Below are 55,383 nucleotides of genomic sequence, written 5' to 3'. Positions count from 1 at the left end.
CGCCAACGAAGTGCGCGCGCTCGACGGCGCGCTCGGCGCCGACCTCGACACCCCGCCCACCGCCGCCGATCCCGGCCTGCTCGAACGCAGCTCGAACATGGCGGGCGACGCGGCAAACGACGCGCTGCAGGGTGCCGCCCAGAGCGTGATCCCGTTCCGCGGCTGGGTGCGCAAGCTCGATGGCGCGGAGCGTCATTCGAAGGAAGTCGCCGCGGCGATCGCCGCCGGCTCGGTGCGCCGGGCCTTCCTCAAGGGCGTGGGCCAGACGCTGGGCTGCCGGGCGCCCGCCGCGCCACTGCAGGCCCTGGCCGCGTCCGCCGTGTCCACGGCGAAGAACTGAAGGCGTCTCGCCGGGAGCATGCCATGCTGAGCCAGACCCCGCTCGTCTGCTTCATCGCCACCGCCGACGCCGACCGCGCTCGCGATTTCTACGAAGGCCAACTGGGGCTGGCGTTGGTGCAGGACAACGGCTACGCGCTGATCTTCGACGCCCACGGCACGCAACTGCGCATCCAGCGCGTGCAGGCCGTGGCGCCGCACCCGTACACGGCGCTCGGCTGGGCGGTGGACGACCTCGCCGCCACCGTGCGCGCGCTAGCCGCCTGCGGCGTGGCGATGGCGCGCTTTCCCGGCCTGCCGCTGGGCGCCGACGGCATCTGGGACACCCCCGACGGCTCGCGCGTGGCGTGGTTCCAGGATCCGGACGGCAACACGCTGTCGATCCACCAGCCGCCGAAAACGTAGACGCCGGAATGGACAGGCCCATCGTCGGCTTCCACCTCGACGAGCAGGGCGACTGGGTCGCCGAACTCGCCTGCGGCCACGACCAGCACGTGCGCCACGATCCGCCCTGGACGAACCGGCCCTGGACGCAGACGCCGGAGGGCCGCGCGGCCGTGCTCGGCCGGACGCTGGCCTGCCGCAAGTGCGACCAGGACGCGGCCGCCGACCGCGCCTGAACCGCATTCCCGCCGTTTAACCCCGCCGATTGCCACCGGCGCCGCGTGCATTTCCCATGATGCTCCTGCAGCCCACGCGCTATCGGGTATCGTGTGGGATCCACTGAAAGGAAACAATGGCGAAGCCAAACTATTCGTACGAGAAGCGCCAGCGCGAACTCGAGAAGAAAAAGAAGAAGGAAGAGAAAGCGTTCAAGAAGTCGTCCGGCGGTGGCGGCAGCAGCGGCAACTCGAACGACACGACCGGGCAGGAACAACCGGCGGCCGCCGGCACGCCCGAAGGCGAAGCGCCCGCGGCTTGAAGCGGGTACCGCGCGCATGAGCGAGCCGGCGCGCAGGCGCTGGCCTCGTGCGCCGACGCGCTCGCACGCGGCGGATGCCTGTGCGTTGTCTCAGGCGACCACGGACGGCGGCGGGTTGCCCGCCCGCAGGTCTGCGATGGCGGCCGGGCCCAGCCACAGCAGCGTGTCGACGTAGGTTTCGATGCGCGACACCAGCGATTCGCGCGGCCCCTCGCGCCACGGCGCGGAGCCGTAGAACTCGTCTTCCTGCGCCGTCAACTCGGCCAGGCTCGCGAACGAGCGCACCAGGAAGTAGCCGTTGTCGTCGTTGGGCACGGGGCCGTGCGTCACGACGTCCATGCCGTAGGCGCGCACCATCGGCAGCGCGTCGTGGGTCACCGCGGCGTGGAAGTCGTCGCGCGTGCCGGGCTTGAGGCGATAGGCGCGGATCTCCACCAGGCGGCGCGCGTCGTCGTCGATGGCGCTCATGTCGGCGTCTGCGTTCAGGCCGACTGTGGCCACAGGATCATCTGCGTGCAGCGGAACAGCGCCACCGTCCTGCCCGTCTCGCGATGCGTGACGACCGCGTCCCAGACCTGCGTGGTGCGCCCGCGGTGCTGCGCCGTGGCGACGCAGTCGAGCGTGCCCTCGCGCGCGGTGCCGAGGAAGTTGGACTTCAGCTCGATCGTCGTGAAGCCGGTCGCTCCCTCGGGCAGGTTGACGATGCAGGCGTAGCCGCAGGACGTGTCGGCCAACGTCACGACGCTGCCGGCATGCAGGTAGCCGTTGGGCGCCATCAGCTTCATGGCGACGGCCATCTCGGCGCGCACTTCGGTGGCATCGGCGTGCGTGATCGCGACGCCCAGGTGGCCAGGCAGGCACTCGGCACCCATGCGGTTGAGTTCGACGACGGAAGGGGCGGTCATGATGGCGTGGCCGATGGCGAGTGGGCGATGCGCCATTCTGCTCGACCTCGCGCGGAACTGCCTTGCCGGGAAGATGCCCTCTGGAGGGCAAGGGCGTCCGCTGACGCGCCGGCACATCCTCGCCCGACACGGTCCGTCGGCCAATCCCGGCGGTTCGTCGGACGATGGTTGACCCGTTGGCGCGATCGTCGCATCGTGGCGACATCCGAGGCCTTCAAGCCCGTCCTTCGAGAACCTGCCATGTTCACGTTCATCCTCTGGTGCCTGCTGTTCGTCTTCTGCTGGCCGCTGGCCCTGCTTGCACTCGTGCTGTACCCGATCGTGTGGCTGCTGTCGCTGCCGTTCCGGCTCGTGGGCATCAGCGTGAGCGCGGTGTTCGCGCTGCTGACGGCGCTGCTGTTCCTGCCGGCGCGGGCGCTGGGACAGCGCCGCTGAGGCGACCCGCACCGTCCGTGCGGAACGTCTGAATTTCGGCGCGGGCGACCAAATCGCCGAAAACCTGCGATTTGGCGCAGGAGAGATCCGAGACGGCGCTCCCAGAATCGGGTCGTGCCCTCCCAATCGATACTCCGCCCTGCTCGAAACCGAACGATCGCGCCACTGCGCGCGGCGCTCGCCGCTGCACTCTGCGCGGCCATCGCGACGGCGCACGCGGATTGCATCGACGACGCGGCCGCGCGGCACGGAGTCAACAGCCTGGTCTTGCGCGCCATCGGCTGGCAGGAAAGCCAGTTGCAACCCGCGGCGCTGGGGCACAACGCCAACGGCAGCGTCGACGTGGGGGCCTTCCAGATCAACAGCGTCCACTTGTCCGAGCTGGGTCGCTACGGCATCGCTCGCGCCGCGCTGTTCGACGGTTGCGTCTCCGCCGAAGTGGCGGCCTGGCACTATCGGCGCCAGATCGACCAGCACGGCGACAGCTGGCAGGCCGTGGGGGCCTACCACTCGCGCACGCCCGCCCGCGCCGCCTGGTATGCCAACCAGATCGCCAGCCTCCTGATGCGCTGGCACGCGATGCCGGCCAGCGTCCTGCCGTTCCCGGCCGATCGCAGGTTGGCACCCGGACGCCCACCGCCACCTCCAGTGTCGTCGACCGGGCCATCACCGTCCTCGAAGCTCGTGAACGCCGCTCCGCCACGCGACGGCGAAGCCCTCGGTGTGTTCAGCGAGATCGCCTACCTTCCGCCCGCGCATTGAGCGCGCGCTTACAGCCTTCCTCCCAACAGGCCGCCATGACCGACATCCCCACGCTCCAGCAACCGCTGCAGTTGCCCTCCGACAAGCAACACGGCATCGGCGCCGCGGTGAAGCACGCGCTGATGTTCGCGCCGTCGATGACCGACATCATGATCCACGAGGGACAGGTCATCCGCGCCAAGTCCGCGCGCGGCACCTTGCCCTTGCACCAGCTGTTCTCGGCCATCCCGCCGTTCGTCGTCACGCGCGAACACATCGTCACCTACCTCGCCGGCTACGTCGACGGCGCCGCGCGGCATCACCGCGACGACCGCGGTCACCAGCAGTCCGTGCAGGACTACTGGGACACGCGCATCAAGCCCGTGCTCGCTCGCCAGCGCTCCGTCAACATCCGGCTCGACGGCCGCGGCGGGCATTCGCTGCGCTACAGCCTGTTCATGCACGGCACGGGTGAGCTCGCCCTGGTGATGCGCATCACGCCGCCGGACATCACCGCGCTGACAAGCCTCAGCCTGCCGCACAACCTGGTCTCGACGCTCACCGAGTCCACCAGCGGCTTCATCGTCATCACGGGCCCCACCGGCTCGGGAAAGAGCGAGACGGCGATGTCCATCCTCGACTGGCACAACGCCCACCATTCCGGCCACATCCTCACCATCGAGGATCCGGTCGAAAAGAAGATCGCGCCGCGCAAGTCCATCATCACGCAGCGCGAGGTGGGCTACGACGTGCTCAGCTTCGCCGACGGCATGCGCGAGGCCCTTCGCATGAGCCCCGACGTGCTGCTCACCTCCGAGATCCGCGACGCCGAGACCGCCGAACAGGCGATCCAGGGCGGCGAATCCGGCTCGCTGATGATCGCGACGACGCACGGCAAGTCCGTCACCGGCACCATGCGCAAGATCCTCTCCTACACCGGCACCAGCGCCGACGTGATGCGCTCGGTGCTCGCCGGCAACCTGATCGCCGTCGTGCGCCAGGCGCTGGTGCCGTCCAAGGATGGCAAGCGCTACCTGATGGCGGCCGACGTGCTGTTCAACACCGGCAAGGTGACGCAGTACATCGAGCGTGGCGACTGGATCGGCCTCGAGAGCGCCATCCGCGAGGACAATCGCCTCGGTGCGAGCGAATGGGTGCCGATGAACAACCGCCTGGTCGAACTCGTGCGCCGCGGCGAGATCGAGGCCAGTGAGGCGATGCGGGAGACCTCCGACATTCCGACCTTGAAGCGCAAGCTGGCAGCGGCCGGGCCGGCGTCGCTGGCGCGCTGAGAGCCTTCGTCGTCACTGCATTGATACTTCCTTCGACGAAGGCGGAGATCGACCTGCCCAGTCGTCGAGGCCGGACAGTCATCGCCGCCGCGGCGGCGACCGGGAAGGTTCGGCACGAGATATCGCGCCCGCGATGACCGTCGGCTCGGACAATCAGGCTCGCGCAGTCCGCGCCACGAGTGTCTGGGCCGCATGTTTGACGAACAGTCACTCGCTGTGGCAATCGACGAGGCGCGCGCAATCTCGCATGAGACGAGGCCGCCTGGCCGGATCAGTGGGCCGTCACGTCCCACCAAGCGGCCGCGCTCGCGCATGCCGCGAGCGCTGGTCATCGTCGACGCGCCAATGGCCTGGTTGTCTTCGCGTTGACGGCGGACAAGCCGCGTGAGATCCGTGCCGACGGCTTCACGGCAATTGCGCAGACCGGCGGCACGCCCGGATCCCTGGCTCACGGCCAAGCCGCCTTCGACGTCACTGCGACCGGCGACTCATTCGCCGACGCGACGCGTATCGCCTTTTCGGCAAGCGCGATCCGCTCCGCGAGCTCGCGCCCAGCCTTCGCGGCGACAGAGCACATCGCAGGTACGGCGGTCTTCGTGCTCCCGCTCAAGCCCATCATCGAGATCGTCGTGGCCGTCCAGCGCTCGCTGGAAGTGCCGGCGTACTGACTCCCTGGCAAGCGTGATCGGCGCGGCCAGGTCGCGCACTACGCGTTCGTGGCGATCGAGCGCCTCATTGCCACCGCGGCCTCCTACTCGCGATCGAGGCCGTCACCGAAAGCACGGCAGCCATCGAGTCGCTCTCCGGCGGGAGTGTGCCGATCGTTCGGCGCTGAGAAAGCGCCCGCACGATATCGACAGAATTCACGCGTCGTTGGTCGATCGGAGCAAGCGGGATGCGGCGGTCAGGCTGGCGTCGGACAGCTCCCACATCGCCATCGCGAATGGCAAACCGCAACACCGCTGCCTCTCCATCCGCAACGCCTTGCGCGACGCGGCCGCATTGCCCACACCAAGCATCGTTCTCGATTGGCACGCGCCGCGCCGATGACGAGGCCCGCAATGCCGGCAATCGAGAGGCGCTCGGCCGAGGGAGTTGACGAGGCGCAGCTGTCGAGATTCCACTCTCTGCCTCAGGGATAGAGACAGTACACCTCGGCCACGACGTTGCTGGTCGTCGGGGCGCCCGTGCCGTCGGTCAGCGAGATCGTCCAGCCGGAGCCCGTCCACGTCGCGTTCCGATTCAGCACGGGATTGCCCGGTGTCTCGGAGTCCGTTTGTGGCAGCAAGAAGATCGTGGCCTGCGGCGCGACCGGGCTGGATGTCGCGGGGCATCCGTTTGGCAACGCGATCGCGGCCGCGATGAAATCGCCGTGGTGCACGGCAAAGCCTGCCATGTAGACGCGCGACGAGGTCAGCCATGACTGGCTCGCGTAATAGCCACCGCGACACAGCAACGCATCGGCGGTCGTGGAATCGACGGCCTGCAGCCCGGGCGTCGCGCACGCCGCACCCAGTCGCGCGTAACGCGCGGTCGCGCGAAACGTCGCTCCTTGGCAGGTAGCCAGTCCCCCCGACGCCATCATCGCGACCTGTCCAGAACTGCACGCATCGCCCTCGTTGACGCTGGCCGACAAGGTCAGGCGCTGCGCCGTCACGGCGCCGGTGGCCACCAGGTCGTTGCCGGCCGTCACGTCGCCATTGGCCGCGACCCGCAGCAACGCGGTGCCCGTGGGATTGCGCACGAACAGGTCGCCGGCCTTGACGACCAATGCGTGCGGATCGTCCGCCGCGAACGCCGTCATCGCCGCGGTGGACAGGCCGCCGTCCGCGGCGACGTTGCCGCCTGTCACCAGGCCGGTGGCAGCGATCGTCGTCGTGCGGCCCGACGCGTCGCGGAAGACGCCCGTGGTCGCCGACAGCGAGCCGCTGCACTGGATGTCGACCACGCCGTCCGGCCTCAGCGAGACGCAGGCGGCGCCGCTGGCGTCTCGCACGTCGACGGGTTGGCCATCGACCTGCAGTGCGGAGCGGAACTCGCTGTGCGTCGTGCCATCGCCGAACAGCGTGTTGCCGGCGACGGTGAGATTGCCCAGCAGGCTGGGGTCGCGCGTGTCGCCGATGCGCACGAACTGGCCGAAGCCGGACGAGGCCGTGCCGACGCGGATCGCGACGACACCGGCAGGCTGCCCGGCGACCGGGTTGTCCAGGCTCCATGTCTTGCCGAACCCCTGGATGTGCGTCGGATCCATCGGCAGAGAAACGCCCGAGTCGGCTCCGATGCGTGCCAGGATGGGACCGATCACCGCGCTGTCGCTGTCGCTCGGACCGCTGCGGATCGGCCCCTCCAGGACGATGTGGCCTTCGATGTTGCACGCGGCGGCGACACAACCCGCGGGGACGCGAGTGATGGCGATCGCGTAAGGCGCGTCGTTCAGCGTGGAGGTCGTCGCGGTCCAGCCGGCCGGCAGGTAGCCCATCGCCACCAGTTGCTGGATGGTCGGCCGCCAGACGAGCGCGCCATCGACGTCGACTGGGATGACCGTCACGCCGCCCTTGCCGAAGGCCGCTCCGCTCTGGATCAGCCCCATGCCGTCGAAGATGGCGTTGTTGGTGGCGCCGCGCAGGTTGTCGAGGATCGTTGCCTCGCCGTTGCCCGCCTCATGCTTGGCCTGCAAGCGGTTGCCCTGGATGACGCCCACGGCCCCGAGCGCCGAGATCAGCAAGCCCAGCAGTGCGAAGACCACGGCGTTGCCGCGCCGGCGGCTACCGCCCGTGCTGGCAAGAGACGGAACGCGAGGCGACGGCATGGCTTCAGGTGCGGCCGAACACGAAGTCGATCCCGACGCTGGCCGCTGACGTGCATTGCGTATTGACCTTGGCGACATCGATGACACCGTCCAGCGGCTTGACGTCCGTCGTGCCGATGGTGATGCGACGCGCGAGACTTTGTGCGCCATTGATCAACTGCGTGCACTGAGTGGCCGGCACGTTGGCATAGCTCAGCTTGGCGGTGCTGGGCGTGGCGGCCGAGTTGTCGACGAGCGTGATCGCACCGGAGTAGCTGTTCGTCGCCGTCGTGCCGCCCGCGTCAGCACGGGTGTCGGGAATCACGCGGGAGCCCACCGCCACGGCGGTCGTCAGGCCGCTGTAGCCGTATTGCCCGTAGTTCTGCTGCGCGCCGCCGATGATGGCGCTGATCTCGCTGATGGTGCCTTGCACCTGCGCGTTCGCCTGGGAGTTCTGGTAGTAGCCGATGCCAAGCGCCAGCACGATGCCACCGATGACGAGGCCCAGCATGCTGAACACGAGGGCATTGCCGCCTTGGCGGCGTCGGGACGAAGCCGTGCGTGCGGCACGGCGTTGGGAGTGGAACATCTTCATTTCTCCTCTGGCTTTCGGAATGGACGCTTGGTCGTCCGGGGACTGCACGCGCGCGGGAATCCGTGCGTGTGCGCGGGAAGGCGCGCGGCGGTGCGCGACGCCGACATTCAGTGCTGCGGATGCTCCGCGTCGTAGATCGCGCGCAGCGTCATCAGGTTGGACGGCTCCATCAGCGAAGCGAACTTGCCGGGCACCGTCATCGACGCAACGCCCATGAAGGTTGCCACGGAGGCGAACAACCCGACGAGCGCGAAGTTCGCGATTACGGCCGCTTTTTTCACCCGCGCCAACACGCGTTCGCCTTCGGATGTGCCCAGTTGGATCAGGACGTCCGAAAACGACGCGCTGGAGCGATTGAGCGTGGCGGCACGCGAAAGCAGATGTGACGACAACAGGCCGCGGCGAAAGGCGTCGAGCGTCGCGGTCGGGTTCTCGTCCAGGGCGTCGACGACGCGTCCCAGGTGCCATCTCATCCACGGCGAGGCGCGTTGCGTGACGTCATCAATGCTGCCTTGCAGGGTTTCGCCTGTCTTGAGCATCATTGCCATCGAGCTGAAAAGCATGCCCGCCTGGAAATCGCGATAGAGGCTGTAGACCGGCCAAGCCTCGACGCACAGGCGCAAGGGCCCACGCCACCGAGGCAGCGACCAGAGCATGGCGGCCAACGCCAGGCCAAGCGCGAGCAGCGTCTGCGTTCCCCAGGCCTGCGCGAAGATCGCGACGGCCTTCGCCCAGCCATTGATGCCCTCCCACAGAGCTTCCTGCGCGTACACGGGCGTGGCCTCGTCGATGACCAGGATCACCTTGCCGAGCACCACGATCAGGGCGTAGCAGATCGGGATCGTCATCGCGGGCAACGCCGAATACGACAGCGTCAGGCGCAGCATCTGCTGTTGCTTGTCGATGGCATCGGCGAGCGCATTGAGCGCCTGCGGCTTGTCGGCCGCGCGGTCGACGGCAGTCAACAGCATCGCGTCGGAACGCGGCACGACGCCCTCGAGCAGGTGCGACACCCGGCTGGCGTGCTCGCCGTCCTGGTGCCGATGCAACACGATGCGCAGCGCGCGCGCCCGGCTGCGTTGCCGCGTGAGGTTCGCGTTGGCGATCTCCCCTTCGAGGAAGCTCACCATCGCCTCGTTGCGCTGGTACATCTCGGCGAAATCGCGGTAGAACTCGGCGCGTCTCGACCGGAACTCGATCAGCGCAGACCAGTTCGCGGGTGCACGCATCGACCTCATGGCCGCTCCGCCGGAAGGATCTCGAAACGCTCGAAGCCGTCGAACTCCTCGCAGTTGCGCACGTCGATCTCCCCCTGCAGCGCCTTGTAGAGCGCGTGTTCGAAAACGGTCTTGCCGGTCATGTCGGCGCTGTCGAACTGACGATTGCTCGCCGAACGGAAGTGCTGCAACGCCGCGTCGTCGTCGTTGTTGCGGACGTGGCGCAGCCAGGCGCGGTCGGGCTGCAACATCTCGGCGACGATGGTCTTGCCATGCGTGCCGCGGCCTTGACAGGCGGCGCAACCCTCGGGGCGTGTCCAGCGCAGCCGGGCGGTGGCGAGCCCGAAGCGGCGCCTCAGCACCTCCTCGATCTCGCGCGCATCAGGATCGACTCTCAGCGCGAGAGCCGTCGGCAACGCGCAGCAGCGACACAGCTTGGGCACGAGCGCCTGGTACACGAGCAGGTTGAGGATATTCGGGCCGGTCAGCGCCTGGCGGCTCACGCCGATCTGGTCGTTGGTCAGACGCGGGATGATGTTGGAGATCAGGTGCGCATGCACCGTCCCCATGGCGAGGTGGCCCGTCTCGGCGATCTGCAGGGCGAACAGCGCGGTCAGCTTGTCGCGGATCTCGCCGAGCATCACCCCATCGGGATCGGATCGCATCAGCGCGCGCATCACCTCGGCATAGCGGCGGCGTGTCTCGTCGTCGTTGGCGATGTCGCGCAGCACCTCGATCTGGTGGGCTCCGGCGATCTCGTATTCAATCGGATCCTCCACCGTGTAGATCGCCTTCTGGTCGAGCCCCGGCAGCGTCTCGATGAAGCTCTTGAGGCTCGTCGACTTGCCCGAACTCGTGACACCTGACAGCAGCACGATGCCCTTGCCGGCACGTCCCGCGAGACGCAGCAGCCGTAGATGGCTCGGGGCGTAGCCGGCGGCGTCGAAGCGGATGCGGTTCTCGTCGCCGGTGCGCAGGATCCGCACGACCGTCTTCGGCCCCAGTCGCCCCTTGACGTTCTGGTAACGCAATTGCCCCGCCGTGCCAGGCAGATCGAGATCGATCATGCAGTCGACGAACTGGTCAGCGTTGTACTGCGAGACGTTGTTGCCCTTGCGCGTGCTGTTGTAGCCCGCGGCGATCGCATCGACCACCTCCTTGCGGCTGTAACGACCGCCCTGGCCGTCGGGCAAGGCTTCGATGCGGCCGTCGATCCGGATCCGGACGACGGCGGTGTTGCGACGAACTTCGATGTGCAGGTCGGTCGCGCCGGTGGGCACGGCCAGAGCGATCCAGCGCTCGAACAGCTGCATCGGGCCGCCCTTGGGGCCGCCCTTGCCCGACGCGCCTGCGTTGCGCAGGATCTCCTTGAGGACGTGTGGCTCCGCCACCAGCTCGCCAACGATGCCATAGCCACGCGCCCGCAACGCGCCCTTGACTGCCTTGGCCGTGCCATCGAGAGCCAGCTTGTCGGCGGCCGGCATCGTCGCGCGCACCAGCCGAGCCTGGCGGGCACCGCAGTCGAGCGCGATCAGCTTCTCGTGCAGCAGCGCCGGCAGTTGGTAGACCGCTTCGGGGCCTACCGTCAGCAGCGCCTGGTAGGGCGGCAGTTGATGAAAGTGCGCAAGGGCTTCCGGACGGACCTCGGTCTCACGAAACTCGGGCGCACGATCGCCGGGAGGCGGTTCGGACGCCATGCCGGCAGGCGATGGTGAGGTAGACCTCGGCTCCCCGAGGTCGACCAGGCGTCGATCCAGGCGGCCCGAAGGCGATCTCGCAGAGGACGATCCCAGCACCGCCGCAAGGCGCGGCTCCTCGGCCACTGCGCGCGACGGCGCCTCGCCATCGATCGCCTTGCTCCCGGACTTGCGATGCGCGGCCAATGACGGCACGGCCACGGACTCCGCTTGCTCACGACGACGCAACATCTCGAACAGTCCCATGAGTCGCTCAGCGCAGCGCGGGCAAGGAAAAGGCCCTGCGGGCGCCGTCCGCAGCCGTGCCGCCTGCATTGCCTTGTCGACCGAGCACCACGCGGTCCACGGCAATGGCCTCCACGTGCCACGGGGTGCCGGGGACTCCCTGGCCGACAGCCAGCAAGTAGGCCGTGGCGTTGACCACGACCTCCGCGACTGCGCCGTCTCGAGACGCAAAGACCCCGCTGACCTGGATAGCCGGCGCGATGACCGGCATCGTCACGCGAGGCACGGGGGCCGCTGGCGCGACAGGCGCCGACGCCCCCACGGCCGGCGCCGAAGCAGCCATGCCCGCCGATCGCGCGGCGGATTGGCTCATTGCGCTCTCGAGCAGCGCACGTTGTGCGCGGCTGTAGTCCGCAATCGTCTGTGCGTCAGCCACGGATGCGGCGAGTGCGAGGGCGCACGACATCGGTGCCTTGAGCAAGATCCGTGGACGCCTAGCGTGCCGCGACATAGAACACTCCCGAAGCAGAGAACTTGAGCAGGCCGCGCGCATCCGAGCCTTCGCCGAGATCGACGCGCACCGACTCCCAACTGACGAAGTCCGGCGCCGAACTCAGTGCCTCGACGATGAAGGGCCCCGGCACGTTGTGCATGTCGACGTCGCCCGCGAGCACGGCGGCCGGATGCTGGAACGACGCTGGCACCTCGGGTACGCGAGGCCACAATGAGGGTCTCTTCAGATCGACGACCACGTCGGCCGTGCGCCAGCGTTGCAACTGCGGCCCGGCGTCGGAGAACGTGACCTGCAGCGAGCGCAGTGGCCTGTGCGGATCGAGCATCGTGTGACGGGCGACCGTGAACAGGCGCCTTGTGCGTGCGACGTCGAGCGCTGGCACGCTGCTGCCTTGCGGCACCAGCATTTCGAGCGTCTCGTCTGGCAAGGCTCGGCGCAGATCTTCGAAGCTGCCGCCGCGTCGCACCCAATCTCGCGTACATGCCTGGGCCCGCGCACTGCATTCGGCGGACGCGAGGCTCCAGCCGGGGATCCAGGTGCGATAGCCAAAGATCTCGCGCGTCGCCGCCACCAGGGTCGAGCGGTCGGTCGCCATGGAGGCCTGCTGGCCCGCCAGCGCCGCAAGGTAGCGTGGCGTCGGATCGGCCGCGCGCGCCGCCGCCACGGCCTTGCGCTCGGCCTCGACACGATGCAGGTGCTGCACGAGCACCCAGGCACCCAGCGAGGCGGCGGCGGCCAGGCCCGTGCCGACGATGGGCCACGGGTTGATCGGCATCGGCTGCAGCCGCGCCAGACGGTCGCCGCCGGAGACCAACCATGCGAAATCGGCCGGCTCGCAATTGGGATAGGCGACCGGGTTGTCGCTCCAGATCGGACGATCCTCGCCGCCCAGCGCGTTGCGGGCGTCGATCTCGTTGCTGAGCACGTCGATCACCGGGACGCCGTCCTCGAGGCAGACGACGAAATACTTGTCCTCCTTGCGTTGGGCGGACGCGGGAACGGCGAGCACGAGCGCGGCGTTCGGAGCGCGCTGGCCAACCAGGCGCGAGAAGCAGGCCGCGGCCGCCAGCGTCCCCTTGGGCAGGCGCACGCCCTCCTCCGAGGCCCGCGGCTGGAACAAGCCATAGCGCACATGCGATCCGACCTGCGCCTGTGCCCAATGCGTGGCGTCACTCGTGAGTGCCCGGGCTTCGACCAGCGCTCGTCCGCGACTCTGCCCGGCGGTCGGCGCGCGCCAGAACAGGCCACCCAGCAGGTCGCCCTGCGCGGTACTCGCGATCATTCGCTCGATCATGGCCATGGCTGCTGTCCGTTCAGAGAATGGTCGGCCGCACGAAGATGACGAAGTCCTCGCGCATGCGCGACTGCGTCTTGCTGCCGCCCAACCCGATCGGAGCGTCGTCGGTCAGCGCGCGTCGATCGTCGCTGGAGACGAGGCGACTCAGCCCCGTGATCACCAGGATCTGACCGGCCTTGAGCGCGACGGTGGACTGATCGTTGATCGCCGTCGTCTCGGGCGTCTGCACGGTCTGCTGCGAACTGCCGGTGCCCGAGGTGAAGTTGACGAGGTTCACCAGCGAAGACAGGCCGATGCCGAATTTCAGGACGACCGTGTTGTTGTCAAGAATGAACGGCTGTGCGAGATAGCGGTCGCCAGTGGTCACCGTGGACGTGACCAGGCCCGGCGCGCCAACGCCGGTGGTGCTGGCCGCTCCGGGGATGGTCGCACTCACGTAGGCGCGGCCGCCAAGGCTGGACTTGCGGTCCCACGTCCGGTTCAAGGCCAGCAGGCTGACCTCCCGATGCTGCGTGGACACGCCGAATTCGCTGAGCAGCTTGAGGATGGCATTGCTGCCGCCGAAGTGCGTGGTCGCGTAGTTCGTGACGCCCGACTGCGTTGGAGTCAGGATCGAGAATCCAATATTGGCGGCCGTGGCACTGGCCAGCGTCGTCGGTGAGCCGTAGGAGCCCGTGTAGGCGCCCCCGAGTGCCGAAAGCACGGCGGTCCATTCGATGCCGCGCTCGTCGGACTCGTTGCGCGTGACGCTGTAGACGTCGAACTGCACCTGCGCCTGGCGCAGCAGGCTTTCGTTTTCCACGCGCAGGAAGTCGCGCACCTTGGACAGCGTCTCCTTGGACGACGTGACGGCGATGCGGCCGGAACCGTCCGAGCGGACCACCGAGGAGCCCGGCACATCCTTGATGATCTGCCCGATGGCCGCCAGGATCGAGCCGATGACGTTGGACTTCCCGTGTTCGTTGACCTCGTTGCTGGAGCTGGCCGTGCTGTTGGTGCCTCCTCCGCCATTGCCTGAACTGGTGGCGTTGGCCTGATCGGCTCCGCTGAGGCCCAGGTGATAGTCCGTCTCGCTCTCCAGCGCCGCGATCTCGAAGAACTCGGTGCGGCAGCGCTCGATGACGACGACCCCGTCGCGGTATTCCCACGACAAGCTCAGTTGATCGGTGACGAGGTCGAGATATCCCTCCAGCGATCCCGACCAGCGCATGGCGACGGCGCTCACCGAGGTGTCGCGTGGCGACGCAACGGGGGCCGCCGGCAGACTGACGCCCTCCGCGCCGCCCGGCGGGCGCGCGGGCAGCGTCGGCAAGTTGGGGATCGCAGACGGGAGCGGTGTCACCGGACGCGACGCCGCGTCGGCGGCCCCGAAGACATCGGCCTTCAGCCGCACCGGTACGCCCGTGACCGCCGTGATGCGATCGGCCATTGTGCGCAGGCTGACCTTGCCGCCGGTCGCTGCATCGTCGAAGTTGAGCTTGACCGGCTCGGTAAAGATACTCGGCAGCCGCTCGCCACTGCCCATCGGAACACTGACCGAGCCGACCCAGGAACTACGCGCGCGCCGCAGCACGGGCTTGGCGGCCTGCTCGGCGGCGCGGCGATCGGCGTCGAGTTGCGAGCCCGGCGGAGCATGTCCCTGCTCGGCCAGCGTGCGATCCGCATGCAGCGACGACGTGCCGGTGGCACCGAGTGCGTGGTCGGCCTGCACGTGCTCGGTGACGCCTGGCTCGGCGCACGCCGTCAACACCGCCGCAATCGCCATCGCGATGAATCGGGCGAAGCTTGTCGAACGGGCGGCGGTCATTGCGCGTCGCACTCGCGCGTCTGCTCGCCCTGGCGCGTGATGCGTACGAGCGGGGGCGTGTTGGCGTAGATGCAGGCCTCCAGCGGATAGTCGCTCTGGCGGATGCCGGCGGAATTCAGGATGGCCTTGAGCGCCGTCTCGAACGTGCCGTCGACGCTGTCCGGCGCACCGATCAGGAAGTTGCGCTGCGCGTCCCATTTCACGCGATAGCCAGCCTGCGCGCCCCAGCGTTCGAGCGTCCGCGCGAGCGTGATGTCCTGCACCAGAACGCTCCAGTGCGCGGCCGCCGAGTCGGTCGCGCCGGTGCCGGCGTACGGAGCAACAGGCAGCGTCGCCTCGCCCGGCGCATGCCATGGCTGCGATACTGTCTGGAATGACTCGCTGGCCCGCGCAAGCCCGCTGGTGCAGGCCGACACAGCCAGCACTGAGACAACGATGAATTTCATGACAGCACCCTCCTTCTGGGACGTCGCCGAGCGACGGCCGAACTTGTCGTGATGGAAAGCGAGACGCGACTTAGTCGGACGCCGTGAACCGGACGACGTGGTCCGTGTACGCCTGCGCCTGCACCGGGTAGCCTTGGGCCCGCAGCCCGGCCACCACTTGCTTGACCGCGTCGAGGAACGACGGTGCCTCGACCCGCATCGCGCCGTTGATCGGCGCCACCCATCCGACATCCCAGACCACGTCGTAGCCGCTGGCGTGCGCCCAGCGGCGAAGCGATACCGCGATGTCGCGATCCGCCAGCGTGATGTCGAACGGCATCGCCGGCGCTTCGCGCGTCGCCGACGCTTCCGGCAAGTCCAGGGTCGTGACCCAACGCAGCGCGGACGCATGCGGATGCGCCTCGCCACCCGGCGACTCATCGTCGACAAGCCGGATGTTGTTGGCCGGAACGCCGCGCGCCAGCAAGGCGTTGCGCAGTGCCTCTGCCCGCAGCGTGGCCAACGCATCATGCGCGCCGGCGTCATTGCGGCCGATGGCGGCAATCGAGGTGTCGCGACCGATGCGCACGACCAGCGCCGACAAGGCGTCCAGCACCTCCGGCCGCAGCGTGGAACTGCCTGGTGCGAAGACCACGGGCTGCTCGTGCTCCGCGCTCCTGAAAGGCCGACCACGCGACGACAGTCCATAGTCAACGCCGGCGGTCAGACCGGATTCCGCCGAGGCCAGCAGTCGGGAGTCGTCGGCGCGCGATGACACCGTCTCCTCGCCGAGCACCGCTTCGCCGCGCCGGACGACGGCCCGTGCGCCGCCGAGCACCAGCGTGAACTCGCTGGCCGAGGTCCTCGCCGTGAAGTACTGGCCTTCGGGCTGCAGCACCAGCAATGTCGGCTCCTTGCCGGCGAAGACCGCGGGCATGGGCTGGTTGGGACGGGCCTCGAAGTAGATCTTGCCGCCGCCATCGTCGAAGACCTGCGCGGGACGCGCGGGCCTGTCGCCGCGGATCGCGTAGCCGAAGTCGTACTGGCCCACGAAGCGCTTGCCTGGCAGGCTCAGCGCATTGCCACCGACGGCCAGCAGCAGCGCGCCGCAGAACGCGCGACAGAACAACCCGCGATCAAAGGCGGCGGGTGCGAAGAACGAGGTGTGTGAATCGGCTCTCATGACGAGTCGATTCTGCGAGCGCGCCGAAAAACTGCCCGGCGCCAAACCAGGGGGAAATCGCGCGTTTGGCGCGCGGCGGCGACTATCCCGCGATCGCCTCAAAAGGCATCATGCCGACATGCAAGCCGCATCAATGCTTCTCGTGCACCAGCGCGTTCTCGATCCGGCGATCGGGCACCAGCCAGATCAACGCGGCGATCAGGTAGAACGCCTGCGCGAGGCCGGGCACGCAGAACGACGACACGATGCCGGCCAGATACAGGAAGGGCGACGTCTTGCCCTTCCAGTCGCTGCCGAGCGCGCGCTTGAGCACGCCGCCCTCGCCTTGCGCGCGCACGATCAGCGTCTGCAGCGCGAACCACGAGAGCGCGCACATCATCAGCACGACGCCGTAGACGGCCGACGGCACCGGGCCGAAGTGGTTCTCGCCCATCCAGCCGGTAGCGAAGGGCAGCAGCGACAGCCAGAACAGCAGGTTCAGGTTGGCCCACATCATGCCGCCGGTGACAGCGGTGGTGGCATGCAGCAGGTGGTGGTGGTTGTTCCAGTAGATGCCCACGTAGATGAAGCTGATCACGTAGCTGACGAACACGGGCCACAGCGCCAGCAGCGCGGCCAGCGTCTCGCCATGGGGCACGTGCAGCTCCAGCACCATGATCGTGATGATGATGGCCAGCACGCCATCGCTGAATGCCTCGAACCGCCCCTTGCCCATCGTCGCTCCCGCGGCGCCTCGCGCGCCGCCGTGCATTGTCTCGCACGGCGTCGCGGAGAAGGCCGGTGCGAGGCCGTCTTTTCGGGCCAACGGCGGCCCGGCCTGGCCCTACGCTGCCAACATGGACACAGGCACGCCCGCCATGAACTCGCCTGCCGGCCCCGCCGCGCTGCGGCAGGCGCACGCCCTGTTCCTCCAGCACCGCGACACCGATGCGATGCCGCATGCCCGCGCGGCCGTGCAGGCCCTGCCGCAGCGCGCCGACGCGTGGACGCTGCTGGGCATCGTGCAGCAACGCCTCGGGCAATCGCGCGCCGCGGAGGCGGCTTATCGCGAGGCGATCCGCGTCAAGCCAGACTACGCCGACGCCTGGACCAACCTCGGCAACCTGCTGCGCGACCAGGACGACCTGCCCGGCACGCTGCGCGCCTTCCAGCAAGCGATGCGCTGCGCGCCGGCGTCGCCCGAACCGGCCTACAACCTGGGCATCGCGCTGGAGCACTTCGGGCGCTGGGACGGCGCGCTGGCGGCGTTCCAGGCGGCGATCGAATGCGATCCGCAGCATGCCGACGCTCACTGGAACGCGGCGCTGGCGCTGCTGCGCGCGGGCCGATTCGAGGAAGGTTTTCGCGAGTACGAATGGCGCTTCCGGCGCGGCGAGCCCGGGCCGCGCGGCTGCCCGCAGCCGGTGTGGGACGGTCGTCCACTGGCAGGTCGGACGATTCTGGTCTGGGCCGAACAAGGCTACGGCGACGCGCTGCAATTCCTGCGCTTCGTGCCCGAGGTGGCCCGGCGCGGCGGGCGGGTGGTGCTGGAAGTGATGGAGGGGCTGCAAGGGCTCGCGTCCCGCCTTCCGGGCGTCGCGGCGGTCGTCGTTCGCGGCCTCGAAGCGCCGGCGTTCGACACCCACGTCGCGCTGATGAGCCTGCCGCACGTGCTCGGGCTCGCGCCGTCGCACGCGGACACGCCGTACCTGCACGCGCACGACGCACTGGCACGGCAATGGCGCGAGCGACTCGCCGCGTCTGGCCACCGGCCCGGTCTGGAACTCGCCGTCGGCCTCGTGTGGGCCGGCAATCCGGCGCTGCGCAACAGCCGCGAGCGCTCGCCGGGATTCGACGCGGTGCGCGGGCTGCTCGACGTGCAAGGGACACGCTTCTTCTCGCTGCAGAAGGGCGCGGGCTGCAACGAGCTCGCCGCCCACCAACTGCCGGCGACCTTCGTCGACCTGGATCGCGAGATCGGGAGTTTCGACGACACCGCGGCCGTCATCGCCAGCCTCGATGTCGTCGTGACCTGCGACACGGCCGTCGCCCACCTCGCGGGTGCGCTCGGCAAGCCCGTCATCGCGATGCTGCCGCACACGCGCGACTGGCGCTACGGCCTGCATCCGCACGCGAGCGGGTGGTATCCGTCGACGCAGCTGTTCCGTCAGGACACGCGCGGCGACTGGACATCCGTTCTCGCTCGCGTGACGCGCGCGCTGCAGGAGGCAGTCGCATCACTGCCGTCGCAGGCTCTCGTCGCGGCGCATGCTTGAAGCTTGAAGTTTCGCCCTGACATGAGGTGAAGAAAGGCTGCGGTCGGGCAAGCCGATTGCCGATATCAAACCAGGAACTATCGTGAAATCGATCCGCGAAAGAGCGCTTCCCTGAGCGCGGAGGCGCGCGCGTCGCTGGCCGCAGCGCCACACTCGCTTCAAGACTTCGACGCTCGGCCAGGCCATGCATGGCCCATGCCGCGTCGGAGCCGCATCGTGATTGTCAGACCCTCATGAACCAGTTCGATCCGCTCAGAAAGATGATGCACGTGGACGAGGCCGTGGCCCGGTTCGCGTCGCAGCCCGGCACGGTGTTCACGCACGGTGTCTTCGACCTGCTGCATCGCGGCCACATCGCCTTCCTGGCCGAGGCGCGCCAGCTCGGTGACCGCCTGGTGGTCGCGATCAGCAGCGACGCGTCGGCTCGCATCCTCGACAAGGGCCCCGGCCGACCGATGAACCGCGAAGGCGATCGCGCGTTCCAGGTCGCCGCGCTCGAGAGCGTCGACGCCGTCGTGATCTTCAACGACGTGTCGCCCGCCGCGCTGCTGTCGCGCCTGCGCCCGTCGGTCTTCGTCAAGGGCGGCGATCACGACATGAACAAGCTCGCCGAGAGCGCGCTCGTACGCAGCTGGGGCGGCCACGCGGTGGCGCTGCCCTTCGTCGACGGCTTCTCAACGACGTCGTTGATGGATCGCATCCGCACCTCGACGCGGCTCGCGACGGTCGCGCAATCATGAGCCTCGCTCGATCGCCAGCATGCGCACGTCCCTCGGCGGCAAGCGGGGAGACTTCGTGATGCCCGTCGTTCGTCGAGCCGTCTTCCTGGATCGCGACGGCGTGCTGAACCAGGATCGAGGCCACGTCAGCCGCCCCGAGGATTTCGAGTGGCTGCCGGGCACCATGCACGCACTGCGCGCGTTGCAGCGCGCGAGCTGGGCGCTGGTCGTCGTCACGAACCAGTCGGGCATCGCGCGTGGGCTGTATGGCCCCGCCGAATACGAGAACCTCACCGCCTGGATGCACAGCGAGCTCGCCCGCCATGGCATCGCGCTGGACGGCGTCTACCACTGCCCGCACCTGCCCGACGCGCCGCTGGCCGCCTGGCGCCGCCAGTGCGACTGCCGCAAGCCCTCGCCGGGCATGCTGCGCCGCGCCGCGCGCGACCTGAAACTCGACCTGGCGGCCTGCGTGATGGTGGGCGACAAGCCCTCCGACATCCTCGCCGGCCGCGCCGCCGGCGTGGCCGCGTGCGTCCGCATCGCCGACGCGATCGACCATGCATCCTGCGACATCGCCGACCCGCCGGCCGACTTCACCTGCGCGAATCTGGCCGAGGCCGCGCGCTGGTTGCTGGCCCACGAGGAAACCCGGCTGGCCTGACGAGTGTCTGCTCGGCAATACATCTGTCGCCGGGTCGCTGGGCCCGTTTTCGATCTCGGCTTGTCAGTCACAAAAAACTTGCGCTAGAATGGCAGGCTTCGCGGTGTCCACTTGTGGATATTGCTGAAACGCCGGTGTAGCTCAGTTGGTAGAGCAGCTCATTCGTAATGAGAAGGTCGAGGGTTCGACTCCTTTCTCCGGCACCAGGATCAGACGGGCGTTAGACGGTCAGTAGCCGCTAACGCCCGTCGTCGTTTCCGGGCGCCGTTCGTGGTCGTGCGTCCGCCACGCGGTTTCGGGACGGCACGCTGTTCGCGCGAGGCACGCTGGTGGCCACCGACAGCTTCGCGTTGGACTGTCCTCACTCCGCATTCAGCTGTACCGCCGTTCAGTGGACAAGCGGCGCCCGATGCGCGAAATTGAACTCCTCCGCGCGAACACGCCGCGCGATCGAGGAGGCCCATCATGCGTGTCTCGCACACACCGTCGCCCATGGGATCGACGTACCGGATCTATCGCTCGGGCGACAACTTCGTCGCTCAGATGCGTCGGCTCGTGCCGTTCCTGCGAGCGGATCGCTACGACATCCTGATCGGGGGCACCGACAGCGAGCCCGACGTCGTGCTGACCATCGGGCCGCTCGACGCGGCCACCGATGCCGAGTTTCGCCAACGCGTGGTGCAGTTCCTGGACAAGTAGTCCGGCGAGCTTGCCTGCGCCACGATCGCCCGGACACGTTCCGCGGCCGCCGCATGATTCTCGCGATCCGTCCCTCCTCGAAGGTCGCGCCCGCTTGCGCCTGCTCGCGCTCGCCTGCCTGGCCGACGCGCGCGCCGAGCACGCCGACCGCCTCAAGGAAAAACCGCGGTCACGGCGGCCGACGCCACGACCGACCGCGCGCGCCAGACCGCCGACTTCAGCGGCGACGTCGTCATCACACAGGGCACGCGGGGGATCCGCGCGGATCGCGAGCAGAGGCACCGGGGCGCGAACGGCGCGCGGCGGGGCTTCGCGTCTGGCAAGACGGGCGTGCCGGTGCGCTTTCGCCAGCACGGCGATCGACCCGGCGAACGGAGCGAGGGCCAGGCCGAACGAGTCGAGGTCGACAGCGTGGCCAACGAGGTGCGGCTGATCGGCGCGGCGTCGCTGCGCAACCTGAGCGGCACGGTGGTGACGCCATCGGTCCAGGGCAGACCCTCACCTGCGACACGGCGCGCGACACGGTCTCGTCGACGCGCGCCGAGCAGCGCGCGCTGCAGGCCGACGCAGGCCGGCCCGCGCAGCGCGTGGAGGTCGTCTTCGCGCCGACCGTCACGCCGGCGACGGACGCGGCGTCCACGCGCTGAAGTTTGAGGCCAGCACCTTCAGGGTCGGCACCTGCAGGCGGCCACGGGTGTGGCCCGCCCGCGGTGAAGCCGACCAGCCGTCCGCGGTCGCGCGCGAGCACGGCAGTGCGTCGGGCATCGCGGACAACGGTGGGTCGCGATGGCGCGCTGTATCGCAGCGCCCCTCGGAGTGGGGATGGTTGAGCAGGAGGCCCGTCGATAGCATTCCTGTCGAGCTCGGCAAGGGCCGCGCCACACTCACAGAGAGGGTCTGAATGAACAAGAAGATTTCCGCACTGCTGGCCACGACGCTGGCCGCGATCGCACCGCTGGCCGGTGCCGCCAACATCGCGGCCGGCGCCGCCGTGAACACCACCGGCCCGGGCTTCGGCAACAGCGAGGGATGGTGCTGCGCGGCACCGGCAGCGGCCGCTACCGTCACCGACGGCCTGACGCTGCCCACCGGCCAGCAATGGAACATCGGCACGGTGTTCTGGGGCGGCGACAACAAGGACAGCGCCGACACGATCACCATCACCCTCGCCGGCGCCGCCAGCGTCAGCAGCCTGTTCCTGCAAGCCGACAACAACGACACCTATGCCGTGAGCTATCTCGGCCTGGACCACGCCTGGCACGACCTGGCCAGCATCCAGCCGAACTCGGACTCGTCCTGGGGCCTGGGCGACAACACCGCCAGCTTCGCGGCCGTGACGGCCACCGCGTTCGAGATCCAGGCCTCCGGCGACGGCGCCTACTCGGTCGCCGAGTTCCGGGCCGACGGCACGTTCCTGCCCGCGGTGCCGGAGCCCACTTCCGGCCTGATGATCCTGGGCGGCCTGGCTGCCCTCGCCTCGGTGGCCCGCCGCCGCGCGGCACGCTGATCCACGGCTCCCGACGGCCGGACGCTCGCCGCGAGGCGCGCACCGGCCGTTTGCATTCCCGAACGCTTCGAAGGTGCAGAATCGGCGCCAAGCCATTCGCAACGTTCACCCGGAGCTCGCCATGAACGCCCCCAAGAAATTCGCCTCGCAGGCCGACCTGCAGGAGAAGAAGGTCACCTTCTCGCAGCTGTCCGAACACGCGTGGGCGTACACGGCCGAGGGCGATCCGAACACCGGCATCGTCATCGGCGACGACGCGGTGCTCGTCGCCGACACCCAGGCCACGCCCGCGATGGCGCAGGACGTCATCCGCCGCATCCGCGAGGTCACCGACAAGCCGATCAAGTACGTCGTGCTGACGCACTACCACGCGGTGCGCGTGCTGGGCGCGAGCGCGTACGGCGCGCAGCAGATCCTCGCCAGCGAGGACACGTACGACCTCATCGTCGAACGCGGCGAGGCCGACAAGGCCAGCGAGATCGGCCGCTTCCCGCGGCTGTTCAGCAACGTCGAGTCGGTGCCGCCTGGCATGACCTGGCCGACGATGACCTTCAACAAGAAGATGACGCTGTGGCTCGGCAAGCTCGAGGTGCAGCTGCTGCAGCTGGGGCGCGGCCACACCAAGGGCGACACCGTCGTCTGGCTGCCGCAGGAACGCACGCTGTTCAGCGGCGACCTCGTCGAATTCGATGCCACGCCGTACGCCGGCGACGCTTACTTCAAGGACTGGCCGCAGACGCTGGACAACCTCGCTGCGTTGAAGCCGCTGGCACTCGTGCCGGGCCGCGGCGCCGCGTTGAAGGGCGAGGCGCAGGTGGCCGAGGGCCTGCGCGGCACGGCGTCCTTCATCGCCGACGTGCGCGCCAGCGTCGAGGCCGGCGTCGCGGCGGGCAAGGATCTCAACGCGGTCTACAAGGAGACCTTCGCCAGTCTCAAGCCCAGGTACGGCCACTGGGTGATCTTCGACCACTGCATGCCCTTCGACGTCACCCGCTGCTTCGACGAGATGACGCAGCATGCCGACCCGCGCGTCTGGACGGCCGAGCGCGACCGCCAGATGTGGGAGACGCTCGAAGGTTGACGCGCGCGATGCCAGCCGACGTCGACTTCCAGGCGCGCACGTTCGACTACGTGCCGCACGCCGACCAGCGCGCCGCGGCGCCGGTGCGTCGGCCGGTGGTCATCGTCGGCGCCGGGCCGGTGGGCCTGGCGCTGGCGATCGACCTCGCGCAACGCGGCATACCGGTCACCGTATTGGACAACGACAACCGCCTGTCCACCGGCTCGCGCGCGATCTGCTTCGCCAAGCGCACGCTGGAGATCTTCGACCGGCTGGGCTGCGGCGATCGCGTCGTGGCCAAGGGCGTGTCGTGGAGCGTCGGCAAGGTCTTCCTGCGCGACGAGCAGGTCTGGCGCTTCGACCTGCTGCCCGAGGCGGGCCACGAGCGGCCCGCGTTCGTCAACTTGCAGCAGTACTACGTCGAGGGGTATCTCGCGGAGCGCGCGGCGCAGCTGCCGCTGGTGGACCTGCGCTGGCGCAACGAGGTGGTCGCCACGCAGCCGCACGGCGACCACGTCGCGCTCACGATCGCCACGCCCGACGGCCAATACCGGCTCGAGGCGGATCACGTCGTCGCCTGCGACGGCAGCCGCTCCGCGGTGCGGCGCCATCTCGGCCTGGAGAGCAAGGGCCGCACGTTCCGCGACCGCTTCCTGATCGCCGACGTGCGCATGGCCGTCGACGCGCCCGCCGAACGCTGGTTCTGGTTCGACCCGCCGTTCCATCCCGACCAGAGCGTGCTGCTGCATCGGCAGCCCGATGGCGTCTGGCGCATCGACTTCCAGCTCGGTTGGGACGCCGACCCCGAGCACGAGAAGAAGCCCGAGAACATCATCCCGCGCGTCAAGGCCCTGCTCGCCCATTCGCCCGCGATGAAGGACGCCGGGTTCACGCTCGAATGGGCCAGCGTCTACACCTTCGCCTGCATGCGCATGGACAGCTTCCGCCACGGCCGCGTGCTGTTCGCGGGCGACGCGGCGCACGGCGTGTCGCCGTTCGGCGCGCGCGGCGCGAACTCCGGCGTGCAGGACGCCGACAACCTCGGCTGGAAGCTCGCCGCGGTGCTGCAGCGCCGTGCGCCAGACGCGCTGCTGGACACCTACGCCCGCGAGCGAGAGGCCGCCGCCGACGAGAACATCCGCCACTCGACGCACGCCACCGACTTCATCACGCCCAAGAGCGCCGTCAGCCGACTGTTCCGCGACGCGGTGCTGGCGCTCGCGCGCACGCAGCCGTTCGCGCGCACGCTGGTCAACAGCGGCCGGCTGTCGACACCCACGACGCTGCACGGCTCGCCGCTCAACACGCCCGACGCGCAGCCGTGGGCCGGCACGATGGTGCCCGGCGCCGCCGCGGCCGACGCGCGCGTCACGCGCGCGGACGGCCGCGACGACTGGCTGCTGCGCCAGCTCGGCGACGGCTTCACGGCGCTGGTGGGACACGACCCCGCCATCGAACGCGCGTTGCAGGACGTCCACGTCGGCGGCTTCGCGCTGAAGATCCTGGCCATCGGCGGCGACCTCATCGACACCGACGGCGACGTCGCCCGCCGCTACGACCTGCGGCCCGGCAGCGTCGTGCTGCTTCGCCCCGACGCCCACGTGTGCGCGCGCTGGCGCGAGCCCACGCGCGGGCAGGTCGAGGCCGCGCTGCGGCGCGCGCTGGCCGCGAAACCGGAGCCCCTGCCATGCCCCTGATCACCGACGCCCATCTCGAATCGCCCGACGACTTCTACGAGGCCCTGATCGCCGCCCACGACGGCCTGGACGAGGCCGCGAGCCACGCGCTCAACGCGCGCCTGGTGCTGCTGCTGGCCAATCACATCGGGTCGCTGGACGTGCTGCGCGAGGCGTTGGCGGCCGCCAGGGCCGGCGTCGGCTGACGGCCTATTGCCCGCGCTGTTGCACGGGCGGTTGTTGGCGAGCGTCGTGGCGCTGACAGGCTGGGCAGGGGTCGGTCGCGCAGGCGCCTCGTGCATCTGACTCCGGCCTGAACGGCCTGCGTCCGCGGGCCGGCTTGCGATGTTCAGACCGCGCGCCGTGGGCGGGCCACTCTCCGGCACCGGGCCAGGACGTCGCCGACGCCCGCAAACGTGCCGCGGCGCCTGCGCGACCGACCCCTGCCCAGCCTGTCGGGACAGCCGCTCGTTTTGTGGAGAGTTAAGCGTGTCTCCGCCCATCGAGGGCCTCGACAGCCACGGCGCCGTCCGCACTCTTCGAATGAAGTTGCCTCGCGCATGCCGCAATTTCGCGGACGCGAAGCGTCCGCGCTCTCAGCCCGCGACGAGGTCGTTCGCAGCGGAACGACGGCGCCGAGGCTGTCGAGGCCCTCGATGGGCAGAGACACGCTGAATCTCCCAAACCACGAGCGGTCGCAGCGGCAGGGAAGCTGGGGTCTGTTTCTCCGGCGCCTCGGCACGTTTGCGGGCGCCGGTGACGCGCTGGCCCGGTGCCGGAGAGTGGCCGGCATGCACACGCGGTCTGAACATCGCAAGCCGGCCCGCGGACGAAGGCCGTTCAGGCCGGAGTCAGATGCCCGGGGCGCCGGAGAAACAGACCCCGGCTTCCCTGCCGCCGAGATCCGCGAGGCCAGCAACCGCCCGCGCGCAGCGCGGGCGAAAAGCCGCTCACGCGCAGGCAAAAAAAGCCGCCGCACAAGGAAATCGCCGAGCACAAAAACTTTGTTATCCAACTGCCCGATTCCGCAGCACATCGCTTGACACCCAGCATCCATGCGGCCTGGCGAGCACTTCCCCCGCCGGCCCCACAGACTTGTCCACAGGAGCGGTGGATAGCCGGGCGGCCCGACTTCGGGCCACGATGTCAACGAAAAAAAGTTTGCGCCGCCCTGCCCCATTCCGCGGCAGTTCGCTTGACAGCCAGTGCTGGCGCGGCTTGGCGAGCACTCGCCGGCGATGCCCCACAGAGTTGTCCACAGTTCCCGTGGAAAGATTCCGGCGCGACGGCGAACTGTCCGGGAAAACCCTTTTTCTCGGGCGTTGGCCTGACACGGCAGGGCGTACCTTACGGACTATCGAGGAAGCCGCCATGAACAACGCCGTCAAGATCTCCACGCCGCTGGGCCAACGCACGCCGGACATGAGCATCGACTGGGAGTCCCAGCCGTCGCTGCAGCACCTGGTGCGCCGCGCCGATGCCGAGCCGCACGACGCGCCGACCTGGGCGGAGACGATGCCGGTCTCGTTCGAGGCGATGAACGCGCCGGTCACGTTCCGCGAGCCGCTCGAGGGCCTGTCGATGCGCGACCTCGACGAGCCCGAGATCTTCCGCGTGTTCTTCGGCCAGGCCGAGGGCGCGACAGCCCGCGCCTAGGCGACGCGCGGATCCAGCACGTCGCGCAGCGCGTCGCCGATCGTGCTGAGCGCGTAGATCAGCAGGAACATCGCCGCCACGGTGCCCGCCAGCGGCGCCCAGATGCCGTTGATCAGGTCCTGCGACGCCGCCGCGATCAGCAGGCCCCAGCTGGCGCCGTCCTGGATGCCCAGCCCGAGGTAGGTCAGGACCACCTCGCCCTTGATCGCCGCCAGCAGCACCAGCGTCGCCGTGACGATCGCGACGTGGGCGACATTGGGCAGGATCTCCGAGAACATGATGCGGCGCGAGCCGGCGCCCAGCGCGCGCGCCGCCAGCACGTAGTCGCTGCCCTTGTGCCGCAGCACCTCGGCGCGAACCAGCCGCATGACGGCCACCCAGCTCGTGGCGGCAATCGCGACGCACAGTGCCGCCAGGCCCTTGCCCATCGCATAGGAGATCGCGGTGATCAGCAGGATGTCGGGCACCGACACCACCACCGAGTAGACCCAGTTGATCGTCGCGTCGACCCAGCCGCCGAAGTAGCCCGCGGCCAGGCCCAGCGCGGTGCCGACGGGCACGGCCAGGGCGGTGGCGACGAAGCCGACGGTCACGGCCGTCTGCACGCCCGCGAGCACGCGCCACAGCACGGAACGGCCGAGGATGTCGGTGCCCAGCAGCATCGACAGCGGCCAGCCGGGTGGCTGCTGGGCGTCGCCGATCGACGCCCCGGCGTCGGGCAGCAAGTGCGCATAGCCCGCGGCCGCCACCAGCAGGTACAGCGCCACCACGACCAGGCAGGCGCGCGCCTGAGGCCGCGCCCACAACGCGGCGAGCGCCTCGCGCGCGGCGGAGCGCGGCCTCGCTGGCGTGGGGCTCCTGTCGCTCACGACAGGCGCACCCGCGGATCCGCCAGCGCGACCAGCAGGTCGTTGAGCAGGTTGAACACCACCAGCGCCAGCGCGCCCAGCACGGTGACGGCCTTCAGGATCGGCAGGTCGCCGCGCGAGAGCGCGTCGATCGTCAGGTTGCCGATGCCGGGGATCGAGAAGAAGCGCTCCATCAGGAAGGAGCCGAGGATCAGGAACGGGATCGTCGTGACGTTGTGCGTGATGATGGGGATCCACGCGTTCGGCAGCACGTGGCGCAGCAGCACGCGGCGCTCGCTGGCGCCCTTGGCGCGCGCGGTGCGCACCCAGTCGGCGTCGATGTCGGCGAGGAACAGCGTGCGGTACAGGCGGATGTCCGGCCCCATCAGCAACAGCAGCTGGATCAGCCACGGCAGGCCGAGATACCTTGCCGCGGCCCAGCCACCCTCGTAGCCGTTGATCGGGAACCAGCCGAGCCTGAAGGCAAGCAGGTACTGCAGCGCGAGCACGTAGACCAGCGCCGACACGCTCATCGCCGCGACGAACAGCACGCGCGCGGCGCGGTCGACGACGCCGTCGCGATGGCGCGCGATGAACAGCGCGATGGCGACGTCGACGATCGCGGCGAAGATGAAGGGCGGCAGCGTCACCGACAGGCTCACCAGCGCGCCCGCCTTCAGCTGCGTGCCGAGATCCTCGCCGGTGACGAAGGACTTGCCGTAGTCGAAGGTGACGATCTGGCGCAGGAAATCGACGAACTGCAGCGCCAGCGGCTGGTCGAGGCCCCACTGCCGGCGCAGCGCGGCCACGGCCTCGGGTGTGGCGTGGTTGCCGAGCGCGGTGCGCACCGGATCCGGCCCGAACGCATTGAACAGCAGGAACGTCAGCAGCGCCACGCCCAGCACGGTGGGGATGGCCTGCAGCAGGCGGCGGACGACGTAGGCGCCCATCAGCGTGACCCGCGCCGCGTCATCGCAGGCCCTTGCTCTTGCGCGCCATGTCCACGCTCAGGAACATCGTCTCTTGCAGCATCAGGTTGCGCTTGAAGTTGCCGACCCAGTTCTGCACGATGCCGAACTTGAGCGGGTCGTACAGCACGATCATCGGCACCTCGTCCTGCACCAGCGCGTTCATCGCGCGCAGCTGCGCGAGGCGCTCCGGCCCGTTGGCCATGAAGCGCGAGGCCTCGTAGGCGCGGTCGTAGGCCGGGTTCGCGAAGCCCGTCCAGTTGTTGCCGGGCGGCACGTTACGGCCATACAGCAGCTGGTAGAAGTCCTCCGGGTCGGGATAGTCGGCCTCCCAGCCGTACGAGGCGAGCTGGTAGTTGCCGTTCTCCATCGCCCTGGTGAACGTCGGCTGGTCCATGAAGACGCCGCGCACCTGCACGCCGACCGCGGCGAACTGCGACTTCAGCAGGTCGTACTCGTCGTGCGTGGCGGCGTTGGTCTGGAAGAAGCTGATGGTCAGCACCGGCAGTCCCTTTCCCTCGGGATAGCCGGCCTGCGCCAGCAGCCGGCGGGCGGCGGCGACGTCGTGCGGCCGCGCGACGGCGCCCGTCTCGCGCTCGTTGCCGGGCAGGTCGTAGGGCACGAGGCTCTGCAGGCGGCGGCTGCGACCGTTCCACAGCTTGTCGATGACGGCCTGCGGATCGACCGCGGCCGCCAGCGCCTGGCGCAGCAGCCTGTTGCCGCCAATGACCGGATCGCGCAGGTTCAGCAGCAGGTACTCCGTCTCGAGGCCGGGCACGCCGTAGATCGAGAACTTCGCGGCGTCCTCGTCGCGCAGGCGGAACGAGCCGTCGGCGTTGCGCATCACCATCTTCATGAACCAGGCGCGGTCCATCGGGCGCCAATCCAGTTCGCCGCGCAGGAACTTCAGCGCGGCGGGCGGGTCCTCCTCGATCAGCGGCATCTCCAGCAGGTCGACCAGCGGCAGCCGCTTGCCTGCGTCCTTGAGCAGGCCCTTCCCGGCATCGCCAGGCGCGCCGACGCCGGGATACGTGCGGTAGTAATTCGGATTGCGCACCAGGCGCATCGTGCCCTGGCGGGCGAGCGCCTGCGTGGCCATGAACGGCCCGGTGCCCACCGGGTTGACCTGGAAACGATCCTTGTAGAACTGCACCGCCTCGCGCGGCACGATGGCGGTGGGCGCCATCGCCAGCGCATGCAGGAACAGCGCGTTCTCGTGCGTCAGCCTGATCGTGAAGGTGCTGGCGTCGACCTTGCGCAGGCCGGCGACGTCGCGGGCCGTCAGATCCGCAGCGGGGCCGGCCTTGAGCGTCGCGGCATGGAAGTCGTCGAGCCCGACGACCATGCCCTGCAGCGCGAACCAGCTCTTCGAATTGACGTTGCCGTCGGCGTAGCGCTTGAGCGAATACAGCACGTCGTCGCTCGTGAGCTCGCGGCCCTTGCCGCCCGGGAAGCACGGGTTGTCGATGAAGCGCACCCCCTGGCGCAGCTTGAACGTCCAGGTCAGCTTGTCGGCGGCCAGCGTGGGCATGGCCGCCAGCAGGTCGGGTTCGAGCTTGAACGGGCGCTCGAGGTAGGCGTAGGTCATCAGCGTGCTGTAGACCTGGCGCAGCACCTGGTCCTCGGTCTGGCCGAAGCCGCGCTGCGGATCGAGCGACTCGAACTGCGCGAGCCGCGGCACGGTCAGCACCGACGGCGCCTGCGCGCGCGCCGCGTGCGACGCCAGCGCGCACGCGCCCGCGAGCGTCACGCGCGCGAGGGCGCGCAGCGCGCGACGGGACACGGGCGCGGCGATCGCCATCGTTCAGGGGCCCTTCTTCTTCGCGGCCATGTCGATGCTCATGAACGGCATCTCCGTCGTGAACAGGTTGCGCTTGTAGTTGCCGACCCACTTCTGCACCGAATCGACGCGCAGCGATTCGCGCACGACGATCGCCGGCGCCTCGTCTCGCACGATGGCGTTGAGCGACTTGAAGATCTCGTAGCGCCGCGGCCCGTCGGCCATCGTGCGCGAGGCCTCGTAGCCCGCGTCGTAGGCCGCGTTGGAGAAGGCACCGAAGTTCGGGCCCGGCGACAGGTTCTTGCTGTAAAGCACCTGGTAGAAGTTCTCGGCGTCCGGATAGTCCGCGGCCCAGCTGTAGAAGGCCAGCTGGAAATTGCCGACGTCCATCGCCTTCATGAAGGTCGGGATGTCGTCGAAGGCGCCGACCAGCTGCACGCCGACCTGCGCCAGCTGCGACTTGAACAGGTCGAACTCGTTGTGCGCCTCGGCGTCGCTGGCGGAGAAGCGCATCGTCAGCGGCGGCAAGCCCTTGCCTTGCGGATAGCCGGCGTCGGCGAGCAGCTTCTTGGCGAGCGCCACGTCGCGCCTGCGCACCGGGGCCGCGGTGTCGTGCTCGTTGCCGGCGATGTCCACCGGCACCAGCGTCTGCAGCACCAGCCCGCGGCCGTTGTAGAGCACGTTGATGTCGGCCACCGGATCGATCGCCGCCGCGATGGCCTGGCGCACCGCCTTGCTTCGGCCCAGCACCGGGTCGCGCTGGTTGAGCGCGATGAGGATGGCGTTGCCGCCCGGCGCGGCGGCCAGGTCGAACTTGCCGGCGTAGGCGTCGACCAGCCGCAGCGTGCCGTCGGCGCCGCGCGTCACGAGCTTGGCAAAGTTCGCGCGGTCGAGCTCGCGGCGATCCAGCTCGCCGCGCAGGAACTTCAGCGCGGCGGGCTGCGCCTCCTCGATCAGCGGCATCTCCAGCACGTCGACCAGCGGCAGCTTCTTGCCGGCGTCCTTCAGCAGCCCTTTCTCGGCGTCGCCCGGCGCGCCCACGGCCGGATACGTGCGGTAGTAGTCCGGGTTGCGCACGAGGCGCACGGGACTCTTGCGCGACAGCGGCTGCGTCGCCATGAACGGGCCGGTGCCCACCGGCGTCACGCCGAGCGTGTCCTTGTAGGCCTGCACCGCCTCGGCCGGCACGATGGCCGACGACGACAGGGTCAGCGCGTAGAGGAACAGCGGGTTCTCGTGCGTCAGCCGGATCGTGAAACTGTAGCGGTCGATCCTGCGCAGGCCGGTGACGTCCAGCTTCGAGGTGTCGGCCGAGGGGCCCGCCTTCGCGGTCGCGGCGCGGAACTCGTCGAGCCCGACGACCGCGCCCTCCATCGCGAAGAAGCTCTTGACGTTGACGTTGGCGTCGGCGAAGCGGCGGATCATGTAGAGCGCGTCGTCGGCGGTCAGCTCGCGGCCCTTGCCGTCCGGGAAGCACGGGTTGTCGACGAAACGCACGCCGCGGCGCAGCCGGAACGTGTAGGTGAGCTTGTCGGCGCCCAGCACCGGCATCGCCTCGAGCAGGTCGGGCTCCAGCTTGTAGGGGCGCTCGAGGTAGGCGTAGGTCAGCAGCGTGCTGTAGGTCTGGCGCAGGATCTGCTCGCTGGCCTGGTCGAACTGGCGCTGCGGATCGAGCGTGTCGAACTGGTACAGGCGCGCGATGGTGAGCACCGAGGGCTCCGCCGCCGCGGCCGCGCGCGGCAGCAGCATCGCCGCGAGGAGCGCGGCGATGGCGATGGACGCGTTGGCGGGGCGGATCATGTCGGGCATCCCGGTCAGAGCAGATGGCACGCGGCCGCGTGCGGGACGCCAGTGTCGACGATGCGCAGCTCCGGCACGCTCTCGCGGCAACGCGGCTGCGCCAGCGGGCAGCGCGTGTGGAAGCTGCAGCCCGCGGGCGCGTGCAGCGCGCCGGGCACTTCGCCCTCGAGCGGACGCTCGACGCGCGCGGCGCGCGGATCCGGATCGGGCGCCGACGCCAGCAAGGCCTGCGTGTACGGATGCCGCGGCGACGCGAACAGCCGCGCGGCCGGCGCCGACTCGACGACGCGGCCCAGGTACATCACGGCCACGCGGTCGCTCAGGTACTCGACGACCGCCAGGTCATGCGAGATGAACACGTAGCTCAGCCCCAGCCGCTGCTGCAGCTCGACCAGCAGGTTGAGCACCTGCGACTGGATCGACATGTCCAGCGCCGACAGCGGCTCGTCCAGCACCAGCACCTTCGGCTGCGTCGCAAGCGCGCGTGCGATGGCCACGCGCTGGCGCTGGCCGCCCGACAACTCGTGCGGCCAGCGTTCGAGATGCTCGGGCGCGAGGCCCACGAGCGCCATCAGCTCGCGGATGCGCGCCTCGCGCGCGTCGCCCGTCGCGAGGCCGTGCGTGTCGAACGGCAGCGCCAGGCTCTGGCGGATGCGCTTGCGCGGGTTGAGCGACGCGAACGGATCCTGGAACACCATCTGCACGTCGCGCGTCAGGCGACGGCGCTCGTCGGGTGACAGCGTCGCGACGTCATGGCCCTCGACGCGCAGCGTGCCGGCACTCGGCTCGATGAGGCCGACGAGCGCTCGGCCCAGCGTCGTCTTGCCGCAGCCCGATTCGCCTAGGATGCCCAGCACCTCGCCCGCGCGCAGCGCCAGGCTGACGTCGCGCACCGCGCGCAGCCGCGCCACCTCGCGCCGCAGCAGGCCGCCGTGCACGGGGAAGTCGACCGACAGCGCGTCGGCCTGCAGCAGCGCTGCCGTCATGCCAGCCCACCTTCGGGAAAATGACAGGCAGCCGCGTGCCCATCGCCGGCCCCGCGCGTGACGCGCGCGAGCGCGGGCGCGTCCGTGCGGCAGCGCGCCTGCACCCGCGGGCAGCGCGCCTGGTAGCGGCAGCCGTCGACCCGATCGAACGGCGACGGCACCGCGCCCGGGATCGCCGGCAGAGGGTCGCCGCCGCGACGCGTCAGGCCGGGCCGCGGACGCGCCGCGAGCAAGGCGATCGTGTACGGATGCGCGGGCGTCTCCAGCACGTCGATCACGCTGCCTTGCTCCACCACGCGGCCCGCGACCATCACGACGAGGCGATCGGCAATGCCCGCGACGACCGCCAGGTCGTGCGTGACGAACAGGATGCCGGTGCCCAGCTCGCGCTGGGCCTCGCGCAGCAGCTGCAACACCTGCGCCTGGATCGTGACGTCCAGCGCGGTGGTGGGCTCGTCGGCGATCAGCAGCTCGGGCCCGTTGGCCAGCGCCATCGCGATCATCACGCGCTGCTTCATGCCGCCGCTCATCTGGTGCGGGTACTCGTCGTAGCGGCGTTCGGGGTCGGCGATCCCGACGCGGCGCAGCAGCGCCAGCACCTTCTGGCGCGCCTCGGCGCGGCCGGCGGTGCCGTGGATCGCGAACACCTCGGCAACCTGCCAGCCGATCGACTGCACCGGGTTCAGCGCCGACATCGGCTCCTGGAACACCATCGCCATCGCGCGGCCGCGCAGCGCGCGACGTTGCGCGGGCGGCAGCGTCAGCAGGTCGACGCCGTTGAAACGGATTGCGCCCTCGACGCGGGCGGCCTGCGGCAGCAGCCCCATCACCGACAGCGCCGTCACGCTCTTGCCGCAGCCCGACTCGCCGGCGATGCACACGGTCTGGCCGCGCTCGACGCGCAGGCTCACGCCGTCCACGGCGCGCAACGCGCCGCGCGGCGTCTGGAAGGACGTGGCCAGCCCGTCGATCTCGAGCAGGCTGTCGGGCACGGCGGCGGTCGGGCGAGGGGCAGTCATCGGAGGCAGAGGCACTTCGAAAGTGCCCGGGCGATGATGCCACAGCGGGCCGCGACGGCCCTGCGCTAACCGATCACTTGGTGGCAGTGCCCGCGCCGCTGCCGACGTTCATGAACGGGATCGGCGCCGAGCCGTACACCGACGTCGGCAGCGCGCCGTTCCAGCGCTGCGCCTTCGTCAGCTCGACCTCGATGCGGCGCAGCTCCAGCACGTCCTTGTTCTTGGCCAGCGCGTCGTTCTGCACCTGCAGCGATTGCGCCTCGGCCGTGGCGACCTTGATCTTGGCGTAGGCGTCGCCGTCCGCGGTGGCCTTGACCGCGTTGGCCTCGGCCTCGGCGATGGCGACCTTCTGCTTCTGCTCGGCCTCCACCGTCTTCAGCTTGTTCTCGGCGGCCAGGCGCAGCTGCTCCTGCGTGACCTTGTCGTTGATCGCGCGCATGTAGCTCTCGCTGAACGAGAAGTTGCGCATGTCGATCGAGATGACCTGCGCGCCGTAGGTGGCGAGCTTGGTGCGCAGCGCCGACGTGATGTCGGACGACACCGCGGCGCGCTGGCTGATCAGGTCGGGCGCCGAGTAGCGCGCCGTCACCGCCTTGAACACCTCCTGCGTGGCGGTCTGCACGTAGTTCGAGAGGTTGCCGTCGTGGCTGTATTTCTCGTACACCTCGGTCACGCGATCGGGCGCGATCGAATAGCGCACCGTCATGCTCACCTTGACCGGCTGGGTGTCGGAGGTGGAGCCTTCAGCGTTCTCGATATCGGCCTGCTCGGCGCGGATGCTGAAGACTTCCATCTTCTGCCACGGCGCGATCAGCGTGAAGCCCTCGCCCTGCAGGCTGCGGATCGCACCGCCCACCGTGATGACGCCGCGCGAGCCCGTGGGCACCGTGCGCAGCGGCCAGAACGACGCCAGGATGAACAGCATGACGACCCCGATGAGGCCGTCGCGCATCAACGCGACGTGGTTGAACGTGACACCGTCCTTCGAATAGCGGCTGGCGAATGACATGTGAGCTTGATGCTGTTGCGGTGGCGGGAATCTACGCCTCCACTTTAGAGCATGCTCACGATTTCGCGGGCCGCTTCATCGCTTCGATCGCGTCCAGGTTCAAGGCGCTCGTCATCGACTTCAGCGTCGCGCCATCGATCTTGTCGCCATCGGCCTCCACGATCACGCCGTTCTTCAGGATCACCGTGTACTCGGAATGGCTGCCGTCCTTGCGATACGTCTCGTGGATGGTGCGGCCGCTGTCCTTGTAGGTCTTCTCGATGCCGTCGGGCGTCTCCTTGTCGACGCTGACGTTGGCCCACGTCGCCACCGAGGCCAGGCCGCCGAGGCCGCCCATGTCGGTCAGGCTCAGCTCGACGCGCTGGTCGCCCGCGACGTAGCCGGCCTTGGCCACCGACGCGGAGATGCCCACCGCGGAGCCGCCGTTGGTCTCGAACGACTCGCGCTTGAGGGCGCCCAGCGTCTCGGGCAGCTGCGCCTTCAGGTCGGCCGCGGGGATCGGCGTGCCGCCGGAGCCGGTCAGCGCGCCCATCATCTCGCCGAGCGCCGCGCCGGCCGACGCCGGATCGCCCGACTTCTGCGCCGCCTCCATGCGCGCGCGCGCCGCGTCCATGCGCCTGGCGGTGGCGTCGAGCGCAGCGGTGTCGACCGCGACATCGCCGTTGGGCGTCGTGAACACCGCGCCCGAGGCGCCGCTGCCGAACATCGCCGCGCGGCCCGGCATGAACATCGCCGACGCGGCGCCGATGATGATCGCCGCGACGATGCCGATGATGATGATCACCGCCGTGTAGCCGGCGGCCTTCTCGCGCGGGCACTTCATCAGCACCGGCAGGCCCAGGTAGACCAGGTAGATCGAGTAGCAGGCCGCGACGAGGCCCAGGATGCTCAGCGACGGCAGGATGCTCAGGAAGCCGGCCACGTAGCTGGCCGTGCCGCCGTAGGCCACGACCTTCAGCGCGGAGACCTGGTTCTTCGTGCCGCCGAAGGTCGGCGCGAGGGCGTCGACGATCAGCGCGACCACGAAGGCGCCGATCAGCGACATCACGTAGCGCAGCACCATGCTCTCGAGCCCGTACATGATCGGGATGCGGAAGCCGTAGCCGAACATGCCGGCCCCGATGACGGACAGCCCGATGAACGTGCAGACCGCCGGGATGGCGGCCATGATGACCAGCCAGTCCTTGTAGATCGATCCGATCGTCGCCGGCTCGGCGTCGATCACGGGCCACGTCTCCGCGGGCTTGAGCAGGATGGCCTTGGCGCGTTCGATCACGTTCATGTGCTTACCTCCGGACGGTTGGTCGCGCGGCTCGAGACCGGCCGCTAGCCCGCGATCATCCGGCCCGCGCCCCGGCGCAGCCATCCCCCAAAGTGGGGCGCGCCAGCCTGTCGTCAGCGACGCGCCGGGCGGTCGGCAACGACGCAGCGGCGCTGCACCGAGACGCGTTCAGACGTCGCGGCGCGCGGCCGCGATGGCCTCGCGCGCGGCGACGTGCGACGCCTCGTCGAACGGCAGCGCCAGCTCGGTCAGCGACTCCTCAAGCTCGGCGACGACGCGATCGAGTTCCTCGAGGACGACGACCAGCTCGAGCACGGTAAGCGGCCGGCCACCCGACTTCCCCGTCCGGGTGGACTGGCCTGGATTCGACGACGGGTTGGGCATGCCCGGACTCCTTCACGCCGACAGTGGCGCGCCGGCCAGCAGGCATTCAGCGCGCCCGCCGGCCAGGGAATGCAGGTTGCCGGAGGAGGCGTTGGACTCAGTCGGACTCGCGCGGCCGATCGAACAGCGTCGGGTCGGCCAGCAGGTCGTGCGTCTCGGGATGCTTGCGCATGTAGGCGTCGAACACCTCGCATTGCGGCACGACCTTCAGCCCGCGCTCGCGCACCGAGGCCAGCGCGAACTCGACCAGCTCGCGCGCGATCCCGCGCCCGCGCAGGGCCTCGGGCACGACGGTGTGGATGAACGTGATCGTGTCGCCGGCGATCGAGTACGTCGCGACGGCGGCGTGGCGGTCGACGATCATCTCGAAGCGATGGGCGGCCACGTTGTCGCGGATGGCGGGGCGGGCGTCTGCTGTCATCGGGTGGATCCTTTCTGGCGTCGCGCCGATTCTCGCCCCATGTGGGCCGCGCCGGGTTCCGTTGGCATAGAGTCCGGATCAGGAGGACGGCTGGGAGGCCGCTTGAACATGACCAAGGACACGACGCAACTCCCGATCGCGCGGCGCATGGCGGCCGTCGCTCTGCTCTCGCTGGGGCTGCAATGGCCGTTCGCAAGCCACGCCGGTTGCAGCATCGGCACGGTGGCACTGCCGGTGAAGATGGTGGGCACGCGGGCGATCGCCACCGTCGGCATCAACGGCACGCAGGTGCCGCTGCTGGTGGACACCGGCGCCTTCTTCAGCTTCCTGACCGAGGCCGCGGCGCAGCAGTTGGGCCTGAGGACCCGCGCCCTGCCCGGCGACATCCGCGTGCAGGGCCTCACGGGCAGTGTCGCGGCGCGCCTGACCACGGTGGACCACCTCAAGTTGCTTGATGGCGACATGCCCGGGATGGAATTCATCGTCGGCGGCAACGAGGCCGGCTCCGGCGCGATGGGCCTGCTCGGACGCAACATCCTCGGGGCGATGGACACCGAGTACGACCTCGCGCACGGCGTGATCCGCTTCGTCGTGCCTGGCGACGGTTGCGAGAAGGCCAACATGGCCTACTGGGCGGGGGACACGCCGGTCGCGATGGTCGAACTGCTCAAGGACTACCGGCTCAAGAGGCCCCTGATCCGCGCCCGCGTGGAGCTGAACGGGCACGCGGCCATCGCGATGTTCGACACCGGCGCGACGACGACGGTGTCGCTGGACGCCGCCCACTCGGCCGGCGTGAAGGATGCCGCCATGACCGCGACCGGACTGATGACCGGCGCCGGAAGCGGCAAGGCCAAGGCGTGGACAGCGCCCTTCGACAGCATCTCGCTCGGCGGCGAGACCGTCCGGCACAACCAGATGGAGGTCGCCGACTTCGATCTGCCCGGCACGGACATGCTGGTGGGCATCGACTTCTTCCTGTCGCACCGCATCTACATCGCGCAGAAGCAGTCGCGCATGTTCTTCACCTACAACGGCGGTCCGGTGTTCGCGCTCAACGCGAGCGCGCCGCCCGACCCGGCCGCGTCCAGGCCGGATGCCGCCGCGGGCGAGAAGATGAGCGCCGATGAATACGCCCGCCGTGGCGCCGCGTCGCTGGCGCGCCGCGATGCCGCGGCCGCGCTGGCCGACCTCGATCGCGCATGCGCGCAGGAACCCGGCAACGCTGCGTTCTTCGCCATGCGCGCGTCCGTCCACCTCGCGCTGAAGCAGGAGGACAAGGCGCTGTCGGACCTGGACACGGCACTGCAGCTCGATGCCGGCCAGGCCGAGGCCCGCATCGAGCGCAGCGCGATCCGCCGCACGCGCAACGAGCGTGGCCCGGTGCTGGACGACCTGTCCGCTCTTGACCGCACGTTGCCGCCGCAGTCCCAGATCCGCCAGCGCATGGCGTTGCTCTACGAGAGCATGGACATGCCTGCCCAGGCGCTCGCGCAATGGAACCTGTGGATTGCGGCACACCGGCACGACATCGCGCTGGAGCATGCATACAACGGCCGCTGCTGGGCGCGCGTCCAGCTGGACATCGAACTGGACAAGGCCCTCGACGACTGCGACGAGGCCGTCGACGCCGACTCGAAGAATGCCTCGTACCTGGACAGCCGCGCCTGGGTCTTTGCACGCCTGGGCCGATGGCAGCGCGCAAAGAGCGAGTTCGACCGCGCGCTCGCGGTCAAGCCCGACCAGGCCGAGTCGCTCTACGGCCGCGCGCTGGTGCACCAGCATCTGGACGAGCCTGCGGGTGCCTTGGCCGACCTGGCCGCGGCGCGCAAGATCGCGCCCGCCATCGACGCCGACATCGCCCGTTACGGCTTGCCGACCGTCAAGCCCTAGCGCCGCGCCGGCATGCTCTTCTTCGCGGCCGCGGGACGCAGCTCCTGGGCCTCCGCCTCGTTCGCCTGCTCCAGCCACTGCAGCGCGTCGATGTAGCCGACGAAGCGCTCGAGGTACTCCGGCGACAGCGCGTGCATCAGCGTCAGCGAGCGGTGCACGAGGTGGTGCGAGTTGAGCGGGCCGGCGTTCTCGGGCAGCGTCGCGCGCGCCTGGGCGAGGCGCTGCCCGGCGCTGAGCCGCGACCAGGTGCGCTGGAAGAACTGCAGGGTGCGGGTGTCGGTCGCCGCGGCTTTTTCGGGCGAGGACTCGCGAGGCCTGGTCGCCGAGTCCAGCACGGGCGCGGCCTTCTGGCGCGCGGCGTGCGCGACGAGCTCGGCGAGCGCGCCGCGCCGCGAGGGTTCCTGCGCCGCGCGCTCGTCTTGCGATGCGAGCGCCGTCGCCGCCAGCGCGGCCACGCGTTGATCGAGCATGCGTCGCGCCTCGCCCGCGTGCGCGTCCGCGCGGCGCGCGAGCGCCTGCGCGAGACGCGCGCGCACGGCCGCGGGGAACGACGGCGTCTCAGCCATGCGGCGCGCTCGCGGCGGGCCTGGGCGTGCCCGCGCGGCTCGGACGCGGCGTCGGCGCCATCTCGACGCGCCGGTTCTTCGAGCGCCCGTCGGCGTCCGCGTTGTCCGCCACGGGCTGCTCCGAGCCGAAGGCGGCGGCGAAGATGTCCGACGACGGCACGCCGTCCTCGACCAGCGCGCGCGTGACGGTCAGCGAGCGCTGCGCGGACAGCTCCCAGTTGTCGGCGAACTGGTGGTTGCCGCCACGCACCTGGCGGTCGTCGGTGAAGCCGCTGACCATCAGGATCTCGTCGCGTGCCTTCAGGTAGGTCTTGATCGGCGCGGCCAGCGTCTTCAGCAGCGCACGGCCCTCGGGCTGCAGCTCGGCGGAGTTGAACGCGAACAGCACGGCGCCGTTGATGTCGATGCGGCCGTGGTCGATCGTGACGCGGCCCGCGGCAAGCGGCACGGCCAGCGCGCGTTCGAGTTCGGCGCGGCGCTGTTGTTCCAGCTGATGCTGCCTGATCTCGTCCTGCAGCCGCGTGACGAGCTCCAGCTGCGACGCGAGCGCGAACAGCAGGATCAGCACGAACGCGCCCAGCAGGCCGGCCATCAGGTCGCCGAACACCGCCCACACCGGCGCGGAGGATTCGACGGCGCCGTCGGCGTCGACGTCCTCGCCGATCACGCCACGGCCTCCTCGGCGCGGCGGCCCGCGAGGCGCTGCAGTTCCTCGATGATCTGCTTCTGGGACAGGATGCTGAGGTCGATCACCTCGCGGGCCTGCGCCACGTAGTAGGCGAGCTGCTCGTCGCTGCGCGCCATCTGCGCGTTGAGCGCGCCGTCGATGCGATCGAGGTGCGCCGTCAGCTTGTCGTTGGACTCCGAGAAGAGCTGCACCGCGAAGCCGAAGGCCTCGCCGAGGCTGGCCACTTCCGCTGCGCCGCCCGCGACCTGCGCGGCCACGTCGACCAGCGCGCCGGCCTCGGCCCGCACGCGCTGCTGGAAGCGGTCGCCGACGCGTTCCAGCACCTCGGCCGACGACGTCACCAACGCGTCGATCGCACCGCGCTGCTCGCTCGCGGCGCGGTTGACGCCATCGAGCAGCGTGCCCAGCGTCTCGAGGATGCGCGCGCGTTCGTCGAGCATCGTGTTGTCGCGCGCCATGCTGTCCTCCAGCTTCTGGCGCAGCTCGGAGATGACCTCGGCCGCCGCGCGCGGCGCCTCGGACGCGGCCTGCACCAGGCGGCCGATCTCGGCGATCGTCGCGCGCGCCTGCGTCTCGGCCTGCACGACGATCTCGCGCGCCGTGCGCTCCATCGTCTCGACGACGCGCTGCTGCTGCTCCAGCGACTGCGCGCCGGCCTGCTGCCATTCGCGGCGCAGCGCGGCGGCCATGGCCTCCATCGACTGCGCGATCGCCTCGACGCGCTGCTGGTCGCGCGCGGCCGCGTCGGCCTGGAAGCCGGACACGATCTGCGCCGCGGCGCGCGGCGCCTCGGACGCGGCGTCGACCAGGCGGCCGATCTCGGCGATCGTCGAGCGTGCCTGCGTCTCGGCCTGCACGGTGATCTCGCGCGCGCTGCGCTCCATCGTCTCGACGACGCGCTGCTGCTGCTCGAGCGACTGCGCGCCGGCCTGCTGCCACTGCTGCTGCAGCGACGCGGCCATCGCCTCGAGCGACGCGGCCATCGCATCGACGCGCTGCTGGTCGCGGGTTACCGAGGCCGCCTGCAGCTCGGTGTGCGCGCGTTCGACCGTGCGCAGCAGCGAGGCCGAGTGCTGCTCGAAGCTCGCGGCGGCGCCCGCGAGCGACTCGCCGGTCGCCGCCGACGTGCGCGCGCTCGCGGCCTCGTGGCGCTGCACCGCGTCGGCCCAGGATTGCGTGACGCGCTGGACGGCGTCGTCCAGGCGCGCGGCCACGCCGTCGACATGCGCGCTCGCGCTGGCCGTCAGCGCCTGCTGCGAGGCGGCGGTCTCGCGCGCCATCGCGGCCAGCGCCGCCGCCATCTCGCCTTGCCAGCCCGAATGACGCTGCGCGACCTGGTCCAGCAGCGCGGACGAGCGCTGCTCGAAGGTCCGCGCGAAGCGCTCGTGCGCCGCGCCGACCTCGGCGGTCAGCGCCTGCGCCGCCTGCTCGTGGCGCGCGAGCAGCGACTGCCAGGCCTGCGACGCGTTGGCGGTGCTGGCGTCGAAGCGCGTGGACAGCTGCGCCACGTGATCCTGCATCGTGCCGGCCAGCGCGGCGTGTAGCGCGGAGGTCTCGCGCGCGATGCCCGCCAGCGTGGCCTCGGCCACCGGGCGGATCGTCTCGCCCGCGATGCGCGCGCCCTCGGTCAGGCTGGCCTGCAAGGTGCGGTCGACGGACTGCGCCAGACCCGCGTACGCGCTGCCGGCCTCGGCCTGGAAGCGCTCCTGGCTCGCGAGCAGGCGCGCGTTCGACGATTCGTGCTGGCGCTCCAGCGTCTCCATCATCGCATTCAGCCGATCGACCAGCGCCGGCATCGCGTCGGCCTGGCGCTGCAGCAGGCCCAGCGATTCCTCGCGCTGGTGCGCCTGCGAGAAGCGGCGCAGCGTCGTCGCGATGCGGGCGTCGAGCGCCTGCGCGACGGCCACGCGCTCGCGACGAGCCAGCGCGGACAGCAGCCCCAGCGTCGCCGACGCCGCCACGCCGGCCACCGAGGTGCCGAACGCGAGCCCCAGGCCCTTGACCGGTGCGATCAGCGAGTTGCGCACGGCGACGAGGTCGGTCGCGGTCTCGAGCGCGGCGCCGGTGCCGCGCAGCGTCAGGATCATGCCGAGGAAGGTGCCCAGCATGCCCAGCAACACCAGCAGGCCCGCGAGCGTGGGCGACAGCGCCGGCGCCGGCAGGCCGACGGGCTCGCCCTCGACGCGGCGGCGCACGGCGTTGCGCACGCCGGCCGGCACGCGCTCCAGCCACGCGGCCAGGCCGGCCGGCGGCTGCGCGAGTTCGTCGACGACCTGCGCCAGTCCGGCGGTGGCCTGGCGAAAGCGCTGCAGCTCCAGCACGCCCATGAGCCAGAACGCGCCGATGAGGACGGTGATGACCAAGGCCAGCGGGTTGGTCGGCACGTAGCCCGCGCCGACCCAGGCGATGACGGCCAGGCCCACGGCGAGCGTGGCGTGGCGAAGCAGTTGATTCATGAGCGTTTCTGTAGCGACTGGCGACAGGCTTCGAGCAGGCCTTCGATGGGTTGCAGGCGGAGATCGAGTTCGGCGAGCAACAGGCCCCGCATCTCCTGGCGGAACCGTTCCAGCCACGGGCCGGGCGACGCGTCGCCCTGCGCGGCGCGCAGCTGGTCGAAGCGCGGCTCGAGCCGCGCGCCGACGGTGGCGAGCAGCGCGCGCTCCTGAGCGCCGACGACCTGCTCCATCACGATGTCCAGCTCGGCGAGCTTGGCCAGCGCCGCCGAACGATCGGCCAGCGACGAGCGCAGGCGGCGCCGCAGCGGCACGATCTGCGTCTCCATCGCCAGCTGGCACGCCGTGTAGCGCTGGCGGTAGGTGGCGAAGTCGACCGGCACCTCGGCGGCCGCGGCCGCGCCGGCGATCGGGCGGTTGACGCGGCGCGGCGCGGGCGCACCGTCGGGCGCCTCCGCGATCGCCTTCTGCAGCGCGGCACGCACGCGCGCGAACTCGCGTTCGTCGGCCTGCAGCGCGCCCTGCCCGCCGAAGGTCGGCACGTCGGAACGCGCGCCCGCGTCGCCCAGCGCCGCCGACAGCGAGAACGCATGCGTCCAGTCGAACCATTGGGCGAGCCGCTGCGCGAACGCGTCGGGCGCCGCCGGTGCGGCCACGCCTTGCAGCGAGGCCAGCGTGCGGATGAACGCGGAGCCGGTGAGAGGGGTGCGGCGCACGTCGCGCGCCAGGCTGCCAGACACTGTCGGAGTCGGAAAAAGGGCGGAGTCTACTCTCGTTCCGTCATCGAAATCGGGGGCGATTTGTGGTACGCCAAAGCGGCGTGCGCGCCATGGATGAGCGAGACGCAAACCTCACCGGATTCCAGAATTTCCGGGGTCGCGCCATTTCGAATATGCCGCGCCGCGCGCCGCGAAATATCTCGCGCTGGCCGGAATACTCCTGCATCCGAATATCCCGTCAGCCCCGCCACCGATCCCGCAGACGCTTGCCGCCATAAACCAGCAGCGCCAATATCAGCGCGATGACCGTGAATTCGATCAATGCGGTCGTCCTGGCGTAGCGGAGCTTGCGCGCGACGTGCGTGTCATAGGCCTCCAGCGCGACGCCGTCCAGTTCTATCGAATACTTCTCGTGATCGGCGAATCTCCGGTCGTCGGTGCGAATCGCCATGTGGCGCGTTCCGGGCTTCTGAAAGGTCGCGCGGTCGACCAGGCACGGAATGTTGAATTCGCGCAGCACGGCGCCGGTATCGATCTTCACGACCTGGGACGGCGCGCTCTTGCCCGGCTTCAGACAGGCCCCGCGCTCCACCAGCGTGCCGTCCGTGAGATTGAGGGATTCCAGCGCCGGCGGCCCGTCGATCAACAGCCGCATGTCGTTCAGGAACTGCGAGCCTTCCAGGACGACGACGGCGACCATGACGAGCACCTGCACGCCGATCAGCACCTTGACGACGCTCGCCAAGAAGCCGCCGCCGTCGGCGTCGTCCGATTCGTCGCGGCGCGGCTTGGGCACGAAGGGGTCGTCGCCCGGCTGGCGCAGCGACTCGATCCAGCCGGCGATGCCGGGCTGGCGCACCTGGTCGTCGTCCAGCCAGATCGTGACGCCGGACGACCCGGGTCGCGCCCTCAGCGTCAGCACATAGAGATCGAGCTTGGGGTTGCGCGTGATGGCGCCGCTCGCGATTTCGGCGTACGCCAGTTCGCGCCGGCTCCAGGCGCCCTGCCAGACGACGCCGTGCGACGTGAGCTCGAAGCCGCTGCGCAGCCCATAGGCGATGGCGGACGCGGCGAGCGCCAGGCCTCCCACCAGCACCAGCGGCGATAGCCACCCCAGATTCGCCTCCCGCAGCATCCCGCCCAGGTTGGTTGTCAGCGCCAGCGCGAACAGGAACAGCGGCACGACGATCGCGAGGGCGCGGGTGATCGGCGGCTCGGCGACGAAGCCGGTCGGCTCGATGGCCGGTCGATGCGGCGGATGCGCCGGTGGCGTCGCGACCGCCTCGGACTGCGGCACGGTGTCGCCGCCGCCGCGGGCCCAGGCGTCGACGGTCGCGATCGACACGCCCAGGACTTCGGCCACCGAGTGCGCGCTGTTGCCGGAGGCGAGCAGGTCGAGCGCGCTGCGTTTCAGGTCGTTCGCATCGGGCGCTGGGTGCATGGGCGGGCAAGCAAGGGATGCCGGCGCGCGACGCGCGACCTCGGACGCGCGTCACTCTACCGTGGGACGCGTGGCGAAGCTGTCGCCAGGCTGCTCAGGCCGCGGCCCCGGCCCGCCCGATGTCGCCCGCGTCCGCCAGTTCCCACGCGTGCCAACAGGTCTCCCGCAGCACGCGGGCCCGCGCGGGCGCGAGGATGCCGTCGGTCAGGCCGTCGAACTTGCCGTTCAACTGCTCGTCGGACATCGGATGCAGCTGGCTGCCGACCGCGTGTTCGATGAACTGGTGCAGCGCACGGCCGTTCTTCAGCGTGACGGTCATGTCGACCTGGTCGGCCTTGATGGACTGGTCGATGGCCACGTGCACCTTCTGCCGCAGCGCGACGACCATCGGGTCGGCGACCGCCGCATCCGTGAACGCCTGCTCGCCGCCCTTGCCCGTCGCCAGCGCCACCGCGACCGCGTGGTAGATGCTGAACTTGCCTTCGAGGCCGATGGCCGGCGTGGTCTTGCCCATCAGGTTGAGCACCAGCGGATGCACCTTGAGGTCGACCGAGGCGATGTCCTCGGGCTTGAGCGCATTGGCGTCGCGCAGCTGGATCGCCGCGTCGATCGCCGGGTGGGCGACGATGCCGCAGGCGAACGGCTTGTAGGTGTTGAGCGCGGCCTCGTAGCGTTCGCCCAGGCCCTGCGTGACCTGGCTCCAGTCGTGGCGCGTGCTGGCGGCCTGGCCCCAGCCGTCGAAGCCCTCGATCGCCACCTCCGACGCCGTGTAGCCCTGCTGCGCCAGCAACGCCGACAGCATGCCGTTCTGCGCGGCGCGCCCGGGGTGGAAGCTCTTGGTGTCGGAGCCGAACTGCACCTTCAGGCCGACGGGCTGCGACGCCGCGATGCCCAGCGCCCAGGTCATGCGCTGCTCGTCGAGCTTCAGCAAACGTCCGATCGCCGCGGCCGCGCCGAACACGCCGGTGGTGCCGGTGATGTGCCAGCCCATCGCGTAGTGCTCGGGGAAGACCGCGTTGCCGATGCGGCACTCGATCTCGCAGCCGATCACCAGCGCGTTCATGAACTCGGCGCCGGAGACCGGGTGGTACTCGGCGAACGCGGCCAGCGCCGAGGCCACCGGGCCGGCCGGGTGGATGATGGTCTTCAGGTGCGTGTCGTCGTAGTCGAGCACGTGCGAGCTGATGCCGTTGACGAGCGCGGCGTGCAGCGCGTCCAGGCGCTCCGTGCGGCCGAACAGGCTGGCCTGCGGCGGCCCCGCGAACGGCTTCAACGCGGCCACCGCGTGCGAGGGCGCGCCCTGGCGCGAGCCGCCGACCGCGCAGCCAGCCCAGTTCAGCAGCGTGCGCGTGGCCTCCTTGCGGACGTTGGCCGGCAGCTGCTCGACGGGCGCGGTCGCGGCGTAGCGCGCGACGATGCGCGTCACCGGCTCGGGCGGCGGCCCCTTGGGCGCGGCGCCCGGCGGCTGCGCCGGCTTGTCGTCGGCCGCGGCCAGCAGCGGCGCGCCGGACAGCCCGGCCGCGAGCGCCGTCGCGGAGGCGCGCAACATGTCGCGTCGAACGATCGAAGTCATGGGGACCTGCCTGGCGGTGACGGGGATGCGCCATCCTCCCCGCCACCCACGCGCGGCGACAGGGCGAAAACCCGCAAGGCCTACTGCGGCGGAATGCCCTGCGCCGGCCTGAACACCTGTGTCGGGTCGTAGGCCGCCTTCACCTGCACCAGGCGCGCGTAGTTGGCGCCGTAGTAGGCCGCCGGCCAGTTCGCGAGCTGCGGGTCGAGGTAGTTCTGGTAGCACTCGCCGCTGCTCCAGGCGGCCATCGCCGTGCGCATGCCGGTCACGATGCCGCGCGCTGCCTGTATCTGCGCATCCGGCGTGCCGACCGGGCCGTCCATGTAGTACTGCGCGCTGAACACGGCGCTGCGATGCACGAAGGCCGTCGCGTCGGGCGCGACGCGGGCGATCGCGCCGCCCATCAGGTCCATGATGACGATCAGCGGCGCGATCGCCTGCTGTGCCTGCACCGCCGCGAGAAGCGCCTGGATGCCCGCGGTCGGCAACGCCGCGTCGAAGAAGTCCGACGTCGCGACGAAGGCCCCGCGCGGCACGTTTCCGTCGCTGGTCTCGCTGGCAAGATGGCATTGCGACACCGTCCGGCCGCCGCAGCTGGCCAGCATCGTGTCGCGGAAGGGCTGCGTCTGCACGCTCTGCGACGTGGGCGTCGCGCCGCTGGCGGCGAGGAATGAGGCCCAGATCGGCGCGAAGTCGGCCGAGCTGCCGATGAAGGTGCCCGAGACCTCGATGGCCGGCGAGCCCGCCTGCGTCGTCTGCAGCACCATGCCCGACCACACCGTGTCGGGCAGCGTCAGCGGCCAGGCCTGCCACGCGGCGATCACCGCGGCGGCGTCGGTCCACGCGAAGCTCGCCGACAAGCTCGTGAGGTCGCTGGTGGCGAAGGTGTCGAACGTCAGCGACGTGACGATGCCGAAGTTGCCGCCGCCGCCGCCGCGCAGCGCCCAGAACAGGTCGGCGTGCGTGCCGGCGTCGCAGGTGACGACGGAGCCGTCGGCCAGCACGACCTGGGCCGAGACGAGGTGGTCGCAGGTCAGTCCGTACGCGCGATCCAGCACGCCGATGCCGCCTCCCTGCGTGATGCCGGCGATGCCGATGGTCGGGCACGAGCCGGACGGGATGCACACGCCCTGCGCGGACAACTGGTCGTAGACGTCGACCAGCTTGGCGCCGGCGCCGATGGTGGCCGTGCCGTTGCCCACGGCGATGGCGTTCATCGCGCCGACGTCGATCACCATGCCGGTGGTCGTGGCGTTGCCGGTGTAGCCATGGCCGCCCGATCGCGCGGTCACCGAGAGCTTGTTCGCGCGGGCGAAGGCCAGCGCCGCCGCGACGTCGCCCGCGCCGGCGCAGCGCACGACCGCCTGCGGCTGCGTCGCGTCGTAGACCGCGTTGAAGACGGGCGCCGCCAGCGCGTACGCGGCCGCGCCCGGCAGCACCACGCTGCCCTGGATGCCGGCCTGCAGCGAGGCCCAGTCCGGCCCGGCAGGCGGTGGCGGTGGCGGCGGCGGTGGCGGCGGGGCCGCGTCGCTGCTGCCGCCACAGGCGCCCAGTCCGAGCATGCTGGCCGAGCTGGCCGCGGCGAGGAAGTGCCTACGATCCATCGCGGCCTCCCGCGGGACGCGCGAAGCGGACGGCGAGGCCGGCGTTCAGGCCGGCGGCGACTGGCGGAGACGAGGTCGGATGGCGCATGGCCCGACGTTAGCCCAGACCGGCACGGCGAGTGTCACCAAACGCGCGGCCCCGCCGCCCGGGCTCGGAATGAACGACGCCCGACCCGGCCTGGCGGCGCGCCTGCCGAAGAGTTGCCGCCGGGACGGGGCGACGGGCGGCTCAGAGATTCGTCGCGCCGGTCAGCAGATGCCCCAGCGCGGCCAGCGTGGCGAGCCCGAGGCCCGCCAGCACGACCAGCACCGCGTGCACCCGGCCCCACCACCAGCTGCCGCGCGCGGCCCAGCGCGCGCGCACGACCCACGCCGCGAGCAGCACGCCCGCGAGCGCGATCCACGACTCGACCTGCACCACGCGCAGCCACGCCAGTGCCTGCGGCCCGGCCAGCCAGGCGAACGATCCGCTGGCGAAGGTGACGACGGCGCCGAACGTCAGCCACGGCAGCACGAGCAGCAGCGCAGCCCAGCGCAGCGCGACGCGCGCGCGGCGCTCGCGCGGCGCGGGCGGCGCCGGCGCGAGGTGCCAGCGCACCGCCGCCGCGACGGGCCACGCCAGCAGCGTCCCCGCCAGCACCAGCAGCGACAGCCCCAGCAGCGGGGCCATCAGCGCGGCGCTGCGCGTCCACGGCACCTGCTGCTCGACGAACACGGGCACGCGCCCGCTCAGCTGCCACAGGCCGTCGGAACCGCGCCTGAACCAGAGCCGGCGCGTGCTGTCCTCGGGGCTCTGCCAGACGCCGTCGCCCAGCCAGCGGAACTTCACCGGGCGCTCGTCGGCGCCGATGTTGCCGCTTTCCGTGAGCATGCCGTCGGCGCTCACCTCGACCTTGCTCTGCGACAGCAAGGCCAGCAGTGCCAGCGGCCCGCTCTCGCCGCGGCGCGTGCCCGCGTAATGGCCGGCGATGCCCGCCACCTCGGACGCCGCCGGCGGCTTCGCCGGGAATACGGGGGGCGGTGTCGGGAAATAGCGCTCCATGAAGCGGCGGAACAGCGCGTCGCGCAGCGTGCGCCTGCCCTGGCTGTTCTGGGCGACGAACACGCCCACGTGCTGGGCCGGCAGCAGGTAGAGCCCGCTGTGGAACCATTCGGAGTCGCCGCCATGGCCGATCACGCGCACGCCGTAGCCGCCGTCCTCCCAGAAGCCCAGCGCCATCGCCGGGCCATGCGGCTGCGGCCGCCACTGCGCCGCCTGCATGCCCGCCAGGGTATCGGCCTGCAGGATGCGGCCGCCGTCGAGGCTGCCGCCGGCCAGTTCGGCGAGCATGAAGCGCGCCATGTCGTTGGCGCTGGCCGAGGCGCTGCCGGCCGGCGCGACGCGGATCAGTTCGAACGCCTTGGCCGGCTCGGCGCCCTCGCCGTAGCCGCGCGACATCGCCGGCGCGAGGTCGGCCGGCAGCGGCTGCGCGAAGCTCGTGTGCGCCATGCCCAGCGGCTGCAGGATGTGCTCGCGGACGTAGTCGTCGAACGGCTCGCCCGACCGGCGCTGCACGATGTAGCCGGCCAGCGTCGCGCCGTAGTTGGAATAGGCCGCGACGCTGCCGGGCGCGTAGATGCGCGCCGGCACGCGGGCGACGAGGTAGCTGCGCAGGTCCAGCGATTCGCCCTCGCCGGCCCACATGCCGTGGAAGCTCTCTTCGAAGCCGGCCGTGTGCGTCATCAACTGGCGCAACGTGATGGGCTGCGCCCAGGTCTTCGGCAGCTCGAAGTCGAGGTACTGCTGGACGTCGGCGTCGAGGTCGAGCCGGTGCTGCTCGACGAGCTGCATCACGGCCGTCCAGGTGAACAGCTTCGAGATCGAGCCGATACGGAACAGGGTATCCGGCGTCACAGCCGCGTGGCGCTCGCGGTCGGCGTTGCCGTAGCCGCGCGCGAGCAGCACCTGGCCGTCCTTGACCACCGTCACCGTGACGCCGTTGATGCCGGCGCGCTCCATCTCGATGGGCATGTAGCCGTCGACGAAGGCGGCGAGGTCGGGCGCCGTCAGGTCGTGCGAGCCTGGCGCCTGCGCGTGAGCCGCACCCGCCGTGGCGAGCGCCAGTGCGACGCCGGCGCGCCGCCAGCATGCGATGGCCGCGCTCACGGCAGGACCTGCAGGCTGCGCTCCGTGTGGTATTCCTGGGCCTCGCCGGCGCCCTTGGCGTTGCCCTTCTCGTCGTCGCTCGTCGCCACCAGGCGGTCGCCGACCACGGCGTAGCCGCGCTGTTCGTCGGAGTGCTGCTCGAAGCTGACGACGACGAATGCGCGGCCCGACAGGTCGAAGTGGCGCTGGCTCGCCAGCGGCGTGCCGTCCGCGGCGATCCAAAGCGTGAGCTGCAGCTTCATGTCGCGCACGTACTTGCGGTCGCTCTCGGACAGGCTGTCGACGCTGCCCTCGAACACGAGCCTGCGCGCGGGCTTGCCGGCCAGCGTGTCGGCCGACTCCGACTTGAACTGCGCGTCGTCGATCGCGCGCTGCAGGGCCGGCGCCGCCGAAGCCATCGCGCGCAGCTCGTCGAGCTCCAGCTGCGACATCACCACCGACAGCGGCTTCTTCGCGGACTTGTCCTTGACCGCGGCGCGCGACTCGGCGTCCAGGCGCGCCAGCAACTCGTGGCCGTAGAGCGGCTGCAGGCCGCGGGGGCCGTCCTCCAGGCCGATCGTGGCCTGGCCCTGCGTCTCCTTGGCGTCCTTGCCGTCGCCGGTGCGGCGCCAGTCCCTGACCTGGACGCTCGCCTTCAGCGGCGCCTGCCCCTGCAGGCGCGCGAGCGCGCCGCGCAGGTCGGCGAGGCCATCGGCATGCGCGACGCCGGCGGCGCCGCAAAGCAACAGGGCAAGCACGAGGCGCGACGAGGGATTCTTCATGGTCATGGGTGATCTTGGAGTTGTGCGAGGCGCCGCAGTGTAGGCAAGCCGCCGGATCGGCACCGAGGAGTTTGCGACGAAGTGCGGCGCCGACGGGATCGGCCGTCAGCGCCCGTCGACCAGCTTCGCGAACCCGCCGGTGCGGAAGCGCTCGACGACGAAGTCGACGAAGGCGCTGGTCTTGGCCGGCAGCAGGCGGCGCGACGGGTAGTAGAGCGACAGCGGGCCGGCGTCGCTGTACCAGCCCGGCAGCAGCCGCACCAGCGCGCCGGAGGCGATATGGGCGAAGGCGAAGGGCATCGGCACCAGCGCGACGCCCAGGCCCTGGCGCGCCGCCAGCGAGATCGCCTCGGGGTCGCTGAGGATCAGCCGCGGGCGGCACGGCACCGGTTGATCGACGCCGCCGCGGCGCGGCCGCAGCGTCCAGGGCCGCACGCGTCCGCTGGGCGTCGAGCGGCGCATGATGCCGGCCAGCTCGGCGAAGTCGCCGGGCTGCTGCGGCAGCGGGCGGCCGTCCAGGTAGGCCGGCGAGGCCACGGCGACGATGTGCACCGGCGCCAGCTCGCGCGCCACCAGGCCCTGCGCCAGCTCGAAGCCGCCGCCGATGGCGGCGTCGAAGCCCTCGCCGACGAGGTCGATGCGGCGGTTGTCGAAATGCCAGTCGGGCACGACGGCCGGACAACGCTCGAGGAACTCGTTGAGCAGCGGCACGAGGAAGTTGCGCCCGAGTGCCTGGCCCATGCTGACCTTGAGCGTGCCGGACGGCTCGTCCGGGTCGTCGCGGATGCCGGCGATGGCGGCGTCCAGCGAGGCCAGCGGTTCGTGCACCTGCGCGAGGAAGCGCTCGCCGCTGCCCGTCAGCGCCAGCCGCCGCGTGCTGCGGTGGAACAGCCGCACGCCGACGTGGGCCTCGAGATGCGCCACGTTCTTGCTGACGGCCGCGGCCGACACGCCCAGGCTGCGCGCCGCGGCCGAGAAGCTGCCGTGCTCGGCGGCGCGCACGAAGGACGTCAGCAGGGACAGGTCGGCCATGGCCCCATCTTAAACCGTTGGTTGAAGCTGATTGCCCGCCATCCGGACTAGTCGGGACGCCGGCGCGTCCCCACAATCCCGAGCAACGTCTGCTTCCAAGGGAAAATCATGCGTCTGCCCCTCCTCGCCCTCGTGGCCAGCGCCTTCATCGGCGCGACCTCCGGCGCCGCCCGCGCCGAGAGCTTCGACTTCCCCGCCGCCTTCAGCGCGCGCGACATCGCCGTCAACGGCACGACCATCCACGTGCGCTCCGGCGGCCACGGCCCGGCCGTCGTGCTGCTGCACGGCTACGGTGAGTCGGGCGACATGTGGGTCCCGCTCGCCAGCGAACTCGTGAAGGACCATCAGGTCATCGTGCCCGACCTGCGCGGCCTGGGCCTGTCGGCCAAGCCGGCCGGCGGCTTCGACAAGAAGACGCAGGCCGCCGACGTCGCCGGCGTGATGGACGCCCTCGGCGCGGCCAAGGCCGACGTCGTCGCCCACGACATCGGCAACATGGTGGCCTTCCAGGTCGCCGCGCGCTATCCGCAGCGCGTGCGCAAGCTGGTGGTGATCGACGCGCCGATCCCGGGCGTCGGCCCGTGGGACGAGATCCTCAAGAGCCCGCTGCTGTGGCACTTCCGCTTCGGCGGCCCCGACATGGAGCGCCTGGTGGCCGGCCGCGAGCGCATCTACCTCGACCGTTTCTGGAACGAGTTCTCCGCCAAGCCGTCCAACTTCACCGAGGCCGCGCGCGAGCACTACGCCATGCTGTACGCGATGCCGGGCGCGATGCACTCGGGCTTCTCGCAGTTCGCGGCGTTCGACCAGGACGTGATCGACAACCGCGCCTTCCTCGCGCAGGGCGGGCGCCTGAAGATGCCGGTGCTCGCGGTCGGCGGCGCGAAGTCCTTCGGCCCGATGATGGCCACCGTGATGCGCGCCGCCGCGGACGACGTGACGGAAGCGCAGGTGCCCGACTCGGGCCACTGGATCATGGAGGAGAACCCGGCGGCGACGACGCGGCTGGTGGCGGACTTCCTCGCGCGCTGAGCGTCCGGGCCTGTTGCGCAACAACACCCGGGTCTCCACCGCCCACATATACGGTACGGGGTTCACGCCGGAAGTCACGACTTCGTCATGCGCGGCACATAACGTCCGCGACTTTGTCGAATCAACGAGACTCCCGATGCAATTCTTCACCGAAGCGACGGCGCCGCGCCGGCGCGCGCTCGTCGCCACCCTCGCCGCCGCAGCCGCGCTGGCCGCCTGCAGCAGCTCCAAGGACAGCGGCGGCAACGGTCCCGCCGTCGGCACCAGCGTCTCGCTGACGCTGATGGAGACGACCGACCTGCACCAGAACATCCTCAGCTACGACTACTACAAGCTCGCGACCGACCAGTCGGTCGGCTTCGAGCGCACGTCGACGCTCATCAAGCAGGTGCGCGCCGCCAACGCCAACACGATGCTGTTCGACGCCGGCGACATCATCCAGGGCACCGTCCTGGGCGACTACCAGGCGCTCGTGAGCAAGGTGGCCTGCACCGACAAGCTGGCGATCTTCAAGGCGATGGACTCGGTCGGCTACGACGCCGGCACCATCGGCAACCACGAGTTCAACTACGGCCTGGGGTATCTGGGCCAGGTGACCGGCCGCCAGTTCAACGTCAGGAACCTGCCGGCCGTGTCGGCGCAGGCCAAGTGCCAGGGGCCGGCCTATCCGCAGGTGCTGGCCAACGTCGTGAGCACGACGGACGCCAAGCCGATCTTCGATCCGTACACCATCGTCACGAAGATGTTCAGCGCCACCACGCCCGACGGCAAGACCGTGCAGGTGCCGGTCAAGGTCGGCGTCATCGGCTTCACGCCGCCGCTGATCATGGCCTGGGACAAGGGCAACCTCGACGGCAACGTCACGACGACAGGCCTGCAGGAGACCGCGCAGAGGTACATCCCCGAGATGAAGGCCAAGGGCGCCGACATCATCGTCGCGATCTCGCACGGCGGCCCCGACAGCGCGGCCTACTCCGCCACGATGGAGAACGGCAACCTCTACCTCGCGCAGGTGCCGGGCATCGACGTGCTGCTGATGGGCCACATGCACCAGGTGTTCCCGAACGCCGCGAGCACCGTGGCCGCGTTCAACATCGCCGGCGTCGACAAGACCAGGGGCACCGTCTCGGGCGTGCCGGCCGTGATGGCCAACTTCTGGGGCAAGAACCTCGGTGTGGTCAACCTCAAGCTGGCTTACACCACGAGCGGCTGGAGCGTCGACAAGACCGCGACGGCCACGTCGACGGTCTCGACGCAGAACGCCGACAAGTCCTACGTCGCCGCCGATCCGGCGATCGCGCCGCTGGTGCAGACCGAGCACACCGGCACCATCGCCTACGTGAAGACGCCGATCGGCACGACCGACTACCGCATGACGACGTACTTCGCCGACGTCGGCGAGACGACCGCGATCCAGATCGTCAACCAGGCCCAGGCGGCGTACGTGAAGAACTACGTGCAGGGCAACCTGCCGCAGTACAAGAACCTGCCGGTGCTGTCCGTCAGCGCGCCGTTCAAGGGCGGCTTCGGCGGCGCGACCGACTACACCGACGTGGCCAGCGGCAACCTCGCGATCTTCAACGCGGCCGATCTCTATCTGTACGCGAACACGATCCAGGCCGTGCTCGTGACCGGCGCCGACCTGAAGGCCTGGCTGGAGTTCGCGGCCGGACGCTTCAACCAGATCGATCCGGCCAAGGCGGCCGCGCAGGCGCTGATCAACCCGAGCTTCCCGGTGTACAACTTCGACGTCCTCGACGGCGACGGATCGATGAAGTACGAGATCGACGTGACCCAGCCGCTGGGCAGCCGCATCAGGACCTTCACGTACAACGGCACGCTCGTCGACCCGGCGGCCCAGTTCGTCGTCGCGACGAACAACTACCGCGCCAGCGGCGGCGGCGGCTTCCCGGGCCTGAACGGCAGCAAGACGATCTACCAGAGCCCGGACGCCAACCGCGACGTGCTGATCCGCTACATCAAGGCCGCGGCGACGCTGGCCAAGGCGGTCAACGGCAACGATCGCAGCTGGCACTTCACGCGCGTGACGACAGCCGGCCCGGTGCAGTTCAGCTCGGCCCCCGGCCTGGCGACGCTGGCCGCGAGCGACGGCGTCGCCGGCGTGACGCAGGTGGCGCCCGACGACGGCACCAACCTCGGGCTGGCGCGCTACCAGATCGACCTGGGCGTCCAGTGAAGCGCCTGGTCGCCGGCACGGCCCTGGCGGCCACGCTCGTGGTCGCCGCGGCGGCGACGCGTCCCTTCTGGGTCGCGCCCGACGCCGCGCAGGCGCAGGCCTGGCTGCACGCCGCGGCGGACGGCCGCGACGCGCAGGCCGAGGCCTCGCTCGCGCGCTGGTC

At 70.2% G+C, this 55,383-nt stretch carries 54 protein-coding genes, 1 tRNA gene and 1 pseudogene (2 of these 56 only partly in view); 23 read left to right on the top strand and 33 right to left on the bottom strand.

Annotated features, from left to right (window positions below):
• The 4 genes from LPC04_RS14870 to LPC04_RS14855 form a co-directional block, all read left to right on the top strand.
• A protein-coding gene (locus tag LPC04_RS14870; protein ID WP_275683032.1) for a hypothetical protein crosses the window boundary here: on the top strand, positions 1-340 show its 3' portion. The gene continues 233 nt to the left of window position 1, outside the view; the window shows 340 of its 573 coding nt (coding positions 234-573); its start codon lies off the left edge, out of view; its stop codon occupies positions 338-340.
• Positions 341-363: 23 nt separating this feature from the next.
• Entirely contained in the window at positions 364-744 is a 381-nt protein-coding gene (locus LPC04_RS14865; protein WP_275683031.1) for a VOC family protein, read from the top strand.
• Positions 745-752: 8 nt separating this feature from the next.
• Entirely contained in the window at positions 753-959 is a 207-nt protein-coding gene (locus LPC04_RS14860) for a DUF3565 domain-containing protein (protein ID WP_275683030.1), read from the top strand.
• A 116-nt stretch (positions 960-1,075) separates the two neighbouring features.
• On the top strand, positions 1,076-1,261 hold the full coding sequence (locus tag LPC04_RS14855; protein ID WP_275683029.1) for a hypothetical protein: 186 nt from the start codon (positions 1,076-1,078) through the stop codon (positions 1,259-1,261).
• A 90-nt stretch (positions 1,262-1,351) separates the two neighbouring features.
• Here LPC04_RS14855 and LPC04_RS14850 read toward each other — a convergent pair whose 3' ends face one another.
• Together LPC04_RS14850 and LPC04_RS14845 are read right to left on the bottom strand one after the other, a co-directional pair.
• Complete coding sequence (locus tag LPC04_RS14850; protein WP_275683028.1) at positions 1,352-1,729, bottom strand: NIPSNAP family protein; 378 nt, start codon at positions 1,727-1,729, stop codon at positions 1,352-1,354.
• 14 nt (positions 1,730-1,743) lie between these two features.
• Entirely contained in the window at positions 1,744-2,166 is a 423-nt protein-coding gene (locus tag LPC04_RS14845; RefSeq protein ID WP_275683027.1) for a PaaI family thioesterase, read from the bottom strand.
• Positions 2,167-2,406: 240 nt separating this feature from the next.
• Between LPC04_RS14845 and LPC04_RS14840 the strand changes: the two genes are divergently transcribed.
• From LPC04_RS14840 to LPC04_RS14825, 4 genes and pseudogenes are all read left to right on the top strand, one after another.
• On the top strand, positions 2,407-2,601 hold the full coding sequence (locus tag LPC04_RS14840; RefSeq protein WP_275683026.1) for a hypothetical protein: 195 nt from the start codon (positions 2,407-2,409) through the stop codon (positions 2,599-2,601).
• Between the two features lie 156 nt (positions 2,602-2,757).
• A pseudogene (locus LPC04_RS14835) lies at positions 2,758-3,225 on the top strand (lytic transglycosylase domain-containing protein); the annotation flags it as partial.
• Between the two features lie 173 nt (positions 3,226-3,398).
• On the top strand, positions 3,399-4,634 hold the full coding sequence (locus LPC04_RS14830) for a type IV pilus twitching motility protein PilT (protein WP_275683024.1): 1,236 nt from the start codon (positions 3,399-3,401) through the stop codon (positions 4,632-4,634).
• Between the two features lie 365 nt (positions 4,635-4,999).
• On the top strand, positions 5,000-5,302 hold the full coding sequence (locus tag LPC04_RS14825) for a GrpB family protein (protein WP_275683023.1): 303 nt from the start codon (positions 5,000-5,002) through the stop codon (positions 5,300-5,302).
• 464 nt (positions 5,303-5,766) lie between these two features.
• On the opposite strand, the gene LPC04_RS14820 is transcribed toward LPC04_RS14825, so the two are convergent.
• From LPC04_RS14820 to LPC04_RS14775, 10 genes are all read right to left on the bottom strand, one after another.
• Positions 5,767-7,380 (bottom strand): hypothetical protein, encoded by a 1,614-nt coding sequence (locus LPC04_RS14820; protein ID WP_275683022.1) that lies wholly within the window; start codon positions 7,378-7,380, stop codon positions 5,767-5,769.
• A gap of 67 nt (positions 7,381-7,447) precedes the next feature.
• Positions 7,448-8,017: a type 4 pilus major pilin gene (locus LPC04_RS14815; protein WP_275683021.1), complete on the bottom strand. Its 570-nt coding sequence runs from the start codon at positions 8,015-8,017 to the stop codon at positions 7,448-7,450.
• Positions 8,018-8,124: 107 nt separating this feature from the next.
• On the bottom strand, positions 8,125-9,168 hold the full coding sequence (locus LPC04_RS14810) for a hypothetical protein (protein WP_275683020.1): 1,044 nt from the start codon (positions 9,166-9,168) through the stop codon (positions 8,125-8,127).
• A gap of 83 nt (positions 9,169-9,251) precedes the next feature.
• On the bottom strand, positions 9,252-11,177 hold the full coding sequence (locus LPC04_RS14805; protein ID WP_275683019.1) for a GspE/PulE family protein: 1,926 nt from the start codon (positions 11,175-11,177) through the stop codon (positions 9,252-9,254).
• A 7-nt stretch (positions 11,178-11,184) separates the two neighbouring features.
• Entirely contained in the window at positions 11,185-11,529 is a 345-nt protein-coding gene (locus tag LPC04_RS14800; RefSeq protein ID WP_275683018.1) for a hypothetical protein, read from the bottom strand.
• Between the two features lie 121 nt (positions 11,530-11,650).
• Positions 11,651-12,970 (bottom strand): hypothetical protein, encoded by a 1,320-nt coding sequence (locus LPC04_RS14795; RefSeq protein ID WP_275683017.1) that lies wholly within the window; start codon positions 12,968-12,970, stop codon positions 11,651-11,653.
• 13 nt (positions 12,971-12,983) lie between these two features.
• The gene (locus tag LPC04_RS14790; protein WP_275683016.1) at positions 12,984-14,774 is read right to left on the bottom strand and encodes a type II secretion system protein GspD; all 1,791 of its coding nucleotides are present in this window, start codon (positions 14,772-14,774) and stop codon (positions 12,984-12,986) included.
• A complete protein-coding gene (locus LPC04_RS14785; RefSeq protein ID WP_275683015.1) occupies positions 14,771-15,220 on the bottom strand; it encodes a TcpQ domain-containing protein in 450 nt (149 codons plus the stop codon). The genes LPC04_RS14790 and LPC04_RS14785 overlap by 4 nt, the downstream gene beginning before the upstream one ends.
• Positions 15,221-15,290: 70 nt before the next feature.
• Complete coding sequence (locus LPC04_RS14780) at positions 15,291-16,427, bottom strand: TcpQ domain-containing protein (protein ID WP_275683014.1); 1,137 nt, start codon at positions 16,425-16,427, stop codon at positions 15,291-15,293.
• A gap of 85 nt (positions 16,428-16,512) precedes the next feature.
• Positions 16,513-17,097, bottom strand: coding sequence for a TMEM175 family protein (locus tag LPC04_RS14775; RefSeq protein ID WP_275683013.1), 585 nt, complete (start codon positions 17,095-17,097; stop codon positions 16,513-16,515).
• Between the two features lie 121 nt (positions 17,098-17,218).
• Between LPC04_RS14775 and LPC04_RS14770 the strand changes: the two genes are divergently transcribed.
• The 6 genes from LPC04_RS14770 to LPC04_RS29080 all read left to right on the top strand — a co-directional run bounded on the left by LPC04_RS14770 (position 17,219) and on the right by LPC04_RS29080 (position 21,373).
• Positions 17,219-18,637: a tetratricopeptide repeat-containing glycosyltransferase family protein gene (locus tag LPC04_RS14770; protein WP_275683012.1), complete on the top strand. Its 1,419-nt coding sequence runs from the start codon at positions 17,219-17,221 to the stop codon at positions 18,635-18,637.
• 233 nt (positions 18,638-18,870) lie between these two features.
• Positions 18,871-19,377, top strand: a complete 507-nt coding sequence (locus LPC04_RS14765; RefSeq protein ID WP_275683011.1) for an adenylyltransferase/cytidyltransferase family protein — start codon at positions 18,871-18,873, stop codon at positions 19,375-19,377.
• Between the two features lie 19 nt (positions 19,378-19,396).
• Complete coding sequence (gene gmhB / locus LPC04_RS14760) at positions 19,397-20,020, top strand: D-glycero-beta-D-manno-heptose 1,7-bisphosphate 7-phosphatase (protein ID WP_275683010.1); 624 nt, start codon at positions 19,397-19,399, stop codon at positions 20,018-20,020.
• Between the two features lie 130 nt (positions 20,021-20,150).
• Positions 20,151-20,226: transfer RNA gene (locus LPC04_RS14755), tRNA-Thr, on the top strand.
• A gap of 259 nt (positions 20,227-20,485) precedes the next feature.
• The gene (locus LPC04_RS14750; RefSeq protein WP_275683009.1) at positions 20,486-20,719 is read left to right on the top strand and encodes a hypothetical protein; all 234 of its coding nucleotides are present in this window, start codon (positions 20,486-20,488) and stop codon (positions 20,717-20,719) included.
• 114 nt (positions 20,720-20,833) lie between these two features.
• Positions 20,834-21,373, top strand: a complete 540-nt coding sequence (locus LPC04_RS29080; protein ID WP_420854729.1) for an LptA/OstA family protein — start codon at positions 20,834-20,836, stop codon at positions 21,371-21,373.
• Here LPC04_RS29080 and LPC04_RS14745 read toward each other — a convergent pair.
• Positions 21,332-21,484, bottom strand: a complete 153-nt coding sequence (locus LPC04_RS14745; RefSeq protein ID WP_275683008.1) for a hypothetical protein — start codon at positions 21,482-21,484, stop codon at positions 21,332-21,334. The two genes, LPC04_RS29080 and LPC04_RS14745, sit on opposite strands and share 42 nt — an antisense overlap.
• A 136-nt stretch (positions 21,485-21,620) precedes the next feature.
• On the opposite strand from LPC04_RS14745, the gene LPC04_RS14740 reads away from it, so the two are divergent.
• The 5 genes from LPC04_RS14740 (at position 21,621) to LPC04_RS14720 (ending at position 26,618) form a co-directional block, all read left to right on the top strand.
• Positions 21,621-22,226 (top strand): PEP-CTERM sorting domain-containing protein, encoded by a 606-nt coding sequence (locus LPC04_RS14740; RefSeq protein ID WP_275683007.1) that lies wholly within the window; start codon positions 21,621-21,623, stop codon positions 22,224-22,226.
• 121 nt (positions 22,227-22,347) lie between these two features.
• A complete protein-coding gene (locus LPC04_RS14735) occupies positions 22,348-23,307 on the top strand; it encodes an MBL fold metallo-hydrolase (protein ID WP_275683006.1) in 960 nt (319 codons plus the stop codon).
• 8 nt (positions 23,308-23,315) lie between these two features.
• Positions 23,316-24,983, top strand: coding sequence for an FAD-dependent oxidoreductase (locus tag LPC04_RS14730; RefSeq protein ID WP_275683005.1), 1,668 nt, complete (start codon positions 23,316-23,318; stop codon positions 24,981-24,983).
• On the top strand, positions 24,974-25,168 hold the full coding sequence (locus tag LPC04_RS14725; RefSeq protein ID WP_275683004.1) for a DUF2783 domain-containing protein: 195 nt from the start codon (positions 24,974-24,976) through the stop codon (positions 25,166-25,168). Before LPC04_RS14730 ends, LPC04_RS14725 begins: the two co-directional genes overlap by 10 nt.
• 1,165 nt (positions 25,169-26,333) lie before the next feature.
• A complete protein-coding gene (locus tag LPC04_RS14720) occupies positions 26,334-26,618 on the top strand; it encodes a hypothetical protein (protein WP_275683003.1) in 285 nt (94 codons plus the stop codon).
• Here LPC04_RS14720 and LPC04_RS14715 read toward each other — a convergent pair.
• The 10 genes from LPC04_RS14715 to LPC04_RS14670 form a co-directional block, all read right to left on the bottom strand.
• Positions 26,615-27,487 carry an ABC transporter permease gene (locus LPC04_RS14715; RefSeq protein ID WP_275683002.1) on the bottom strand — a complete coding sequence of 291 codons (873 nt, stop codon included), beginning with the start codon at positions 27,485-27,487 and terminating at the stop codon, positions 26,615-26,617. The two genes, LPC04_RS14720 and LPC04_RS14715, sit on opposite strands and share 4 nt — an antisense overlap.
• Positions 27,484-28,416, bottom strand: coding sequence for an ABC transporter permease (locus LPC04_RS14710; RefSeq protein ID WP_275683001.1), 933 nt, complete (start codon positions 28,414-28,416; stop codon positions 27,484-27,486). The genes LPC04_RS14715 and LPC04_RS14710 overlap by 4 nt, the downstream gene beginning before the upstream one ends.
• 19 nt (positions 28,417-28,435) lie before the next feature.
• Positions 28,436-30,235, bottom strand: coding sequence for an ABC transporter substrate-binding protein (locus tag LPC04_RS14705; RefSeq protein ID WP_275683000.1), 1,800 nt, complete (start codon positions 30,233-30,235; stop codon positions 28,436-28,438).
• 3 nt (positions 30,236-30,238) lie between these two features.
• Positions 30,239-32,014: an ABC transporter substrate-binding protein gene (locus LPC04_RS14700; RefSeq protein ID WP_275682999.1), complete on the bottom strand. Its 1,776-nt coding sequence runs from the start codon at positions 32,012-32,014 to the stop codon at positions 30,239-30,241.
• Positions 32,015-32,028: 14 nt separating this feature from the next.
• On the bottom strand, positions 32,029-33,000 hold the full coding sequence (locus LPC04_RS14695; RefSeq protein ID WP_275682998.1) for an ABC transporter ATP-binding protein: 972 nt from the start codon (positions 32,998-33,000) through the stop codon (positions 32,029-32,031).
• On the bottom strand, positions 32,997-34,019 hold the full coding sequence (locus tag LPC04_RS14690; protein ID WP_275682997.1) for an ABC transporter ATP-binding protein: 1,023 nt from the start codon (positions 34,017-34,019) through the stop codon (positions 32,997-32,999). The genes LPC04_RS14695 and LPC04_RS14690 overlap by 4 nt, the downstream gene beginning before the upstream one ends.
• A gap of 73 nt (positions 34,020-34,092) precedes the next feature.
• Positions 34,093-35,028: a prohibitin family protein gene (locus LPC04_RS14685; protein ID WP_275682996.1), complete on the bottom strand. Its 936-nt coding sequence runs from the start codon at positions 35,026-35,028 to the stop codon at positions 34,093-34,095.
• A 55-nt stretch (positions 35,029-35,083) separates the two neighbouring features.
• Positions 35,084-36,310, bottom strand: a complete 1,227-nt coding sequence (locus LPC04_RS14680; protein ID WP_275682995.1) for a Yip1 family protein — start codon at positions 36,308-36,310, stop codon at positions 35,084-35,086.
• A gap of 168 nt (positions 36,311-36,478) precedes the next feature.
• Entirely contained in the window at positions 36,479-36,694 is a 216-nt protein-coding gene (locus LPC04_RS14675) for a hypothetical protein (RefSeq protein WP_275682994.1), read from the bottom strand.
• Positions 36,695-36,791: 97 nt separating this feature from the next.
• Positions 36,792-37,115, bottom strand: coding sequence for a GNAT family N-acetyltransferase (locus LPC04_RS14670; protein WP_275682993.1), 324 nt, complete (start codon positions 37,113-37,115; stop codon positions 36,792-36,794).
• 108 nt (positions 37,116-37,223) lie between these two features.
• On the opposite strand from LPC04_RS14670, the gene LPC04_RS14665 reads away from it, so the two are divergent.
• Positions 37,224-39,008: an aspartyl protease family protein gene (locus LPC04_RS14665; protein WP_275682992.1), complete on the top strand. Its 1,785-nt coding sequence runs from the start codon at positions 37,224-37,226 to the stop codon at positions 39,006-39,008.
• Here LPC04_RS14665 and LPC04_RS14660 read toward each other — a convergent pair.
• The 10 genes from LPC04_RS14660 to LPC04_RS14615 form a co-directional block, all read right to left on the bottom strand.
• Positions 39,005-39,574: a DUF2894 domain-containing protein gene (locus LPC04_RS14660; protein ID WP_275682991.1), complete on the bottom strand. Its 570-nt coding sequence runs from the start codon at positions 39,572-39,574 to the stop codon at positions 39,005-39,007. The two genes, LPC04_RS14665 and LPC04_RS14660, sit on opposite strands and share 4 nt — an antisense overlap.
• Positions 39,567-40,238, bottom strand: a complete 672-nt coding sequence (locus tag LPC04_RS14655; protein WP_275683203.1) for an OmpA family protein — start codon at positions 40,236-40,238, stop codon at positions 39,567-39,569. The genes LPC04_RS14660 and LPC04_RS14655 overlap by 8 nt, the downstream gene beginning before the upstream one ends.
• Positions 40,238-42,718, bottom strand: a complete 2,481-nt coding sequence (locus LPC04_RS14650; protein WP_275682990.1) for a DUF802 domain-containing protein — start codon at positions 42,716-42,718, stop codon at positions 40,238-40,240. Before LPC04_RS14650 ends, LPC04_RS14655 begins: the two co-directional genes overlap by 1 nt.
• Positions 42,715-43,455 (bottom strand): DUF3348 family protein, encoded by a 741-nt coding sequence (locus LPC04_RS14645; protein WP_275682989.1) that lies wholly within the window; start codon positions 43,453-43,455, stop codon positions 42,715-42,717. Before LPC04_RS14645 ends, LPC04_RS14650 begins: the two co-directional genes overlap by 4 nt.
• 217 nt (positions 43,456-43,672) lie before the next feature.
• Positions 43,673-44,797 carry a hypothetical protein gene (locus LPC04_RS14640; RefSeq protein ID WP_275682988.1) on the bottom strand — a complete coding sequence of 375 codons (1,125 nt, stop codon included), beginning with the start codon at positions 44,795-44,797 and terminating at the stop codon, positions 43,673-43,675.
• 172 nt (positions 44,798-44,969) lie between these two features.
• Entirely contained in the window at positions 44,970-46,448 is a 1,479-nt protein-coding gene (locus LPC04_RS14635; protein WP_275682987.1) for an MmgE/PrpD family protein, read from the bottom strand.
• An 80-nt stretch (positions 46,449-46,528) separates the two neighbouring features.
• Positions 46,529-48,052: an FAD-binding oxidoreductase gene (locus LPC04_RS14630; protein WP_275682986.1), complete on the bottom strand. Its 1,524-nt coding sequence runs from the start codon at positions 48,050-48,052 to the stop codon at positions 46,529-46,531.
• A gap of 229 nt (positions 48,053-48,281) precedes the next feature.
• A complete protein-coding gene (locus LPC04_RS14625; protein ID WP_275682985.1) occupies positions 48,282-50,198 on the bottom strand; it encodes a serine hydrolase domain-containing protein in 1,917 nt (638 codons plus the stop codon).
• Complete coding sequence (locus LPC04_RS14620) at positions 50,195-50,965, bottom strand: hypothetical protein (RefSeq protein ID WP_275682984.1); 771 nt, start codon at positions 50,963-50,965, stop codon at positions 50,195-50,197. Before LPC04_RS14620 ends, LPC04_RS14625 begins: the two co-directional genes overlap by 4 nt.
• Before the next feature lie 99 nt (positions 50,966-51,064).
• Positions 51,065-51,991, bottom strand: coding sequence for a LysR family transcriptional regulator (locus tag LPC04_RS14615; RefSeq protein ID WP_275682983.1), 927 nt, complete (start codon positions 51,989-51,991; stop codon positions 51,065-51,067).
• A gap of 108 nt (positions 51,992-52,099) precedes the next feature.
• On the opposite strand from LPC04_RS14615, the gene LPC04_RS14610 reads away from it, so the two are divergent.
• The 3 genes from LPC04_RS14610 to LPC04_RS14600 form a co-directional block, all read left to right on the top strand.
• Positions 52,100-53,023, top strand: a complete 924-nt coding sequence (locus LPC04_RS14610) for an alpha/beta fold hydrolase (RefSeq protein ID WP_275682982.1) — start codon at positions 52,100-52,102, stop codon at positions 53,021-53,023.
• A gap of 136 nt (positions 53,024-53,159) precedes the next feature.
• Complete coding sequence (locus tag LPC04_RS14605; RefSeq protein WP_275682981.1) at positions 53,160-55,220, top strand: bifunctional 2',3'-cyclic-nucleotide 2'-phosphodiesterase/3'-nucleotidase; 2,061 nt, start codon at positions 53,160-53,162, stop codon at positions 55,218-55,220.
• Positions 55,217-55,383: the 5' portion of an SEL1-like repeat protein gene (locus LPC04_RS14600; protein ID WP_275682980.1), read on the top strand. It continues 547 nt past the right edge of the window; 167 of the gene's 714 nt are visible here — the first part of the coding sequence; it begins with the start codon at positions 55,217-55,219; its stop codon lies beyond the right edge, outside the window. The genes LPC04_RS14605 and LPC04_RS14600 overlap by 4 nt, the downstream gene beginning before the upstream one ends.

Source organism: Scleromatobacter humisilvae (genome assembly GCF_023231945.1).
GTDB classification, from domain to species: Bacteria; Pseudomonadota; Gammaproteobacteria; order Burkholderiales; family Burkholderiaceae_C; genus Scleromatobacter; species Scleromatobacter humisilvae.
This window is presented reverse-complemented; position numbering and strand designations above follow the sequence as displayed.

Excerpts from the sequence above, each read along its gene's own strand:
- LPC04_RS14865 (WP_275683031.1), top strand. The coding sequence starts at position 364 with ATGCTGAGCCAGACCCCGCTCGTCTGCTTCATCGCCACCGCCGACGCC.
- LPC04_RS14860 (WP_275683030.1), top strand. The coding sequence starts at position 753 with ATGGACAGGCCCATCGTCGGCTTCCACCTCGACGAGCAGGGCGACTGG.
- LPC04_RS14855 (WP_275683029.1), top strand. The coding sequence starts at position 1,076 with ATGGCGAAGCCAAACTATTCGTACGAGAAGCGCCAGCGCGAACTCGAG.
- LPC04_RS14850 (WP_275683028.1), bottom strand. The coding sequence starts at position 1,729 with ATGAGCGCCATCGACGACGACGCGCGCCGCCTGGTGGAGATCCGCGCC.
- LPC04_RS14845 (WP_275683027.1), bottom strand. The coding sequence starts at position 2,166 with ATGACCGCCCCTTCCGTCGTCGAACTCAACCGCATGGGTGCCGAGTGC.
- LPC04_RS14840 (WP_275683026.1), top strand. The coding sequence starts at position 2,407 with ATGTTCACGTTCATCCTCTGGTGCCTGCTGTTCGTCTTCTGCTGGCCG.
- LPC04_RS14830 (WP_275683024.1), top strand. The coding sequence starts at position 3,399 with ATGACCGACATCCCCACGCTCCAGCAACCGCTGCAGTTGCCCTCCGAC.
- LPC04_RS14815 (WP_275683021.1), bottom strand. The coding sequence starts at position 8,017 with ATGAAGATGTTCCACTCCCAACGCCGTGCCGCACGCACGGCTTCGTCC.
- LPC04_RS14810 (WP_275683020.1), bottom strand. The coding sequence starts at position 9,168 with ATGTACCAGCGCAACGAGGCGATGGTGAGCTTCCTCGAAGGGGAGATC.
- LPC04_RS14805 (WP_275683019.1), bottom strand. The coding sequence starts at position 11,177 with ATGGGACTGTTCGAGATGTTGCGTCGTCGTGAGCAAGCGGAGTCCGTG.
- LPC04_RS14800 (WP_275683018.1), bottom strand. The coding sequence starts at position 11,529 with ATGAGCCAATCCGCCGCGCGATCGGCGGGCATGGCTGCTTCGGCGCCG.
- LPC04_RS14795 (WP_275683017.1), bottom strand. The coding sequence starts at position 12,970 with ATGGCCATGATCGAGCGAATGATCGCGAGTACCGCGCAGGGCGACCTG.
- LPC04_RS14790 (WP_275683016.1), bottom strand. The coding sequence starts at position 14,774 with ATGACCGCCGCCCGTTCGACAAGCTTCGCCCGATTCATCGCGATGGCG.
- LPC04_RS14785 (WP_275683015.1), bottom strand. The coding sequence starts at position 15,220 with ATGAAATTCATCGTTGTCTCAGTGCTGGCTGTGTCGGCCTGCACCAGC.
- LPC04_RS14775 (WP_275683013.1), bottom strand. The coding sequence starts at position 17,097 with ATGGGCAAGGGGCGGTTCGAGGCATTCAGCGATGGCGTGCTGGCCATC.
- LPC04_RS14770 (WP_275683012.1), top strand. The coding sequence starts at position 17,219 with ATGGACACAGGCACGCCCGCCATGAACTCGCCTGCCGGCCCCGCCGCG.
- LPC04_RS14765 (WP_275683011.1), top strand. The coding sequence starts at position 18,871 with ATGAACCAGTTCGATCCGCTCAGAAAGATGATGCACGTGGACGAGGCC.
- gmhB (WP_275683010.1), top strand. The coding sequence starts at position 19,397 with ATGCGCACGTCCCTCGGCGGCAAGCGGGGAGACTTCGTGATGCCCGTC.
- LPC04_RS14750 (WP_275683009.1), top strand. The coding sequence starts at position 20,486 with ATGCGTGTCTCGCACACACCGTCGCCCATGGGATCGACGTACCGGATC.
- LPC04_RS14745 (WP_275683008.1), bottom strand. The coding sequence starts at position 21,484 with ATGCCCGACGCACTGCCGTGCTCGCGCGCGACCGCGGACGGCTGGTCG.
- LPC04_RS14740 (WP_275683007.1), top strand. The coding sequence starts at position 21,621 with ATGAACAAGAAGATTTCCGCACTGCTGGCCACGACGCTGGCCGCGATC.
- LPC04_RS14735 (WP_275683006.1), top strand. The coding sequence starts at position 22,348 with ATGAACGCCCCCAAGAAATTCGCCTCGCAGGCCGACCTGCAGGAGAAG.
- LPC04_RS14730 (WP_275683005.1), top strand. The coding sequence starts at position 23,316 with ATGCCAGCCGACGTCGACTTCCAGGCGCGCACGTTCGACTACGTGCCG.
- LPC04_RS14725 (WP_275683004.1), top strand. The coding sequence starts at position 24,974 with ATGCCCCTGATCACCGACGCCCATCTCGAATCGCCCGACGACTTCTAC.
- LPC04_RS14720 (WP_275683003.1), top strand. The coding sequence starts at position 26,334 with ATGAACAACGCCGTCAAGATCTCCACGCCGCTGGGCCAACGCACGCCG.
- LPC04_RS14710 (WP_275683001.1), bottom strand. The coding sequence starts at position 28,416 with ATGGGCGCCTACGTCGTCCGCCGCCTGCTGCAGGCCATCCCCACCGTG.
- LPC04_RS14705 (WP_275683000.1), bottom strand. The coding sequence starts at position 30,235 with ATGGCGATCGCCGCGCCCGTGTCCCGTCGCGCGCTGCGCGCCCTCGCG.
- LPC04_RS14700 (WP_275682999.1), bottom strand. The coding sequence starts at position 32,014 with ATGATCCGCCCCGCCAACGCGTCCATCGCCATCGCCGCGCTCCTCGCG.
- LPC04_RS14695 (WP_275682998.1), bottom strand. The coding sequence starts at position 33,000 with ATGACGGCAGCGCTGCTGCAGGCCGACGCGCTGTCGGTCGACTTCCCC.
- LPC04_RS14690 (WP_275682997.1), bottom strand. The coding sequence starts at position 34,019 with ATGACTGCCCCTCGCCCGACCGCCGCCGTGCCCGACAGCCTGCTCGAG.
- LPC04_RS14685 (WP_275682996.1), bottom strand. The coding sequence starts at position 35,028 with ATGTCATTCGCCAGCCGCTATTCGAAGGACGGTGTCACGTTCAACCAC.
- LPC04_RS14680 (WP_275682995.1), bottom strand. The coding sequence starts at position 36,310 with ATGAACGTGATCGAACGCGCCAAGGCCATCCTGCTCAAGCCCGCGGAG.
- LPC04_RS14675 (WP_275682994.1), bottom strand. The coding sequence starts at position 36,694 with ATGCCCAACCCGTCGTCGAATCCAGGCCAGTCCACCCGGACGGGGAAG.
- LPC04_RS14670 (WP_275682993.1), bottom strand. The coding sequence starts at position 37,115 with ATGACAGCAGACGCCCGCCCCGCCATCCGCGACAACGTGGCCGCCCAT.
- LPC04_RS14665 (WP_275682992.1), top strand. The coding sequence starts at position 37,224 with ATGACCAAGGACACGACGCAACTCCCGATCGCGCGGCGCATGGCGGCC.
- LPC04_RS14660 (WP_275682991.1), bottom strand. The coding sequence starts at position 39,574 with ATGGCTGAGACGCCGTCGTTCCCCGCGGCCGTGCGCGCGCGTCTCGCG.
- LPC04_RS14650 (WP_275682990.1), bottom strand. The coding sequence starts at position 42,718 with ATGAATCAACTGCTTCGCCACGCCACGCTCGCCGTGGGCCTGGCCGTC.
- LPC04_RS14635 (WP_275682987.1), bottom strand. The coding sequence starts at position 46,448 with ATGACTTCGATCGTTCGACGCGACATGTTGCGCGCCTCCGCGACGGCG.
- LPC04_RS14630 (WP_275682986.1), bottom strand. The coding sequence starts at position 48,052 with ATGGATCGTAGGCACTTCCTCGCCGCGGCCAGCTCGGCCAGCATGCTC.
- LPC04_RS14620 (WP_275682984.1), bottom strand. The coding sequence starts at position 50,965 with ATGACCATGAAGAATCCCTCGTCGCGCCTCGTGCTTGCCCTGTTGCTT.
- LPC04_RS14615 (WP_275682983.1), bottom strand. The coding sequence starts at position 51,991 with ATGGCCGACCTGTCCCTGCTGACGTCCTTCGTGCGCGCCGCCGAGCAC.
- LPC04_RS14610 (WP_275682982.1), top strand. The coding sequence starts at position 52,100 with ATGCGTCTGCCCCTCCTCGCCCTCGTGGCCAGCGCCTTCATCGGCGCG.
- LPC04_RS14605 (WP_275682981.1), top strand. The coding sequence starts at position 53,160 with ATGCAATTCTTCACCGAAGCGACGGCGCCGCGCCGGCGCGCGCTCGTC.